32 protein-coding genes are annotated in these 52,364 nt (G+C 47.9%); 4 read left to right on the top strand and 28 right to left on the bottom strand.

Going from position 1 to position 52,364, the window contains the following annotated elements; genetic code table 11:
- Positions 1 to 521: ISL3 family transposase (locus HMPREF0494_RS08050; protein WP_007124458.1), on the top strand; the 521-nt coding region annotated here is incomplete at its 5' end.
- A 182-nt stretch (positions 522 to 703) separates the two neighbouring features.
- On the opposite strand, the gene HMPREF0494_RS08045 is transcribed toward HMPREF0494_RS08050, so the two are convergent.
- The 8 genes from HMPREF0494_RS08045 to HMPREF0494_RS11410 form a co-directional block, all read right to left on the bottom strand.
- Positions 704 to 1,486 (bottom strand): hypothetical protein, encoded by a 783-nt coding sequence (locus HMPREF0494_RS08045; protein WP_007124457.1) that lies wholly within the window; start codon positions 1,484 to 1,486, stop codon positions 704 to 706.
- A gap of 135 nt (positions 1,487 to 1,621) precedes the next feature.
- Complete coding sequence (locus HMPREF0494_RS08040; RefSeq protein ID WP_040458962.1) at positions 1,622 to 3,346, bottom strand: hypothetical protein; 1,725 nt, start codon at positions 3,344 to 3,346, stop codon at positions 1,622 to 1,624.
- A 52-nt stretch (positions 3,347 to 3,398) separates the two neighbouring features.
- The gene (locus HMPREF0494_RS08035) at positions 3,399 to 4,439 is read right to left on the bottom strand and encodes an acyltransferase family protein (protein WP_040458961.1); all 1,041 of its coding nucleotides are present in this window, start codon (positions 4,437 to 4,439) and stop codon (positions 3,399 to 3,401) included.
- 85 nt (positions 4,440 to 4,524) lie between these two features.
- A complete protein-coding gene (locus HMPREF0494_RS08030; RefSeq protein ID WP_056949693.1) occupies positions 4,525 to 6,021 on the bottom strand; it encodes a glycosyltransferase family protein in 1,497 nt (498 codons plus the stop codon).
- A gap of 133 nt (positions 6,022 to 6,154) precedes the next feature.
- Positions 6,155 to 7,732 (bottom strand): peptide chain release factor 3, encoded by a 1,578-nt coding sequence (locus HMPREF0494_RS08025; RefSeq protein ID WP_040458960.1) that lies wholly within the window; start codon positions 7,730 to 7,732, stop codon positions 6,155 to 6,157.
- A gap of 301 nt (positions 7,733 to 8,033) precedes the next feature.
- Positions 8,034 to 9,698 carry a glycosyltransferase family protein gene (locus HMPREF0494_RS08020; RefSeq protein WP_007124452.1) on the bottom strand — a complete coding sequence of 555 codons (1,665 nt, stop codon included), beginning with the start codon at positions 9,696 to 9,698 and terminating at the stop codon, positions 8,034 to 8,036.
- A 340-nt stretch (positions 9,699 to 10,038) separates the two neighbouring features.
- On the bottom strand, positions 10,039 to 11,352 hold the full coding sequence (locus tag HMPREF0494_RS08015) for a glycosyltransferase family 39 protein (protein ID WP_007124451.1): 1,314 nt from the start codon (positions 11,350 to 11,352) through the stop codon (positions 10,039 to 10,041).
- 257 nt (positions 11,353 to 11,609) lie between these two features.
- Positions 11,610 to 14,531 (bottom strand): LTA synthase family protein, encoded by a 2,922-nt coding sequence (locus tag HMPREF0494_RS11410; protein WP_007124450.1) that lies wholly within the window; start codon positions 14,529 to 14,531, stop codon positions 11,610 to 11,612.
- Positions 14,532 to 14,744: 213 nt separating this feature from the next.
- On the opposite strand from HMPREF0494_RS11410, the gene HMPREF0494_RS08005 reads away from it, so the two are divergent.
- The gene (locus HMPREF0494_RS08005) at positions 14,745 to 16,007 is read left to right on the top strand and encodes an LCP family protein (protein WP_007124449.1); all 1,263 of its coding nucleotides are present in this window, start codon (positions 14,745 to 14,747) and stop codon (positions 16,005 to 16,007) included.
- 102 nt (positions 16,008 to 16,109) lie between these two features.
- Positions 16,110 to 16,967 carry an Rpn family recombination-promoting nuclease/putative transposase gene (locus HMPREF0494_RS08000; protein ID WP_007124448.1) on the top strand — a complete coding sequence of 286 codons (858 nt, stop codon included), beginning with the start codon at positions 16,110 to 16,112 and terminating at the stop codon, positions 16,965 to 16,967.
- Between the two features lie 96 nt (positions 16,968 to 17,063).
- On the opposite strand, the gene HMPREF0494_RS07995 is transcribed toward HMPREF0494_RS08000, so the two are convergent.
- The 20 genes from HMPREF0494_RS07995 to glf all read right to left on the bottom strand — a co-directional run bounded on the left by HMPREF0494_RS07995 (position 17,064) and on the right by glf (position 51,633).
- Positions 17,064 to 17,897 carry a hypothetical protein gene (locus HMPREF0494_RS07995; protein WP_148466433.1) on the bottom strand — a complete coding sequence of 278 codons (834 nt, stop codon included), beginning with the start codon at positions 17,895 to 17,897 and terminating at the stop codon, positions 17,064 to 17,066.
- Positions 17,818 to 19,956 carry a GH25 family lysozyme gene (locus HMPREF0494_RS07990; RefSeq protein ID WP_007124446.1) on the bottom strand — a complete coding sequence of 713 codons (2,139 nt, stop codon included), beginning with the start codon at positions 19,954 to 19,956 and terminating at the stop codon, positions 17,818 to 17,820. The genes HMPREF0494_RS07995 and HMPREF0494_RS07990 overlap by 80 nt, the downstream gene beginning before the upstream one ends.
- Positions 19,957 to 20,028: 72 nt before the next feature.
- On the bottom strand, positions 20,029 to 20,871 hold the full coding sequence (gene rfbD / locus HMPREF0494_RS07985; protein ID WP_007124445.1) for a dTDP-4-dehydrorhamnose reductase: 843 nt from the start codon (positions 20,869 to 20,871) through the stop codon (positions 20,029 to 20,031).
- A gap of 71 nt (positions 20,872 to 20,942) precedes the next feature.
- Positions 20,943 to 21,926: a dTDP-glucose 4,6-dehydratase gene (gene rfbB / locus HMPREF0494_RS07980; RefSeq protein WP_007124444.1), complete on the bottom strand. Its 984-nt coding sequence runs from the start codon at positions 21,924 to 21,926 to the stop codon at positions 20,943 to 20,945.
- A gap of 2 nt (positions 21,927 to 21,928) precedes the next feature.
- Positions 21,929 to 22,504, bottom strand: coding sequence for a dTDP-4-dehydrorhamnose 3,5-epimerase (gene rfbC / locus HMPREF0494_RS07975; RefSeq protein ID WP_007124443.1), 576 nt, complete (start codon positions 22,502 to 22,504; stop codon positions 21,929 to 21,931).
- A gap of 14 nt (positions 22,505 to 22,518) precedes the next feature.
- Positions 22,519 to 23,388 (bottom strand): glucose-1-phosphate thymidylyltransferase RfbA, encoded by an 870-nt coding sequence (gene rfbA / locus HMPREF0494_RS07970; RefSeq protein WP_040458959.1) that lies wholly within the window; start codon positions 23,386 to 23,388, stop codon positions 22,519 to 22,521.
- Positions 23,389 to 23,494: 106 nt separating this feature from the next.
- Positions 23,495 to 26,089: a glycoside hydrolase family 73 protein gene (locus HMPREF0494_RS07965; protein ID WP_007124441.1), complete on the bottom strand. Its 2,595-nt coding sequence runs from the start codon at positions 26,087 to 26,089 to the stop codon at positions 23,495 to 23,497.
- 358 nt (positions 26,090 to 26,447) lie between these two features.
- The gene (locus tag HMPREF0494_RS07960; RefSeq protein WP_007124440.1) at positions 26,448 to 28,757 is read right to left on the bottom strand and encodes a glycoside hydrolase family 73 protein; all 2,310 of its coding nucleotides are present in this window, start codon (positions 28,755 to 28,757) and stop codon (positions 26,448 to 26,450) included.
- 327 nt (positions 28,758 to 29,084) lie between these two features.
- A complete protein-coding gene (locus HMPREF0494_RS07955; protein WP_225430205.1) occupies positions 29,085 to 31,862 on the bottom strand; it encodes a C40 family peptidase in 2,778 nt (925 codons plus the stop codon).
- A 29-nt stretch (positions 31,863 to 31,891) separates the two neighbouring features.
- Positions 31,892 to 33,004 carry a KxYKxGKxW signal peptide domain-containing protein gene (locus HMPREF0494_RS07950; RefSeq protein WP_007124438.1) on the bottom strand — a complete coding sequence of 371 codons (1,113 nt, stop codon included), beginning with the start codon at positions 33,002 to 33,004 and terminating at the stop codon, positions 31,892 to 31,894.
- A gap of 451 nt (positions 33,005 to 33,455) precedes the next feature.
- Entirely contained in the window at positions 33,456 to 34,328 is an 873-nt protein-coding gene (locus HMPREF0494_RS07940; RefSeq protein ID WP_040458957.1) for a hypothetical protein, read from the bottom strand.
- Positions 34,329 to 34,381: 53 nt separating this feature from the next.
- A complete protein-coding gene (locus tag HMPREF0494_RS07935) occupies positions 34,382 to 35,230 on the bottom strand; it encodes a hypothetical protein (RefSeq protein ID WP_007124435.1) in 849 nt (282 codons plus the stop codon).
- Between the two features lie 100 nt (positions 35,231 to 35,330).
- Positions 35,331 to 38,807 (bottom strand): KxYKxGKxW signal peptide domain-containing protein, encoded by a 3,477-nt coding sequence (locus HMPREF0494_RS07930; protein WP_007124434.1) that lies wholly within the window; start codon positions 38,805 to 38,807, stop codon positions 35,331 to 35,333.
- Positions 38,808 to 38,958: 151 nt separating this feature from the next.
- Complete coding sequence (locus HMPREF0494_RS07925; protein WP_007124433.1) at positions 38,959 to 41,451, bottom strand: C39 family peptidase; 2,493 nt, start codon at positions 41,449 to 41,451, stop codon at positions 38,959 to 38,961.
- Between the two features lie 225 nt (positions 41,452 to 41,676).
- On the bottom strand, positions 41,677 to 44,106 hold the full coding sequence (locus HMPREF0494_RS07920) for a M23 family metallopeptidase (protein WP_225430207.1): 2,430 nt from the start codon (positions 44,104 to 44,106) through the stop codon (positions 41,677 to 41,679).
- A gap of 28 nt (positions 44,107 to 44,134) precedes the next feature.
- Positions 44,135 to 45,079, bottom strand: coding sequence for a glycosyltransferase family 2 protein (locus HMPREF0494_RS07915; RefSeq protein ID WP_007124431.1), 945 nt, complete (start codon positions 45,077 to 45,079; stop codon positions 44,135 to 44,137).
- Entirely contained in the window at positions 45,079 to 46,191 is a 1,113-nt protein-coding gene (locus tag HMPREF0494_RS07910; protein WP_007124430.1) for a glycosyltransferase, read from the bottom strand. Before HMPREF0494_RS07910 ends, HMPREF0494_RS07915 begins: the two co-directional genes overlap by 1 nt.
- A gap of 98 nt (positions 46,192 to 46,289) precedes the next feature.
- A complete protein-coding gene (locus HMPREF0494_RS07905) occupies positions 46,290 to 48,899 on the bottom strand; it encodes a M23 family metallopeptidase (protein WP_007124429.1) in 2,610 nt (869 codons plus the stop codon).
- Positions 48,900 to 49,083: 184 nt separating this feature from the next.
- Positions 49,084 to 50,511 carry a flippase gene (locus HMPREF0494_RS07900; RefSeq protein ID WP_007124428.1) on the bottom strand — a complete coding sequence of 476 codons (1,428 nt, stop codon included), beginning with the start codon at positions 50,509 to 50,511 and terminating at the stop codon, positions 49,084 to 49,086.
- Positions 50,512 to 50,514: 3 nt separating this feature from the next.
- Positions 50,515 to 51,633, bottom strand: a complete 1,119-nt coding sequence (gene glf, locus HMPREF0494_RS07895; protein ID WP_007124427.1) for a UDP-galactopyranose mutase — start codon at positions 51,631 to 51,633, stop codon at positions 50,515 to 50,517.
- A gap of 250 nt (positions 51,634 to 51,883) precedes the next feature.
- On the opposite strand from glf, the gene HMPREF0494_RS07890 reads away from it, so the two are divergent.
- Positions 51,884 to 52,336 carry a hypothetical protein gene (locus HMPREF0494_RS07890; protein ID WP_007124426.1) on the top strand — a complete coding sequence of 151 codons (453 nt, stop codon included), beginning with the start codon at positions 51,884 to 51,886 and terminating at the stop codon, positions 52,334 to 52,336.
- Positions 52,337 to 52,364: the final 28 nt, after the last annotated feature.

Here is a 52,364-nt window from a genome sequence, read left to right as displayed (position 1 = left end):
CTCACCAATGGCGAGCGCTGAAACACTTCTGGAAGCTCATCCTAACCCCAGCTAGTGAGCTAAAATACGATAACTACTGGCGGCGGGCCAATTTTGGCTATGCCCAATTAACTGATGTCGAAGTCATTCATCGTCTCCTTAGCTTTGATGAGGACCTCCAACAGGCTTACCGCTACTACCAGGACCTTGTCTTAGCAGTTAGTCAACGAAGCCGGGCGCGACTGAACCAATTGCTTACTACCAAGCTGACTGTGCTTCCTCACCCCCTACAAAAGGCACAGCGAACATTGCGCCGGCACAAAGAAGAGATTCTCCATAGCTTTAAGTATGAGGGCTACACTAATGGTCCCGTTGAAGGAACTAACAATAAGATCAAGGTCATCAAGCGGGTTGCCTATGGGTTCCGAAACTTTGCCAATTTCAGAATCCGGATTCTCCTCGCTTTACCTAACACATACATTGCCATTAACTGGAAGAATAAGCAAACAGCCCGTGCCAAAGTCCAGGCCCGAGCTGCTTAACAAAACTTATTCAATTTTTTCATCAGTACTTCTTGACGAAGAGCCATTTTTCTAACTTAATTTTACAAATGGCGTTATAAAAGATTCTGTAGCAAACTATATAGAAAGCCTACCGAGTTTTGACACGAAATGCTTTACAGATTAACTCTGTTATTCCACCGATATTCCTTAACGATAAGTATCTATTTGATTCTTACTTCAATAGGCTTATCATAAGGATCTCCAAGGCTCTTGAATTGATTTTCAAATGAAGCAGTATACTGTTTGTCTTTAAATATCCCTTCATATTTTCGTACAAAAGAATTTTGGTGAAACAAGCCTGCCAATCCTTTTGATTTAAACTTCACACAAAAATCTTCGCTATTTAAATACTTATTTCTCCTATTCTCCACATAAATCCATTTCATTGAGATTGGTAACACGTTATCTCGCTTCAATATTAGCTTAACTTCTCCATACATTTTTTCACCCGCTGAAGTAGTACCTGAAATAAACAATTGCGCAGGCTGCTCATGAATAGCGCTATTATTAAGAACATTATTAAAAATTTCAGGTAGCGGAAATACGCACTTACGCACATCTAATATTGGATATGCTAGACAATCCTCTTTATTGCCATACTTAAATACCATTTTAAGATCTCTCAAGTATCCGCCGCCTTTATTGAAAAGGCCAAATCCAGTAAATTGCGTGACACTAGACGGTAGTTGTCTCGATAACACTTTTTCTGTCATCTCTTCATTATCAAAGACCACCTTATTTTCAAAGTCACGATGTAAATCAATAAAATAATCGGACGAACTAATTACAGAAATTAATGGCCTCGCATTTTCAATTTGAATAGCATTTTTTTGCATACGTTCATCGTAGTACCGAATAAATCCCCAGAAAAATGTAATAAGTGGTATTATTGTGTACTTAATAAGTGGCCATAAATTCGTACAAATGCTGTAAACAAATTTCATTCCTAACCATCTCCCTAAATACTAAGAAGGCCTTTCCACACAAAAGAGTATTCGTTTCTCCCCCGATGAGCTCCCTGTTGCCCATTTGCTCAACGGCCGAAGCAGGCCACTAACCCCCGCTACTCCACAAACCAACTACCGCTCATCATCCCTTGCCGCCTTAAAACGTCTCTGCCAATAGGCATACACCAGTCCGCACCAGCCAAGCAATGATACCAACACCGCGCCGTAAAAGCCGATCCCCGGATTAAAGCCAACCACAACCTTTGCTTTACCCGGCTGAAGGTTCTTCAAGAGCACCGTTCCCCGATCACTGACGTATTTAGGCACCTTTTTATCATTCACCTGAACCGTGGTTCCTTCGTACGCTAAGACTGGCAAATTAATTGAAGTCCGTGGCTGTCTAACTTGAAAGTCAGCCTTAATTTTATTTGCTGACCCACTAGCATTTACATGGCGGGGCCGACCATTAACATACGCAATCTGATTAATAATACTTTCCCGATGATCGAGCGCCTTACGAGGATAATAATCGGCTTCACCATAGATAGCACTGTACTGAAACTGTTTATCATAATTGTTATTATCCAAAATTTTGTTTTCCTTTGGAAAAACCTCTGTTCCCTTTTTTGGGACATTGATAACGGATGGCGCCGCGGTCCGTAGCTCATGCAACAGCGACTTTTCCGCTGACAGGAATCCTATAACTCCAATACATAGTAATAATATCGCTGCTAGTGGCCAATTAAAGCTAAGCCTATTAATAAGCAGTAAAATTCCTTTAGCCGCAATTACCGCTAAAAATAAACAACTAAAGCTGAGATACCGATATGGCAATTGAACTACGCCCAGTGGTGTATGTCCAAGGAGCCCCCATGGAAAAACGCCTGATGCCACCACAAACAGCACAATTCCCAACAGGTAAATAACCAGATCTGTTTGATTATCCCGGGCAAAATACCAGCCGACTAAAACCGTCGCCAGCAATACTAACCCGATCCCAATATTAAGGCCGTTATTCAATGAATTAGTTACTAGATCAGCCATACTAGGAACGAGCGCCATAGCAATTCCCGATATAGCTGCAGAAACTTTTTTGCCAATATAATTACTGATAAATAAGCAAATGATCGGCAGCGATAAAATTCCCCACAGACCAACCGCTTTTAATAATGATTGCCACTTAGCAAAAATCAGTGCCGCCTTCCCAGCACAACACGTGAGAACTAACACTAGGGCAAAAATTTCAAGCGTAATAATGACGCTAAGGACATGCGAATAAGTTAATAAAGTCATCCCAACCGCTAGCGTTATCCAGCGCACATTTTCCGCCTTTGTCGGGGCAAAAAACAACTGATAAAAGCCAAGAAATACCAGTGGCAAAAAACTGGCCGCGATAAATTCACCAAAAACAAACTGGCCCAAGAAAAGACGGTACGTATTCAGAACGTAAACAAGCGAAAAAATAAACGCAAGGTGCCGGTTCTGCTTAAACTTATTCATGCTATAAAAGGCAACTAAAAACGCAAGGTACGTAATTAAGAAGTACCACAGGTAAAAGGCGGTAACCGGTTTAACGAAAAGGCGCATTGCTGCCCACGGGTATAGAAAAACCGTTGGGTAGAACATAAAAGAGCCAACGCCCGTATGGTGAAAGGTCGAACTAGCAATAAAAGTAAAAAGGTGTCCAGAACTAAGATTGCGGTAAATCTGCTCTACCCGTGCAGCGTGAAACTCCCAATCAGCTACTGCCTGTATTTTACCTGTATGAATAAACGGGTAAACCATGACCATAGTGATTAGTAAAAAAAGTAATGCGTAAAGAAGATGACTCCACTGGTCATTTTTAACTAACTTCATTTTTTCCTCCGGATTGTCCACGTTAACGTTTTTTTAATTCCCAAGTACAAGCTTATCTAATTGCAAACACTTTCCGTACCAATTTAAATTTAGCGAGAATAATCGTTGCCAGTTCACACAGCAAGATCCGATAAACGTCCAAAATAATTCCCACACCATTAGGGGTAACGCCCCACGTAGCCAGGTGGTTCTCCAAAATCACCGTATCGGTGAAAACACTCAGGCAAACCAGGTGAAAAGCCAGCGTAATCAATGCTAACCGTCCCAACTTAGCCAAGCCACGCATAGAAATCCACGTTTCAATTCCTTTGAAAAGATACATCAGAAAATAGCTGCCAGCCATTGCCCCCAGCATTTTCAACAGTGGGTCAGTGGCATAGCCGGTGTTAAACCAAAACTGGCCCCTAATTGCCGACCAGCAGCATAACAGTAGACCAGCCAGGGCAAGGATACCATTACGCATATTTAGGTCCATCATCCGGTACTCCCGAATAATGTGGCCGGCAGTATAGAAAGAAATACTCAGTAGGGCCGGACCCAGTGACCAGGGCAACTGGATCACCGCACTTACTATAAATGCGCCTACTGCCAGAATTAGGCTAGCCCCGACCAACACTGCCGTTTCCTTCCCCCTACTGAGCGCGTGAGTTGCGTTAAGCAAGAGTTGATAAATGATGTTGCCAAAATACATGGCCAGCAGGAACCAAATCGCCCCAATTGCTGGTATCACAGTTCCGTGAAAAATCGTTTGGCTACTCGGCGTCCCAATCCCATATAAAGCAGCAATCAGGAAATGATTCCAGTTCGCCGTTGTAATCATTCCCGGAACGTGCCGGTGGAGGCTGACTAACGATAAGAAAAAGATCAGCAGGGCCGTCACTCCATAGGGAACCAACAGTGTTCGGACCCCGCCCAGAGCAGTTTGACGAATCGTTTTCCGGTGTGTTAGGTAGCCTGATAGAACAAAGAAAATCGGTACATTAATGGCATACACTAAATTTTGCCAAAAACCGACCGCGTAAGTATGGCCGATAATGATTAACACCATTCCAACTGCCCGGACACAATCAATCCATTCAATTCGCTTTTTCACTTACTCTTCCTCCTCATCTCTTCACCGGCAATTCTAAACTTGAAATTGCTCTGCCGAACATCGTTTGCCTCATCTATCCCCCGTATTAATCCTTGCTCTTAGAATTACGCAACACTCTGCATATTCGCGCTAGCTCCTGCATCCCGATCCCGGCCAGGAGTAAAATAAAGGGCAAGAATTGAATAGCATAACGGCTTCGGCCCCCTTCAAACAACAATAGGAATAAGCAAAAGCCAACAAACGCGTACTTGGCCAGTAAACCAACAAAACTGGTGTCACTCACAGCAAATAGCACTGCCAATAACGTCCCCAGCCAAACTAAGCGCACTAAGATTTTAACGGCACTATTGTAGTTTGCTACACCATCAATGCAAAATAAACGTTGCCCGATGCTTCTTGGGTGATTTCTGAACGGCTTCAAAAAGCCCGTTCCAGCTTCCCAGCCCCACGCAAATGTTCCATCAGAAATATTTGCTGCCTGTTTTTTGATTAAAAAGTTTTGATAGCCTGCCCAGCCCATTTTAGCAACCCGCTGTTTCCACACTTTAGTGGCCACAGCGTTTCGTTTATCAGGATTTTTAATTGCCTCGTCTCTTTTAACGTCGGCATAAGTATAAGCACCATTACCGGTAGCCCCCATCGCAGCAAAGTGCATCATCGGCAATGCCTGACTCTGATCGATTCGCACGTACGAATTGCGTTGTTGGTATGCTGAAAAGCCTAACAACATAATAGTCGGGATTACTATCAGTACCCCAAGTGCCCCTAGCACTTGCTTATCAAATTTATGCCAGTTTACACTTGCTAAAGCTATGATTGCAAAGGCAATGTAAGTTACAACTAAGGATGGCTTAATCAAGTAGTCCACCCCCAGCAAGAGTCCGCTCAAGACGGCATACAAGTATCTTTTCCTGATTAATTTACTATTAAAAAATGCTAGTAATGCTCCCAAAGAAAAAACGGTCAACGCAAAAGCTGGAATGTCACTATAAGGAATCACAGCCCAAGGAGTTACCCCCAGTGAAATAATTCCTAATCCCAGTGCAACTTTACCCACACGTTGAGTCAGGTATTTTTTCCCTAAGTGATAGAGAGTAAGCAGACTGGCATCCAGTAAACCATAGCTTAGTAGTCCGAACAAACTGGTTAAAACTCGCATACTTGGCTGTCCGAGTCCCTTCCAAATTCCGTGTTCAATTAATAATAATAAAAAGGTGTTGGGGTTGCTTGAAAAATAACTAGTCCCAGTCCATGGTGTTTTATTGATTGCTTTGAGCAAAATATTTCCCGGATCCCAAATACTAAATCCAGCAACAGTGATTACGAGGTAAGCCTGCCAAGCGACAATCACACAGGCCAGTCCATAGCAACAAAACTTCTTATTAATCGGTATTCTTAGTTGTCTTTTATAAGCAATTAAGAATACTGGCACACTAACTAGCAAAATGTCTAATACCAGTATTCCTGATTTACTAGCCCCAATCATGTCGTTAAGGAGATTAGCAGCCGCCCCTAAGAGACCAATTATCAGCAGCGGAACAAAGAAAATATTAACAAGAAAGTTCATCGATTTCTTTAGCACATTTAACCACCCAAATATAGTTTTCTCAGCATATAGAAAATGTCGATATGCAAAAATTATAAATGTAAATCCCCATATTCTCCCCACTCTGTAAAAACAGTCAACGAGCGAGGAAGAGACTACGGCAACCATACTACAATTTCGCCGTCAGCTTCACGTCTGGATATTTCTGCTTGAACCAGTTTTCGGCAAATTGGTTTTCAAACAGGAAGAGCGGCTGGTCGTGGATGTCCTTGACCAGGATGTTCCGTGACGACGACATCTTCTCGTCCAGCTGTTCTGGGTCGATCCAGCGCGCCGTCTTACTCCCCATTGGTTCCATCACGACATCCGAGTTGTACTCGTTCTTCATCCGGAACTTGAAGACTTCAAACTGCAGCTGGCCGACCGCCCCCAGGATATAGTCGTTGGTCGCGTAGGAGCGGTAAAGCTGGACCGCACCCTCTTGGACCAACTGGTTGATCCCCTTATGGAAGGACTTCTGCTTCATCACGTTCTTGGCCGAAACCCGCATGAAGAGTTCCGGTGTAAACTGCGGTAGCTTCTCAAACTTAATGTCCTGCTTACCGGTGTAAATCGAATCCCCAATCTGGAAGTTTCCAGTATCGTACAGGCCGATGATGTCCCCGGCAACCGCGTTTTCCACGTTTTCCCGGGTATCCGCCATAAACTCGGTGACGTTCGACAGGCGGAGCGGCTTTTGGGTCCGTTCCAGGGTAACGTCCATCCCCCGTTCAAATTCCCCTGAGCAAATCCGCACGAAGGCAATCCGGTCCCGGTGCCGCGGGTTCATGTTGGCCTGAATCTTAAAGACGAAGCCGGAAAATTCTGGTGCCAGCGGCTTAATGACTTCGCCATCTTCGGTCTTGTGGTCGCCCGGGGCGGGTGCAAACTGGAGGTAGTTCTCCAGGAAGGTCCGCACCCCAAAATTCGTCAACGCGGAGCCGAAGAAGACCGGGGTTTGGTCACCCTTGGTAATCTTGTCCCGGTCGAGTTCGTTGCCAGCCACTTCCAGGAGTTCCATCCCGTCTAGGGCGTCCTGCCACTCACCGTCACCAGCCAGCGGGTTCTCACCCTGAACGTTACCGTCCTCATCCAGTGGCAGGTACGGCTTTTCCGGGTCGGCTGGGTGGGTCAACGCGACCCGGTGGTTAAAGCGGTCGTAGATTCCCTTGAACTGGTGACCGGATCCAATTGGCCAGTTCATCGGGTAGGTTTCAATCCCTAAAACATCTTCGACTTCGTTTAGGAGGTCAAGCGGTTCCCGGGCGTCCCGGTCAAACTTGTTCATAAAGGTAAAGATCGGGATCCCCCGCATCTTACAGATCTGGAAGAGCTTCTTGGTCTGGGGCTCAATCCCCTTGGCGGAATCAATGACCATGACCGCAGAATCGACGGCCATCAGCGTCCGGTAGGTATCCTCGGAGAAGTCCTCGTGTCCTGGGGTATCCAGGATGTTGATCCGCTTGCCCTGGAAGTCGAACTGCATGACGGAGGAAGTGACGGAAATCCCCCGCTTCTTTTCGATTTCCATCCAGTCGGACTTAGCAAAGTTACCGGTCTTTCGGGCTTTAACGGTCCCGGCTTCCCGGACTACGCCCCCGAAAAGGAGGAGCTGCTCGGTAATCGTCGTCTTCCCCGCGTCCGGGTGCGAAATGATGGCGAACGTCCGCCGCTTATTCACTGCTTCAGCAAGCTGTTTTGGTGACATCATCAGTATGTTCCTTTCGTATTTAAAATTGCGCAATATCTTTTATATTCTAAGATATTCTGGGGCGTAAAGCAATTAGATGTAAGCTTAAAATAACGAGTATCATAATGATTTTAATAAATGACATCCCCCTCCGGAAAGAAGCTTTCCCATAAAAAAACGCCTAAAATTAGCTTTACAGGCTAATTTTAGACATATCCTCAATGCTAGTTCATTAACGAGTTATACGTGAGCTGCCCAACACGTGCATACCAGAGCTGTGACGTAAATATTATTACTAAGTTAAAATCGAAAAACGAAATCATCTTAATTTCTGTTTCACGGTTTGGCTCACTCCCGATTCAGTTTTCAGTCGTCCAGTGTTAACTACTAGTACAAATAATGATCCAAGCAAGGTAACAATAACCGTAAACACAAAAAGCCCAATGTAAGCAGACGCTGGCTTAACACTGATTTTTAATTCGCCATTAGCCTTAGTGTTCCTCAAATTAACATGCCCCGCCTTAATTAACTTCTTTGACGAAGTATATTTAATTCCATTATAAAAGGCGAAGGGAAGCGTGACCTCTTTATGATCAGGATTGTCAAGCTTGAAGGTAATAGCAGTTGTCGTTGCAGCTTTAACCCTCACTTTATCTTTTTGCTTTTTTATTATTTTGACCGTATTCTTAGGCAGGTAGTCCTCAAAAGAAAACGGATTATGTCTGGCAGCATCATTGTAGTTCTGCCTGGTCAATGCTAACCGCACTGAACTATCATTTAATATCCGGTGATAATTCCATACTGACATGAAGCCATAAGCAAAGATAATCAAGCTAATTACCCCCGCTAATTTTTTTACTTGCTTCTGTTTCAATGGAAAAACCTGATCCAGGTACATACAGAAGCCAATTATCAAAAAGATCGCACTATAACTCAACAGCCTACCCGTAAATTGCAGCGCACCTACTCCTGTTTTTTGAATTTGATCAAAAACCGGGACAAACCAATTAAACATACAAATAAACAATAAGCTAGCGACGATTACGTACTTATTGTAGTCGGCCTTGCGCTTAGCGACTTGAATTAACATCATAATCAAAATTATGGTTAAGACAATTCCTAAGTTCCAGGAATAAGGATAATCAGTTACGGTATTATTTATTACCGCTTTGCTCATTAAGTCTGGGGCGATCGGAAGTAGGTAAAATGGCGGCGAAGATAACTTGTTTTTCAAAAAGATGGTTAAAAAGTTAATAATAGTAAAGCCGCTAAACAGGAAGGTTACTATAATTGCGTAAAATATATATCTTATTACCATTAACCAGTTGGTAATCTGTCGATAATTAATTCCCAATAATACGGCAAGGGCAACAACCGTTAAAATGGTTGACAATATATGACTATTAATAATCATTCCCATGCCAAACGCTAAGTTAAAGATTCCCACCTTTTCCAATCGCATAATTTCAAGAAGGCCGAGAATAGCTAAGGGAATAAAAGCGTATGCTAATGCCTCGCCAAAAGCATTCCGACCAAAGACTATAATTAAATGGTAGGTATTAAATTCATACAGAAAGGCCCCTAGGATCCTTATTACCTGGTTGTTTGCGACCTTCCTCATTAAAAAATAAGCATTTAACGCCGTAATGAAATTTAATAAAACTAAGCCCACAAACAAGGCATGCAGCGGATTATTAAAAATTAATTCCGGTAAAATGAAAACCCATCCTGCCATCCAGGGATACGCTGAGTTAAACGCGGCCCCCACATTGCTAAAGCCAATCATATTTATCGGGAGGGGCACTTGTAACTGTCTGATTGCATCAGTGATTCCGCCCTGGAAACGATTGAGATGAACGTACCCATCCAACGTAAGTTTAAAATAATGCGAGAAAAAGTTAGGCACTGTAATCAGGACGGCTGATAATAAAAATAGCAGGCAAATGCCGATTGTTCCCTCGTGTTTTCTGATGATCTTTAACATACTTCTCCCTCAACTATTAAGCTACCCTTATTTTCAAACTATAACTGGCAGCCACACCTAAACGACAAAAAGTAACGCAACCAGACCTATCATTAGACCACGAACCTAATTCAAAATGCTTTCAGCAAGTACTGGGGTAAAATTGCGCAATATTTTTTATATTTTAAAATATTCCAGGGCGGAAAGCAATTGGGTGCGTAACTAAATAAGCGGCATTACAATAACGATTCCAGCTAATATTAAACTGAAGAAACAACCGCCTAAGTTCAGCGCAAAAGACTGAATTTAGACGGTGGTTCCGCAATGGATAGTGCTATCAATTTGCCAGCCAGTATGTCTGTCAACGAATCAGTAGTGGATAGACCTTCTCTACTAAGCAGTATAAGTTGATCACGATATAGATACCCATAAGGATCCATAGCGGACGGCTAGTCTTAAAAATTGCGTCATTAATTTTGCTTAGACCGATGGATTCAACAACGATAAAGAAAGGCAGAATTTCCATCACGTATCTTCCCTGGGGCTGGATGTCAACGAATAAGACATAGTACATAAACAAGGCAATGGTGATTACTCCGCCGATAACCATCCCCCAATTAGGAAGTGCATCGCTACGATTGCCACCAGCAAAAGGCTTCATGCAGTACCCAATGATTCCCGTACTGAAAACAACCAAATAAAACAGGTAGATCATGGTTCCCGCTGGAATAGTCAGGTAACCAAAGTAAGCAATAAATGATTTTTGGGTCGTGAGCCAAAAATTAGTATCGGTTAAAAATTGGCCCAAGCTTTCCTGGCCAAGGTAAGGGTGTTGCAAAGCCGCACCGCCATGCTGCAGCCATTTGACATATTGCGCATGGAATGTTTTCATCCCGAAAAGATCGCCATGGTAGATCAAAGCGTTCCGTAAATAAAAGGGTAAGCACACCACTGTAACAATCAGTATTAAAGCCAGCGCTAAGGCTACGGCCTGTTTCTTACTAATTCGGTCAGCCCTGTGTTGACGGTAAAGTGAAAACAGGAAGCAAAGGCCACCGATAAGTACAAAGCCCATTGAGTTCAGGTACCCCAGGGTACAGATAATCATTCCCAGTGCTAGCAAAATTGTCTTACGGGCATCCCAACGCTCACCTGTTGAACAGCCTGAGTACAGTGCGTACATAATTACACTCACGCCACATACCGCAATAATGTCATTGTTAACATAAGACGAGAGGTAAGTAAACTGCGGTACAAAGGCAATCAGTAGCATCCCCAAAATTGTTAACCGGAAATCTTTCTTTATTTTGTGAAGCGTCAATCCGACAAAGGCAACCGTTACGACCCCCGCTAAAACGCTGGTCAACCGGGCTGCCAAGACAAGATACTTCGTAGTAAAGATTGCGCTTAGCTTCATAAAGAACGCGCTAAGCACCCCTCCTAACATTTGCGGGTAGAAGGCATATGACCAATTTCCCAGTTGGTATACCGCTTCTTTATCATAGCCCGTCGGCAAGTTGCCGTGATTATAGATATATTTAGGGATCAAATATCGCATCAGCTCATCTGGATTACCATTGAATTTCAGACCAGCTGCCCAAATTAAATAATAGACTGCTACTATTGCAAGAACTCCAATAAAAATCAGCCGATTAATCGTTACTTTCTTTCTCATTCCATTTCTCCAAATAGTTTCTTTAATCAGTACTGGTAATTTTACTATCTTTTATAATGGGTTACAATTTGTCTCCCCACCGAAGCCTTCTCTGCACTATGCTCGACTGCCAGTTTTATGCTAGTTCTTAACTATTACAAAGATAATGTGGAAAATCTCCAGGCTAACTTCGTGTCGTAACCACAAGGCAATGGCCCGTACCGTGCGTTCTAGGTTAGCCATATATCTTATCGAGGAGGTTATTTTCCACTCTCACCCTATTTCAGATACTTTAACGTATATTTCTTACCAGCGGTAACGTCATACTGGACCAGACGGTAATCCTGCAACAACTGCTTTTGCTGCTTAATAAGGTTGCCTTCCTTAACCAGCTTGCCCTGGTCATTGACAAAGTCCGTGTGGGCCACGGCCCTGGCCGTATTAACGTCGCCTTTGGCCTCCACATCTTTTGCCATTGCCGGCAGCTTCTCAAACACCGCCGTCAGCAGAGCCTGGTACCAGTTCACTTTGGAATTTGTCTGCTTGGCAACCATGGCAATAAAGTCGTTGGGACTGACCACCGCCGTGTTTTGCTTGAAGTTCTTCGCACCATGGGCCCGAGCGTACTTATTAGAGTAGATTAAGTATTCCGTTTCGTGCAGCTTCACCCCATCCCGCGCCATATCATTCTTGTAAATTCCTGGCAAGTGGTCACCATAAAAGACGATCGTAATTGGCCGGTTAATGCCATCGATTTGCTTGATGAACTGCTTAACGGCGTTGTCCGTGTAGTGAATTTCGGTACTAAACTCGTCGACCTCGTCAGGATTGGTCCCGGCTGATACCCGCACCGCCCGGTAACGATTAAGGTGCCGATAGTAATTATCCGAATATGGGAAATGGTTTTGCATGGTAACCAGGTTAATGAATTGACCATGGCGGTAGGACTTTAGCTGGTCGAGGACGTTTTGGTAAGCGGTCCGGTCAGACAGGTAGGGACTGTTGTCAATCCGCGACTGGTGCCGGATCCGGTTCTTGCTCCCGAGGTAGAAAAACTTGTCAAAGCCAAATTGCTGGTAAACACTCGTCCGGTTGTAAAAAGTACCGAGGTAAGGGTGAATGGCAACCGCGTGGTCAAAGCTATCCACGATGGAGGGGTTTACCTTGAGCTTGCCAACCAGCTGGGTGTAAGGAACTGGCAGGGTCGGCGAAAAGTTGCTAATACTATAACCGGTCAGGGTCATGTATTCCATGTTGGCCGTGCCGCCGCCATAGCCAGAACTAATCATCACCCCCCCTGTATTATTTTTTTGCAATTCCTTGATTGCGGGGATCGGGGTGCTTTCTAGCTTAACGCCTGGGACCCGGTTCGGATCCGAGAAACTCTCACTCAGGTTAAAGATAACCGTCTGCTGGACTAAGTCGTTCTGCCGGTGAAGGTTAATTTTCCCCGCTTGGGTCCGGTACTTTTTCACAATCTGCTCCATCCGCGCTCGGGAGTAGCCTGCTGGCTGGTCCATCACCTTGACGTCCACGTTATTCATAAACTGAATTAGCGGGCCGTTAATCCGTGCGCCGCTCAACTGGTTGTAAAACATTGGCTGGTCGCCTAGCGAAGTCAAGAAGTTATTCAACGGTGTCCCGGAGTGGTTCCAAAAGAAGCAACTTGCAAAGAGGAGCGGGGCTAGTAAGAAATAGACTAAACGCCGGCGGCCATTGAACGGTAGCTCGACCGGGTGCTTCTTTTCCAGCCAGCAAACCAGTCCAATTAAGAGAATTAGTCCCGTCACGACCTCCAGCCAGAGGGCCGGCGCAACCATTTTGAAAAGGCTCCCCGCAACCCGTAGCATTGCCAGATCCGATGGCAAAATTGGTTCATTACGGGCGGCAATTTTTTCACGGTTGGCAATTACAAAGGCGCAACTAATCACAACCACAATTGCCAGGCTAAGCCAGTACCGCTTGCTAATCGCCTGCAGAAACTTAATAACTGTAAAGATAAGCAGGGCGGCTAGCAATAACAATAGGCCTCGTTGCGTAAAGGCATAGGAAATAATATTGTAGTCCGGGCCGACATTCGGCTGAATCCGCCAGCTATTATTCATCAATAGCATCGAAGCAGCCGCAATCAGATAGGAAATAGCAAAGACCGTTAAGTCAGGGCCGAGTTCCTTTAATTTCTTGTTTACCGCTACTCTTTGCTTAGCAAAGTCTTGCGCCGCGAACTGGTCAATCCGCCGGCTGACTGTTTGTGTCCACCGCCGGTTTAAAAGCCACTGCCACAGTGCCGCAGCCACGAGGGCAAGCACAATTGCCGCCAGCGTCAGCACCGCAGTCCGCACCGTGGAGTGCGCCACTGGCTTCTCGTCCGCAATTTTATAAAGCACAGCAAACGCAGAACTGTTCATTAGAATAACCACTACGGACAGCAGGTAACTAATTCGCGGCTTTTGCATACCATTAACTAACCACCCGGCCACCGCGTAAGCCGTTACGACCGTTAATACATTGGTAACCGTCGCAAAGCGGTTGATGGTCGAACCGTTAAAGCTAAGAAACGGCATCAGTCCCTGAAAGAGGACGTTAACCGCTAAGCTAGCAATGGCGAGACCGCCCCAGCGCCAAAACTGTTTGACCGGCTTCAAATTGCCGCCGAGGATAAACAGGCAGGCGTAAAACAGCGCCAAAAAGTTATCGTTCCAGCCCCACACGTTTACCGGACTAAAAAACGGGATGGCAAGCACGACCCAAATCAGCCCCGTCATTCGCCGGCGAAGATTTGCTTGCCCGGACGGAATAATGCTGGAAACAACTATTCCGCCCATGACCCCCGTAATTAGGGGATACGAATTCCGTAGGACCGGCAGCATACTATTGTAAATTGTTGTCGGATAAAAACCGACTCCGTTATCCGTCAGGGCAATGCTCAAGCTGAGCAGACAGCCCAGGGCCACCGTATTGAGCCAGATTTTAATTACCATCGATTCCTTGCGTGAGCACTGACCCATGTAGTAACCCAGCAGGAGCACCAGCAAGTCGGGTCCAACTAAGGTGATTCCCTTTAAAATCAGGTACGCGCTGGTGTGGAGACTGGCCGTGCTGTATCCTGCTAGGTGGGGAGCCAGGTTCCAGTAGACCTGAGCTCCCCCCAGCCAGAATAAGATTACTCCCCAGATTAAGCTGCTCTTTAATTTTTGCATTTTTCGGCTTCCTTTTTTAGTTATCTGTTCTATTATCAGTGAAACTCTGCCTTTCTTCAAGCACTGAATTAAGCCGCTATTAAGGAATCGATCAGTCTCACGCCTTTATAAAAGTTTATAGAAACGTTAAACTACTATAATAGGATTGAATTGTCTAAGCATTCTTTGCTATATTAGGTAACGTTAGAAATAAATTACAGGGGTATATTTGCAATGGACAACAATGATCAGCGCGAATCTCGCGAAGAATACCGCAAAAGATTAGAAAAGAAAATCTACGAAAATGCTCATCATAAGCCCGCTCGTGAGCACCACCACCGACAACCGCGTCAGCAGGGCGGCCGACCAACGCCACCGCCGGTTCCCGAAAAGCACCACTACCACACGCCAAAGTGGATGAAGTGGTTAATCTGGCTGCTAATCATCCTCGTGGCGGCGGGTGGCCTGTACGAATACCACAAGGTCCACCAGATGGCTACCGGGGTCTTCAGCAACGGTGACGGTAAGATCAGTAAGAAACTCCAAAAGGGCGAACCCGTTTCCGTCCTCGCCATGGGTACCGACGTTGGGGCCCTTGACCGGGGAAATAAAGGGGGAAACACCGATTCAATCGAACTGTTTACCATCAACCCCAAGACGAAGCGGATTACGATGACCAGCATCCCGCGGGACACCCTGGTCCGGGTTAGCACCGATGATGGTCCCGATTACGTCAAGATCAACGCTGCCTACTCCATCGGCGGTCCGAAGCAGACCGTCAAGCAGGTCAGCGAATTGCTCGATGTGCCAATTGATTACTACGCGGTAATTAACATGGGGGTCCTCAAAAAGGTTGTTAACTCCCTCGGCGGCGTCGAAGTCGATAACCCGTTCTCCTTCACCTACGAAGGCCACCACTTTAAGAAGGGCAAGCAGCACCTAAACGGCGACGAAGCACTGAAGTATTCCCGGATGCGCTACGAGGATCCGAACAACGATTACGGTCGTCAAAAGCGGCAGCAGCAGATTTTGTCGAGCGTGATTGCTAAGTTTAAGAAATCCGGCTCCATCAGCTCAGCTAATAAGATCATGGACGCGGTCGGCGATGGTGTAAAAACCAATATCCCAATCGACGACATTGCCACCCTGTACGGTAACTACCACAGTGCGATGAACAATGTTTCAACCTACCACTTCCAGGGTAAGGACGCCACGATTGACGGGGTTTCCTTCCAAATCGCCAGCCCAAAGGAGATCAACCGGATCTCTAAGCTGGTCCGAAAGCAGCTTGGCTTGAAGCCGGTAACGGTAAACAACCACGAAACCCGGATGTACAAGTCTCAGCCAAGTTACGATGGTTACAATAACACCGACTTCATCCTGCCTGGTGGTGCCTCCTACAACAACCCGGGAAGCGGCACCGGTAGCGATACCGTTACCACTGGCCGGTCAAGTTCCTCTCGAAGCCATTCTTCATCACTAGAAGCTGAATATTAAGAAAAAAGCAAGCTACGTTTGAGTGGCTTGCTTTTTCTATACACCTAATATCGTGCAATCTGATTATTCCCCCGTATTTAATTAGTACAAGGAGGAAGTTAGATGACAAATCGAGAAGAACAATTACAAATGGCTGCCGCTAAGTGGGAACGGTTAACGATTGCCAATGACCAGATGTTTAGCATGGTGATGGAGAATAATGAAATTTGTTTAGAGCTACTACAACGGATTTTCCCTGAGTTAGCAATTAAGCAAGTGACGCGGACCGCAATCCAAAAACAAGTGAACGCCCCTCTTGACGCTCGAACAGTCCGCTTCGACGTCTATCTCCAAGACGACCAGCAGCGGACCTATATCGTCGAGATGCAAGTTGCCAACCACAACAACTTACCTTATCGTTTGCGATATTACTTAGAGCAAGCCGACCATAATATCCTGTCACCAGGCGATAGCTATGACAAGCTAAAACACTACCCGACTTTTATCGTTTTCTTCTGTGACTTTGATTACTACCAGAAAGGGCGGAGCAAATATCGGTTTGAATGGCGCTGCACTGACGATTGCCAATTGGCTGCCGGAACCGGACAACAACTAATCGTTTTTAATGCCAAGGCAACTAACTTTCGTGATAATATAAAGCTACAAGGTGTTCTTAAACTCATGCACAATCAGGTTATTGCAGGCGACCCCTTGGTTAGCCAAATTGTCGATGAAATGAATAGAATTAAGCAGGACCCAGGAAGGCGGCGACTCTTTATGAAATACGAACTGGACTTAATGGACGCCCGGAGCGAAGGACTGGCAGAAGGAAAAGCCCACCAACAAGCAGAAGACATCAAACTTACTGCTAAACTATTGCATAATCTAGGAATTGCTAAAAGTGAAATTCTCCGCAGCCTTAGTGATACTTATCAGCTATCGTCTACCGAAGCTGAGCACTACCTTAAACTTGTAGAGTAGTTGCTTAAGGCATTCTCAATAACCATCAAAAAAGACGCCATCGGTATATCGCTGATGACGTCTTTTGGTTTGTTCACCAAATTACAACATTAAATCTTACAGGGAGAGCCGCCGTAGTGAAGACCATAAGTCCACATAGTCACTATTACCGTCCTGAGCAGCGCTATAACGGTCAATGACCTGTAGGCTGTGACCGCTGCTGATTGCCTGCCGGATTGCGGCTGAACTAGCAAAGTTCACGCTAAAGCCTGACGTTGCACTACCATATACGGTTGGGTAGAGTTTAGCAATATCGGGCCGGTCAACCTGGCCATTTACCCTCACCCGGGTAATTTCTCTTCCCTGAGTCGCATCAAACAAGATGACGTAGTGGTATGGGCGCCCAATAATCTGGTTGCTAATATGCCAACCACTAGCCTGAACACTGCCGTCTTGCTTCATAGTTAGTGAATCCAGGTAGCCTAAATTCTGTTGGAATGACTGTGGGGCAAAGAAATAGTGGACAAAGGTCCCTTCACCGGACTGCTTATCATTAGTATAGCGGGCAACTACCTGCAGCTGGTGTCCGGCTTTTAGGGCCGCCGTCAGCGCATCGTTCCCTTGAATGTTAAACGCCACGTCAAAGCCGCTCTGCGATGCACCATAAATTTCGGGGTTAGCGGCCGCAACATCAGCCCGGGCACGGCCATTAGCGACCTGCTGCCGGCCAACTTCACGACCAGTAGTTGCATCAAACAGGATAACGTACATTGCTTGTGCCCCTGCACTGCGGCTATCGGCATACCAGCCAGTTGCCCGAACAGTGTTGCCATCGATGCCAAATGACTCTAACCGCTGGCTGGTTTGGTCATTAGCAAAGCTCTTCGCCTGCTTGGACCAGTAACGAGTGGCCTTCCAATAGCGCTTGCTGCAAACCGCTATGCTCTGCAATATTGAAATCGGCAACAAAACCAGAATTGCCACTGTTAACCACGGTTGGATAAAGTCTGGCAATGTCCGCCCGGCTTACGGTTGCCGCGTTAACCCGTGCAACCTCTTTACCAGTCTGGTTATCAATCAGCAAGATCAACTGGTTCGGCTCCAGTACCGACTTATCAGCAGCGTGCCAGCCAGTCACACGGAGGTGGCCATTGTACAGGCTAAAGTCATCCACCGCCGCAATATTGTTATTGAGTGCTTGCGGGGTAAACCAGTAGTCGATGTTGCCACCGTTCTCCTGAGAACTATACCGGCTAATCACCTGCAGGGAGTCTCCGTTCATAATTGCCGCCTTTAATTTACCATTCATATTAAAGGAAACGTTGAAACCGGAATTGCCGCTGTTATAAACGTTCCCAAAGGCGCGGCCAACATCCGCCCGGCTAACGTTATTAACCGTCTGGCGGGCAAGCTCTTTTCCAGTAGTCGAATCCAGCAAAATCAATTCATGAAGATTACGGCCGGCCGCCTGGTCAGCAGCGTGCCAGCCAGCGACGGTAATTCCGCCGTTCGTAATCTGAACCTGATCCAAGTTAGCAACGTTAGTGTTAAAAGCAGTACCGTTAAACCAGTGATCGTTGTAGTCACTGTTACCATCACCGGAACTGGTATAACGAATAATTACCTGTATCCGGTGGCCCTTAGCGATTGCATCAGCCAAACTACCGGTTAAGGCAAAGCTAGCGTTAAAACCGGAGGTGCCGGCTCCATAAATCCCGCTAAAGGCATTGGCAACGTCCGGACGGCTAACCGCATTCACCTGCTGCCGGGCAAGCTCGCGGCTGCCGTTGTCCTGATCCAGCAAAATGACGTAACGATTGTTCTTCCCTTCATTATTGTTATCGGCAAACCAACCGGCAACGTCGAGGGTATTGTTATTAGCGTTAATGTTAAAGTTATCCAAATTCGCCGCGCTAGTCGTTTGGTGACCAGCGTAGTTGGCAAACATTCCAAAATCAATGGAAGCATCGATATAGCCGCCCCAGCGGTCGGTATACTGCCAGGCCCCGTAGCCCAGGCTCCGCATATAGTTGCTCCGGGCCGCATTAGCGGAATAGTCCAGGTAGTACATCGCAATCCAGGTCCGGGCCTTGCCGACCGTGGAGCTGACGTTGTACTGCTGGTCATAGGACAGGCCAGTATAGACCCCGTGGTTGGTGTAACCCAACGAACTCAGGGTTTGGAAAAAGACGTTCAGGTTATTTACAATCCCCGCGTACCGTGTCTGAGGAACATCCTCCACGTCGGCAATCATCAAGGTGTCATTGCCTAGGCCAACGTTCCGCGCCATCTGGGCGAAGAGCTGGGCCTCTGCTTGGGCTTGGGCGGCCGTTGTGAAACGGACAAAGTGGTAGGCCGAAACCGCCATCCCCGCTGCCTGGGCCCGGGAAACCTGCTGCTGGGCGTAGCCATTGGTCCAGCCGGTGCTTTCCGACAGCTTGACAATGACGTTGTTGATCCCCTGGTTATGGTACTGGCGGAAGGTTTCCTCCGAAATGTTCGGCTGGTAGGCCGAGATGTCCAAGGTGTCGGCGGTGGTCAGGTTATTAGTTGCCGCGTAGGCCGCCGTCGTGACCGCCCTGCTAGTAACCGGAACCGCAGCTTGCTGCTGAACGTTCAAAGTCGTGGTCGTGGCGCTTTCAGCGGTTGGGTTACCGCTGACCGATGCACTGGATTCTGTCTTCGCTACCGAAGCACCGTTATCTGCCAGCGCCATGGTAGTTGTCGAATCGGCTACCGGTGTGGTGGCCTTGGCCGGGTCCGTGCTAGTCTGCGCGCTGTTTGTCCCGTCAGCAGCCGGCGTCGTCACGGCCTGGCTGGCCATCGTACTGACCTGGCTCGTCGTGGCAGCAGCTGGCGTGGTATCATCGGCTTGCCCATCAACCGTACCAAACGCCAGCACCCCAAAGGCAACCGCCGCACAACACCATAGCTTTCCACTTTTGTACAATTTAAACCGTTTCTTGGCTTCCATCTTAACTTCCTTTCTTAACCCTTTCTTATTCTGCATAAGAAAAATTATAAGGCTTTAAAAGTAAAAAATCCCGTTTGCAACGGGATTGTAAATATCTGTAACAGACAATTAATCAACCTGTTTCAGAAAGTTTTGCAGGGCTTCCTGCCAGCTAATCGGCGTAAAGCCAACGGCCTTGACCTTATCCAAACTCATGATGGAATGCCGCGGCCGGTAAGCTTTTTGCGGGTATTCTTCAGAAGTTACCGGCGCCACCTCAACCGGCTGGCCCTTCAGGATTTCACTGGCAAACTCGTACCAGGAGCAGGAACCGTCATTGGATAACTGGTAGCGGCCGGACGGGATTTGATGTTGGACCGCGTAGAGCATAAACTCCGCCAGGGTCCGGGTCCAAGTCGGCCGGCCGACTTGGTCCGCCACCACGGTCAGTCGGTCGTGGTCCTTAGCCAGTCGCAGCATCGTGTAGACAAAGTTCCTGCCGTATTGGCCGAAGACCCAGGAGGTCCGGATGATGTAATACTTGTCCATAATTTTTTCCACCAGCTGTTCACCCGCCAGCTTGGCCTTACCGTACTCGTTCTTCGGGTTGGTCGGTGCGTCGGTCTGGTACTCACCCTCGTTGGTCCCGTCAAAGACGTAGTCGGTGCTGATGTAGACCAGGGTGGCCCCCGCCCGTTGAGCGGCCTCGGCGACGTTCTTGGTGCCCGTTTCGTTGACCGCCCAGTTCAAATCCTTCTTTTCGTCTTCGGCCGGGTCCACGGCGGTAAAGGCCGCACAGTGGAAGACGACTTCCGGCCGGCACGCGGCGAAGCGCTGGTCGACCGCCGCCCGGTCAGTGATGTCCATTTCACGAGAGTCAAAGGCGTCGTAAGCAATGCCCTTTTCGTCCAGCAGGTGGCGGAGTTCCGTGCCCAGCTGGCCGTTCGCCCCGGTGATCATAATCTTGCTCATTGCTATTTCCTCCTAAAAGAGGGCCCGTTGGTAATCTTCCAGCAGTCCCTCTCTACTTATCTTAAATTCAATTACTTCAAAGCCGCCTTAGCCTTCAGTGGCTGCCACCAGTCTTCGTTGTTCTTGTACCAGTCAATCGTCTTCACGATTCCAGTATCAAAGGTGTATTCTGGCTTCCAGCCCAGTTCAGTTTCAATCTTCGTCGGGTCGATGGCGTAGCGCTTATCGTGGCCCAACCGGTCCTTGACGTACTTGATGTGGTCTTCAGAAATCCCCAGGTTATCTACGATCAGGTGGACGATCTCATTGTTGGTCCGTTCGTTGTGGCCACCAACGTTATAAATTTCACCCGGCTTGCCATCACGGAGCACCAGGTCGATGGCTTGGCAGTGGTCAGAAACGTAGAGCCAGTCACGGATGTTCTTACCATTCCCGTAAATTGGCAGGTCCTTGCCTTCCATTCCGTTAGAAGTCATCAGCGGAATCAGCTTTTCAGGGAACTGGTACGGTCCGTAGTTGTTGGAACAGCGGGTGATGTTGACGTTCAGACCGTAAGTCTCGTAGTAGGCCCGAACCATCATGTCAGCAGAGGCCTTGCTTGCGGAGTACGGTGAGTTTGGTTGCAGTGGCGATTCCTCGGTGAAGTAGCCGGTGGCTCCCAGGGTCCCGTAAACTTCGTCGGTGGAAACCTGCAGGAACTTCTCAACCCCCTCGCGCTTGGCTACATCCAAGAGGGCCAGGGTCCCCTGAACATTGGTTTCCACGAAAACTTCGGGGTGCAAGATTGACCGGTCAACGTGCGATTCAGCCGCGAAGTTGACGATGTGGTCGATGTTGAATTCATGCACCAGGTGGGTAACCAGTTCCCGGTTGACGATGTTGCCCTTGACGAAGTGGTAGTGCGGGTTGTCCTTAACGTCGTCCAGGTTGTGGATGTTCCCCGCGTAAGTCAGCAAGTCTAAGTTAATCAGGTTATCGTCCGGATGCTTTTCCAGCATGTAGTGGATGAAGTTGGAACCGATAAAGCCGGCCCCACCGGTAACTAAAATATTCATATTTACTTGTCCTCCCCGTAAGTGAAGTTAATTTCGGCGTCCTTGAATGCTGGGTGGTGCTGATCCTTTTCGGAGAGAATCAGGTGGTCAACCGGCATTGGCCACTTGATGTCCAGGTCAGGGTCATCAAAGGCAATTCCACGGTCAGCTTCCGGTGCGTAGTAGCCGTCGACCTTGTAGGCCACGTTGACGTTCGGCGTCAGGGTCACGAAACCGTGCGCAAAGCCCTTGGGAACCAGGAGCTGGCGGTGGTTGTATTCACTCAGGATAAAGCCTTCCCACTTGCCGTAAGCTGGCGACCCCTTCCGGATGTCGACGATAACGTCGTAAATCGCCCCGGTAACGGCCCGCAGCAACTTGGTTTGGGAGTACGGTGCCAGCTGGTAGTGCATCCCCCGCAGGACCCCCGGTTCCACGGACAGTGACTGGTTGTCCTGGGTGAATTCAACGTTAATTCCAGCTGCTTCAAACTTGTTCTTGGTGTAAGTTTCGGTAAAGAAGCCCCGGTGGTCGCCGAAGACGTCGGTTTCCACAATCTTAGCATCTGGTAATGAGGTATCAATCACTTTTAATGACATTAATTACTCGCTCCTTAATCTTCCTTGGCCAATCGCAGGAGGTATTGGCCGTAATCATTCTTCTTTAACGGTTGGGCCAGCTTGACCAGCTGGTCCCTGTCGATGTAGCCCATACGGTAGGCAATTTCTTCGAGGGCCGCGACCTTGAGGTTCTGCCGCCGTTCAATCGTGGCGATGAAGTTGGCCGCCTCCAGCATGGAATCATGGGTCCCGGTATCCAACCAGGCGTAGCCCCGCCCCATCAGCTTGACGTCGAGCTTGCCCCGGCGCAGGTATTCCTTATTGACGTCGGTAATCTCCAGTTCGCCCCGGGCGGACGGCTGGATGTGCTTGGCAATGTCCACCACGTCGTTGTCGTAGAAGTAGAGACCGGTGACCGCGTAGTTGCTCTTCGGGTGGGCCGGCTTTTCTTCGATCGACAGGGCGTGCATCTGGTCGTCGAAGTCGACCACGCCGAAGCGCTCCGGATCGTTGACGTGGTAGCCAAAGACGGTCGCACCGTCAGTCTTCTTCGCCGCCGACTGAACCAGGTCGGATAAGCCAGCGCCGTAGTAGATGTTGTCGCCTAAGATCAGGCAGACGCTGTCGTCGCCGATAAAGTCTTCACCCAAAATGAAGGCCTCGGCCAGTCCGTTTGGCTTTTCTTGAACCTTGTAGGAGAAGTGCAACCCCAGTTCGGAGCCGTCACCCAGCAGGCTCTTGAACAGTGGCATAAATTCCGGAGTAGAGATCACCAGGATGTCACGAATCCCCGCCAACATCAGGGTTGACAAGGGGTAGTACACCATTGGCTTATCATAAACTGGAATCAGCTGCTTTGAAATTCCCCGGGTAATCGGGTACAGGCGGGTTCCCGACCCGCCAGCTAAAATAATTCCTTTCATAATGGCCTCCTTAAAATGCCAAAATCCATGTTTAATTTTAGCACACTTAGGCACTTGGAATGATTAAAACTAACTAAAAAAGCCGGGCATTCCCCGACTTTCGTAGTTATTTAATTGTAACGTTGATTGGTTCAAACCAGTAATCGATGTGGTTGCCCTCACCGCTAACAGCGTCACTGTAACGAGAAATAATCTGGAGACGGTGGCCGCTCAGTGCTGGATCGACATCCATGGTAAGGTTAAAGCCGGATTGTCCAGCATTATAAATACTATTAGCTTGGGCAACGTCAGGCCGGGCAGCAGGTTGAACCAGTTGCCGTTTAACCTCGTGACCAGTAGTCGCATCAAAAAGGATGATGTAGTGGTAGGGCTTACCCACACTTTGGTCGGCAGCGTGCCAGCCAGCAATCTGAATTTGATTACCGCTAACCTTAAAATTATCTAAGCAAGCTTGATTGGCTACAAAAGTTTTGGGTGCAAACCAGTAATCGATGTAGTCACCATTGCCGTATTTATCATCGGTGTAACGCGAAATAATTTGAATTTGATCACCATTGGTCATTGCCGACGTCAATGGAACGTTAACACTAAAGGCAGCCTTTCCAGAGCCATAAACATTGGGGTATGCTTGTTCAACATCGGCACGATTAAAGGTTGGCGCTAACTGCCGAGTAATTTCCTGCTTCTTAGTTGCATCGTAAACGATAACATAGTGGTACTTTTTCCCCACACTCTGGTCAGTCGCATGCCAACCACCAACATTTAGGCTTTCGCCTTGAATACGATAGCTATCAAGGGACGCTTTGTTAGCAGTAAAAGTTTTGGGTGCAAACCAATAATCAATATAATCGGTATTACCATATTTATCGTTAGTATAACGTGAGATCGCCTGAATCTGGTCCCCATTCGTCATAGCAGGCGTCAATGGAATATCCACACTAAAGCCCGAATTACCAGAACCATAGACATTCGGGTATGCCCCCTCAACGTCACTTCGGCTAGCGGATGGAACTAAACGACGAGTGATTTCTTGGTGCTTCGTTGCGTCAAAGACAATTACGTAATGGTACTTCTTGCCCACACTCTGGTCAGCAGCATGCCAACCGCTAACGTTCAAATTGTTACCTTGGATACTATAATTATCCAACCAAGCCTTGTTAGCCGTAAACGTCTTGGGGGCAAACCAATAATCAACATAATCACTATTACCGTCTTGAGAGCTACTGTGCCGCGAAATAATCTGAATTTGATCACCAGCTAGTGCCGGCGAAAACTTAACATTTAGCTTAAATCCAGAATGGGCAGCATTATAAATCCCTGGATAAGCCCGTTCGACATCATTTCGAACATAATTATCTACCAAAAACCGGCCTAATTCGACTTGCTTAGAACTATCGTAAACAATGACATAGTGATAATTTTTCCCTAAACTTGCGTCTGCCGCATGCCATCCTGCAACACCAAGATTGCCTGTTTTAGCATCTATGGACATATTATCTAGGTTGGCAGCATTCGCATTTAGTGTTACCGGCACAAACCATAAATCTTTCCCACCGTTGGGTTCGCCATGACCATCATAAGTATACCGAGAAACTACTTGAATACTCTGTCCAGCAAACACCTTGGTATATGGAATTGCTATGCTAAAGCCGCCCCAGCCAGCAATTTTGGCATTCGGGTATACATTTTGAATATCCTGCCGATAACTGCCATTTACTTCCGTACGGTATAATTCACGTCCATTACCGTCTAATAAAATAATGAAGTGGTACATATTTGAACTGTAACCATTCGTCGCGTGCCAGCCACTAACGTATAATTTACCATCAGCATGTACCGATAAATCATCAATGTAGCCATCATTAATATCGACAGCTTCACGATCCCAGGCGTTAAGGCCATATGATTCGATCACACTATTCAACACTGCAGTATAATTAGGGGCCGTTGCGTAACCATCAGCTTTAACTAGATAAGTAACGTCACGATAATTAGTTTTCCAGAGTAAGTTATGGTAACGGCTATTGTCTACAAAGAACCGGCCATGATCTTCTAGCGACTGTGCATTATTATCGTAGACTCTGAACGGAGCAGTAATTATTACAACTCCCCCACCATAATCCTCGTTAGTCGGCAAATAAACACTGTGCCCGTTAAAGGAGCCCTTAATACCGAAAAGGTTATGGTATTGTGCAGCCAAAGATGATTGGCCCCACTTGCTCTCGATAATGGCCTGGGCCGCAGTTAATGATGGTAAAACACCATATTGGTGCCAAGTTTGAATGGCTCCGGTATGAATACTATTAAGAAAAGCAATTTCGGCTGGAGTTAATTGACTTGTATTTATAGCTCCGGTGCCGACTCTATCGACCGCTGCTGCTGTTGTTGTGTACTGACTAGTCGTAAGAACTGGTTCCCCACTGACTACTAGTTTTTTGTTAGCGGCTTGAACAGCATCATCAGTTAAACTAACCGCGTTATCAGTTGTGGTTGCAGCTGTTCCTTGACTTGCCAGCGTTACCGTTTGGCTACGATTGGCTGTCGTATTTGAGGCAACATTTTCGACAGTGGCCACATTATTGCTGGTAACTCCCTGATTACTATCAGCATACCCTGGGGACTGTAGCAGCAACAGGGTCGCACCAAAAGTAAAGATAACTGGCAGCACGACTTTAATATTCTTATGTGGATAACCTAGCATTTTTCACCCTCCCAGTAAAGAAAACACCAACTACTACAAGCACAGAATAACACAATTCCGTAGGCTTTCAATCAGTTCTTAAACTAAATTAAGGAGGACAAAGCATTTATGATTTTATCTGCCTCATTATCGCATTTAAAATAGGAAAGGGGCTGGGAGAAAACTATTTTTCTCACCAGCCTCCTGCTAGTTCTTAACTATTACAAAGATAACGTGGAAAACCTACAGGCTAACTTCGTGTCGCAACCACAAGGCTAGTGTATAACTACGAACGCTAGCCGGCCCGTACCGTGCCAACTATCGTTCTAGGTTATCCATACGCCTTGTCGAGGAGGTTGTTTTCCACTTCCATATTTGGTTATTTAATTGTAACGTTAATTGGTTCAAACCAGTAATCGATGTGGTTGCCCTCACCGTTAGCAGAGTCGCTGTAACGCGAAATCACTTGCAAACGATGACCGCTAAGCGCTGAATCCACTGGTAAGCTGACCTTAAAGCCGGACTTTTCAGCGTTGTAAACGGCGAAGGCATTAGCGACATCTGGACGGGCAAAGTTTTCCACCAGTTGCCGTTGAACTTCTTTACCAGTAGTCCAATCATATAAAATGATGAAGTGGTATGGCTTATTGATGCCTTGATCCGTTGCGTGCCAGCCGGCAAGATCAAGCTGGTTGTTTTCAACCGTCACTTGGTCCAGGTTAGCCAGGTTTTGGTTGAAGGTCTGTGGTGCAAACCAGTAGTCAACCGTGTTGCCATTCCCGGCCGGGTCATCCGTGTACCGGGAAATAACCTGGATTTGGTCACCAATCATTCCGGCTGTCAGTGGAACGTTAATGTCGAAACCGGACTGACCAGCGTTGTAGACATTGACTTGTGCCTTTGCAATGTCTTCTCGGTCCTTATTTGCGACCCGGTAGCGGCTGATTTCCTTCCCCGTGGTCTTGTCAAACACAATAATATAATGGTACTTCTTGCCGACACTCTGGTCAGCGGCGTGCCAGCCGGAAATATGAAGCTGGTCGCCATTAATCTTAAAGTTTTCCAAGTAGGCCGCGTTGGTATTAAACGTCTTCGGGGCGAACCAGTAATCAACCGTGTTGCCATTCCCGGCGGGATCATCCGTGTACCGGGAAATGACCTGAATTTGGTCGCCCGCTAGTGCCGGATTAAACTTCAGCTTCAAACTAAAGCCTGAGTTAGCAGCATTGTACAGGCCAGAAAAAGAACTGGCAACGTCAGGACGCGCCACGTTAGTTACTAGGTAGCGCCCCAGCTCGGTCTGCTTAGAACCATCAAAAATAATGATGTAGTGGTACTTCTTCCCTAAGCTGTTATCGGCAGCGTGCCAGCCGTTGATGTTAATGTTACCGGTCGTTGGGTCTAAAGACATCTTATCAAGGGCAGCCACATTGGCATCCAGCGAAACCGGGGTAAAGAACATATCCCGACCGCCGTTTTGTTCACCTGAAGCATCATTAGTGTAACGGGAAACAACCGTAATGTTGCGCCCAGCAAAAGCACTGGTGTATGGGATACTTATATCAAAACCACTCCAGCCAGCCGCACCGGTATTAGAATACAGATTCTGAATGTCCTGACGGTAAGTCTTGGAGATATCCTGACGATATAATTCCTGGTTGGTGTTGCCATCAAGCAAAATAATGAAGTGGTGCATATTGCCGTTCGTACCGCTAGCAACGTGCCAGCCAGCAACATGGAGCTGGTCACCGCGTACTGACAAATCGTCAACGTGACCGGTGTTGGTATCAAAGGCTTCCCGGTCCCAAGCCGTCAAACCGTAACGTTCAATTACGGAGTTCAGGGTAGTCGTGTAGCTCGGGTCGGTCGCGTAACCATCGGCCCGGATCAGGTAGGTCACGTCCCGGTAGTTGGTCTTCCACAGCAGGTTGTGGTAACGGCTGTTGGCAACCAGGAAGTAACCGTGATCCTGGACGGACTGGGAGTTATTTTCGTAGGCCCGGAAAGCGTCGTTAATCATCACGCTGGTCCCACCGTAAACTTCCCGCGTCGGCAGGGTCACACTATGCCCGTTGTAGGAACCCTTGATCCCAAACAGGTTGTGGTATTGGGAAGCCAAGCTGGACTGGCCCCAACCACTCTCGATGATTGCCTGAGCAGCCGTCAAGGAAGGCAAAACCCCATACTGCTTCCAAGTGGAGATGGCACCATCATGAATCGAATCCAAGAAGGCCTTCTGGGCGGCGGTCAGGCCGGCCGTGTTGAGGCTCGCCGCACCATTGCCGCCATTGGCAGCGTTCACTGGCTGCGCCGTAACGTTGTATTGACTGGTGGAGTAGCCTGGGTTGGTTTCCACAACCGGCTTATTAGCGGCCGCTTGTACGGCACTATCACTCAGACTAACGGCACCGTCATTATTAGCGTTGCTGTCATTCGTATTCTGGTTGGCAGCCACGGCACTTTGGGTGTAGACCTGGGCTTGAGCGCTATTTTGACTCGTACTTACATTTAAGTCCTGAGAATTATTGTTTTGTGTATTTGCGTCAGTAGTAGCCACTACCTGTGTGTTTGCATCGGCAGACTGACTGCTATCGGCTTGGGCATCGGCCTGGAAGAACATCAGGGACGCACCAAAGGTAAATAAAACAGGTAAAACGATTTTAACTCGTGATTGTTTCTTGTTTTTCATTGCTTAAAACTTTTCCCTCAAATCTTAAAAACTAATAATCTAACTTAAACACCATTGACTATGGTACCATTGCAAAATTACAGCGAAGTTACAGGAAGTTTATAAAAGGGCAAAAGGGTGAAATAAAATGGGAGTGGAAAATAACCTCCTCGACAAGGCGTATGGCTAGCGTTCGTAGGCAAATAGCCTTGCTGCGCGGCGTTAGACACTAGCCTTGTGGTTATTTTCCACGTTATCTTTGTAATAGTTAAGAACTAGCAAGAGGCTGGGAGAAAACAGTTTTCTCCCAGCCTCACTCCCAATTAGTAATCTTAAATCCCTAATGAGCTAAGCAAAGACCCGACGAATTCCGGCAATCACGTTCCGCTGACCATTTGTAATCGGCTGAACCATCACTGACGGCGGCCAGCTTTCAATTACCGTGTTTGGATCCAGGAGGATGGCAACGTGCCAAATCGTCCGCGTCCCCGGTTCATAGTAGAAGACCAGGTCGCCCCGTTGACGGTCGTTCCAGCCGACGTTGGCGAAGTGCGGATCCGTAAAGAGGTCCCGTGAGTTCCATTCGTTGCCCGGATAGCCGTGGTGGGTGGAACTAGCCGAGGTCGGGTTAATCCCGGCCGCGTATAGTGCCTGCATCACTAAACCGGAGCAGTCGACACCCCAAGCGGGTGCAGAGGAACAGCCGGCCCACCATGGCTTGCCCATGTATTGGTAAGCAGCGTTAATCATCGCTTCGATGTGGGCCTGTCGACCAGCCGCTGGGTTCGTCACCTGGAGCGGTTGAACGTAACTGTCAATCCCGTACCAGAGGTCGTCAGAGTAGCCTAGTGCCCGCCAGGTTGGCAGGTCAACCCAACCGGTTGCGGGCAAGCCGTGACTGCGCTGAATGTTCATAATCGCGTAAGCGTCGCCCATGGTGTACTGGTTATGAATGTTAGCGGTCCCCAGCCGACTCTTAATGAACCAGGTCTTAACCCCCTCGTAGCCAGGGCCGATGTTGTGACCCACTTCGGACGGGTTAGCCTGGATCTGCTGGTAGTTAACCTGGTACATCCAGGACGGGTTCTGGTAAGCGTTCAGGTAGCGATTAGTCAGCCATAATTGACTGGTCGAGCCTTCACCATCAGCTTGGTTGCTGTAACGGCTGATAATCCCGAAGCAGTCGTGAACCATGCTTGGGTCCACCGTAAAGCTGGTGCTGAAGCGGGCCTGAGGAGCGTTTAAATAGTTCCCCTGACTAGATGCCAGGTCAGGACTGGCAACGTTTTTTACTTCATGCCGTGCAACTTCGCGGTTCCTAGAGTAGTCCCATAAGAGGATTACATGATGGGGTTGCCCAACTACCGAGTTGGCCACGTGCCAACCAGCCGCCGAAATGGTCGTGCCGTCTTGGCTAAGGCTATCAAGCCAACCATTTTGCTGGTTCAGATTAATTTGGTTATTAAACCAGTAATCAGACGTCGCGGTACCGTAGTCCTTAGTGTCCGAATTGCTGTAACGGCTAATGACAACCAAAGTATGGTTCAGCATTGCCGGGGTAATATCAAAACTCGTGCTGAACCGCGTCCGATCGGCGTTCGCAATATTAGTAAATTTAGCAATGTCCGGACTGGCGGTTACTGGAACCAGCTGGTGAGCAACTTCATGGTTAGCGGTCTTATCAAAGAGAATGACGTAGTGACCATCCGGCTTATAATAAACCGTGGCGTCATCGGCGTGCCAACCGCTCACGTTAATCTTCCGGTTAGCTGCATCAAGACTGAACTGCTCGAGGTAGGCCTTTTGGTTAACCGCAAAGTTAACCGTCTGGTTGCTGAACCAGTAATCTGACGTCGCAGTACCGTAATTCTCAGTATCGGAGTTGCTGTAACGACTAATAACTTCCAGTTCATGTCCAACCATCTCTGGTGTAATGTCAAAACTCGTATTAAAGCGGGCCTTCTCAGAATTTGTAATGTGGGTAGCCTTCATAATATCCGGACTAGCCGTCACCGATACTAGCTTATGAGCTATTTCACGCCCAGCGGTCTTGTCGAACAGGATGACGTAATGACCCGGCATATATACCGACGCATCATCAGCGTGCCACCCACTGACGTAAACCTTATTGGCCGCCTTGTCAATCCGAAAGTTCTCCAAGTAGGCCTGCTGCTTAACCGGGAAGTTAACCGTTTGGTTGCTAAACCAGTAATCGGACGTCGCCGAACCATAACGATTGGTATTGGAATTACTGTACCGGCTAATCACCAATAAGTCGTGGCCGACCATTTCGGGAACGATGTCGAACGAAATGTTGAACCGGCACTGCGCCGCATTGGCAATGCTTCCGTAAGCGGTATGGGCAATATCAGGACTGGCCACTGGCGCTACTTGCTGGTGGGCGATTTCGCGGTTAGCGGTTTTATCAAACAGAATAATGAAGTGACCGGGCATATAGATAGACGCATCGTCGGCGTGCCAGCCAGAAATATTCACCTTGCCGGCCGCCTGGTCAATCGTAAACTTGTCCAAATGGGCAGCCTGGTTGACACTAAAGTTTAGCAGTTCGTTGTTAAACTGGTAATCAGAATGGTGGCCATAATCATCTTCACTAGTAGAATCACTGTACCGGCTAATGACCATCAACTGGTGGCCAACCATTTCAGGTGTAATCTCAAAACTCGTACTAAAACGTGACTGGCCGGCGTTCGCAATCCCGGCCTGGTATGTGGCAATGTCTGGACTAGCAATGTTTTTGACAATCTGGTGGGCCAACTCTTTGCCCGTTGTCTTATCGTACAGGGTAATAAAGTGGGTCGGCATCAACGCACTGGCGTCATCGGCGTGCCAACCACTAATTACCACCTTCTTATTCGCCTTATCCAGGTAAAACTGGTCGAGGTGTCCCTGCTTATTAGTAGTTAGACTTAACCGATTGTTGTTAAACCAGTAGTCTGAATAATGGCCACTATCATTGCCCTTGCCCGCCTGACTGTACCGGCTGATGATTTCCAGCTGGTGGTTAAGAATAGCCGGGGTTAAATCAAATTGAACGTTAAAGCGGCTCTTCCCCGCGTTATAAACATTCCGGTAAGCATGAGCAATGTCAGGGCTGGCGACCGTCACCACGTCTTTTCGCGTTACTTCCTTATTAGTTACAGGATTAACGTATGGGTTGGTTCTGCCGCTGACATATCATCCGCGTGCCAGCCGGAAACATTAATCTTCTTGTTAGCCTTATCGACGGAGAAATTATCCAGATAGCCAGCATTTCCGGTCTTGTTAATCTTTAAGCTGCCCAGCCACAGGTCAGAAGTGTTATTATCCTGCTGGCCCGGCTTGTTATACCGGCTAACGATGGTAAATTCGTCACCCATCATAGCTGGCGTAATGGTAAAACTAGCCGTGAAGCGGGCTTGGGCACCATTAGCGACCGTAGCATAGCCAACTTTAGGCAAATCAGCACTGGCAACATTATCTACCGTCGTCCGAGCGACTTCCCGGCCCTTCGTCTTGTCCCAGAGAATTACCGTATGCTCAGTCTTGCTAGCGGCCTGGTCATCGACGTGCCAGCCAGAAACAGTGATTTGGTTGCCGTCAACTTTAAACTGATCCAGCCAGCCGGCCTTAGTGGTTACAACTGGGAACCAGTAATCGCTGCCGCCAGCCGGATTCCCGGCCGCGTCGCTTGTGTAGCGCGAAACCAGCTGCAGGGAGTTAGCACCATTCAGCCGGTCAGCTGGTACCGCAATGGTAAAACCGCCCTGGCCAGCAATTGGTGCCTTGGGATAAGCCTTGTCAATGTCGGGCCGTTCAACGGTCGTCACCTCATGCCGGTATAACTCGTGGTTGTTGCCGCCGTCAAGGACGATGACAAAGTGGTGCATCCCCTCCTGATACTGGTTAGTTGCGTGCCAACCATTAAAGACAACATCGCCATCCTTGTCCGCGCTGGCGCCGTCAACATTCCCGGCGTTGACTGGGGTCCGGTAGTCAACCTGCCGTTGCGGCTGTTGGCTAGTCTGCTTGTCGTTCCCCGTTACCGGGTTGGCCGGACTAGCTGCTTGGTCAGCTGTACCGGTCGCACTTTGGCCGTTAGCCACCTGCGCTGTTTGTACCGGCTGACTTGCGGTTGCCGGGACCGCCTCATCAGCCGAAGCGGTGCCCGCCATTACGGCCGTGCCGGCTGCCACCGCCAGAGTGGCGATCGCCATCGTGCACCACTTTTTGCCGGCTTTGAACAGCTTAAAGTGTTTTTTCTCTTCCATTGTGTCTCCCCCAACTTCTTGATTAAATTAACAAGGTTTATTATACTCTCTTGCTTTTTTGAATTTTACATTTAACTAACAATTTCTGCATTGAATGAAAAAATTGCTTGCCGCGCCCGGGACTACTTTAGCTGAGACCAAAAAAGGTGCTTCCTTACTTCAATCCGTGGGTAAAGGTTTGCCGGGAGGGAGGCTAAAATCTGTTTAGTATACTGGAGGTCCTTAAAGATAAGGGTCTCCTCCTCATTTTCGGTATACTTAAACGTGTTATTAATCCCGTCAATTTTTGATAAATATTTACTGGCTCCGGTTAAGGGGTCGCTTAACGCAATCCGATAATTGAACTTTGAATTGTTACTATTACTTGATGGTTTGTAGAAAGCTTTGAACAGTAAAAAGATAATTACAATAGTTAAAATGAGTCGCATTATTGTGCCCTCCTCTAAAATTCTCACATATCAGCCTTTAACGGTGATTTATAATCCCTCACCAGTTCTCGCCAGGACATCGCTTGCGACGCGTTTAACTCGTTAATTGCGAAATCGACAAACGCAATATTATTAGCAAATTCACCCGGAAGTTGAATAAACTGTTCTTCACATTCCTGCTGTTTTGTCTGTAATACTTGATTCTCTGCTATTTCCTGGTCAGCAAGCTTTTTTAGGCGGAGGTATTTGGGATCGTTTTTTGCAATTGTCTTGTTAAACTCTTCCTTCCATTCCACATATGGTGATGAATCTGCGGAACCGGTCGAACTATTGCTAGCAGTTGCTACGCTACTATCTTCACTACTATCTAAACCGCTTAATTCATTAATGAGATCGAAGCAAGAATTCTCATAGGCAGAATCAATCTCTGCATCAAGTTCCTGGGCACTTGAGATTAACTCCTCATTAAGCTTAGCAAGCTTGGTGTCAATCGCCTTTATTTTCTCCGCTTTTGAATTCTGCATAATTTTCCAAATGAGAAAAGCAATTAATAAGATGATTAAAATACCGCCAAACGTAAGAATAGTCCCAATAATCGTACCGATAATAAATGGTTTCTTATTGATTGGGGTCGTCAGCTTTTCCCTTTCTTGCTGTAAAGCTGCAATTTGTGATTTTAAACTGTTGTAGTGCTCCTTGTCGTGAGCAGTTGCGTACTTACTTTGCAGATATAATGCTTGCTTATACAAAGCAAGTTCATCCTGGTACTTAGTTGATGGCAGTTCCTGATTCAGTTTCTGCAGCTGGTAGTACTGGTTCCGATAGTTATTTAGCAGGGTCAAAAGGTCATCATAATTTAGGCTTAGTAAATAGCTGACTTTATATTGTTGTGTCAAATTCCATCTCTCCAAATGTTCTACGGGTTATTACTTTTAATGTTGTCGGTATCTTAATTGCCTAACAGGCTGCTAATGCTGACGTTGTGCTCTTCATTGTGACCATCTGCAGTCGTGTCGCCCGCCGCTTGTGTCCAATAGGTAACCTTATCACCATTGATTTGGAAGCGGATTGTGCTGTCAGCGGAATGGTATTCATTGCTGACGTAGTAGGAATCACCGTCTTGCTCAACCGAATCGGCTTCTTCACTTGGGAAAACTAGCTTGTAGACCGCCCGGCCGATTTCGTCTGGATCCGCACTACTAGTGCTACTGGAGGTAGCGGAACTGCTACTTTCACTGCCGGTAGTACTATCGTCATTGTCCGGCTTTGCGTAACCATTATTCTGAACCTTTTCCTGGTCTGATGCCTTGGCCTGGTTAAACAAGTCCATGAACTGGGAATAAGTCATCTTTTTCCGCTTATAGCAGCCAACGTCAGTGCCATATTCATACTTCGGCTTTTTTGCACTATCTGAAACGGAAAGATCACCACTGCCATCCAGCTCAGCATCAAGGTGATAGTAGTCATCATCATAAAGGTCGTGCATTTTGAGCTCGTACTCATCGTTTCCCCGCAATTCCCAGGTTCCGCGCTTAGCATCACCATACCAGTATTCGGTGTCACTCTTGGAGTTAGTTGAATTAACCTGCGGCGTGCAATACAGGAAAGTACCGTCCTTCTTGAAATACCAATAACTGGGCTGCTTAGTGCCGTCCTTAGTCGTGTAGTTGGTTTTATAAGCACCGGTTAGCGGCTGACCATTGTCTTTCGGTTTGCTTGTTTCTTTACCGCAAGCAGTTAAAACCAGCCCCAGCACAATTACTGTTAAGAATACGGACATCATTTTTGATTTTTTCATTCTGTAATTCTCCTGTTCAGGTGGCTAATCAAGAGTTGAAAGCAATGCTTGATTAGCCACCTAAGCTATTTTGATTCTTTTTCCGGTTTGGATTTACCGATTACCATAGCTGACCGATATGGAAGTCGTAGTCAGTACAATTTTCGTTGGCATCACGCGTGGCAGAATACCGTGAAATCAAGGTAAAGTCGTGAGTCGGGTCAGTCCCGTTAACCTTAAAGTGGGTGTCAAAGCCGGAATTACCGGCTCCCGCAATGTTTGGATACTTCTTGGCAATGTCTGGCCGGGAAACGCTGCTAATCGACTGGCGGGCCACTTCCTTGTGGAGGGTATTGTCAATGAGAATCAACGTCCGGTAGGGTTCATTCAGGGAACTATCGGTGGCGTGCCAGCCAGTGACTCCCAGTGTATCCCACGCATACCGCTCGCTCTCAAGTGCTCCTGCATTGCCCTGAATAGTAGGTCGCATTACCGGGGCAAACCAGTAATCAACGTAGTTACCATTGCCACCCTGATCATCGGTCCACCGGCTGATAATGGTTAGCTGACGAGCCTGGGCAAAGGCGGCATTTGGTGTAAAGGCCACCTTGAAGCCGCTCTGGTCGGCATTAGCAACCCCTGGGAAGGCCCGGCTAACGTCAGGACGGTCGGTCCCTGCGTTGACCAGCTGACGGGCGATTTCTTTACCAGTAGCTGGATCAATGACAATAATGTAATGGTATTGCTTTCCCAGAGCCAGGTTGGTGGCGTGCCAGCCGGCAACCATTAACTGGCCATTATAACTGCTGACGCCATCAAGGGCGGCCCGGTTGGACTGGTCCGTTAACAACCGCTGGGGAGCGAACCAGTAGTCAACGTAGTCGGTATTGGCATCCTGGGACTTGCTCCAGCGTGAAATGATTTGGATGTTATCGGTCGCCATTTCGGGCTGGAGGTCAAAACTGGCGTTGAAGCCCGACTTTCCGGCAGTTATGATTTGAGGAAATGCACGGGCAACGTCGTTCCGTTCCGTTAGACTAACCGTTTTGCGCCCTAATTCACGGTGCTGGCTAGCGTCAAAAATAATGATTGTATGGTATGGACGCCCGACCGCTTGATTAGCAGCGTGCCAGCCGGTAACTTGCAGCTGGTTGTTAGCGAAACTGACCCCATCAAGGGCGGCCTTGTTATCATCAGTTAAGAGCCGTTGGGGAGCGAACCAGTAATCAACATAGTCGGTATTGGCATCCTGGGACTTGCTCCAGCGTGAAATGATTTGGATATTATCGATCGCCATTTCGGGCAGGAGGTCAAAACTGACGTTGAAACCGGACTCACCAGCATTAAAAAATTGCGGGAAGGCTCTGGCGACGTCAGCTCGTTCGTCTGGGGTAACGCTAATCCGGGTTAACTCGCGATTTTGACTGGCATCAAAGAGGATAATCGTGTGATACGGGCGTCCAGTTGCCTGGTTAGTAGCGTGCCAGCCGGCAACGGTGAAGTGGTTGTTGATAACCTTGGCTTGGTCAAGGTAGGCATTATTATCCTCGCCGCTCATCATTATTTTGGCAGGGAACCAATAGTCTACGTAGTTAGCATTGGTATCATTGCCACTCCAACGGGAAACGATTTGCAACTGGTCACCAACCATGTCCGGGATGACATCAAAGTCGGCGGAAAAGCCGGAATAGCCGGCATTATAGATTGTCGGGTAGATAGCCTGGATATCATTTCTCACGACATCTCCTGTTGTAATTCGACTGATTTCGCGATTACGGCTAGCGTCAAAGAGGATGATGGTATGGGTAGCGCCTGGAGCCTGGTTGGTGGCGTGCCAACCAGCAACATGTAATTTCCCGTTCACAAAAGCGCACTGGTCCAGCCAGGCGTGGTTACCCATGTCGGCGTTAATTGGTGCAAACGAGTAATCAGCATTCAAACGCCCGGTATCATAACTATCGCCATTTGTATAACGGGCGATGACCTCCAGAGGATCATTTAAAGTTTTGAGGGGAATGTTTAAAACAACGCTAAATTTAGCTTGATTACTATTAGCAATCTTCGGGTAGGCTTGTTGCGCATCCTGGCTGGCTAATGGCGTGTAGCTTGTTTCGGCAACAATTTTCCCCGTTCTTTGGTTTTTGACGATAATGTAAGCATGATTTAGTACCCGGCTAGCGTCGGCAACGTGCCAGCCTTCGAGACCGAGGCGGGCCATTGTAGAGCCGTTGGAAGGAGTAATGATTACGGAAGTGAGCTTACCATAATTTTCTTTTGCAAAATCCTCAGCGACGGTGTAGCTGAGGGTAATGGTTTGGTCAGCGGTAGTACTGTCGACCGCTTGGGCCGGTGCCGTAGGGGTGATGTATTCATCCCCATAGAAATCTGGGGAAGTAAAGGCCGGCCATTCAGCGGTTGACCAGTTGGAGTAGGTCGCCTGCCCAGTGCCTGCAACGGTCTTTGTACCGGTAATCGTGGCAACTTGGCTATAGTGGGTTTGCTGCCCGTCCGGCAAGTTGAAGTAGACTATCCGGGTAATGGTCTTCTTGACCTGGAACACCGCTGGGAGCGCAGCAATCTGTGCGTTTACTTGCTTCAAGTTGCTCTTGGCCTGGTTGAGCTGGTCTGTAATACGGCTGATGTTATTTTGTAAGCCACGAATTCGGCCAGTCGAGATTTGCTTAGCCTGGTCATCAGCTAATTTCTTAGTATATGTGTCAACCAGTGACTGGCCCTGTTCGTAAGTGGATTTGTCTTCTGTTAGGTAGGGATTGCCACTGTATCTTAGGTCGGTATATTCCAACAGAAGTGAAGTGCTTTCAGAATCTAATTTGGATGTATCGCGTAAAGCCTGAGAATACTGGTTTAGTAGCTCTGTCTGGATTTTATTTGCGGCATCTCTTTTTTGATTAGCTGCTCGCATTTCAAGATATAAACTGTGCTTGGAAGAGGCATCCGCAGCCTCCCATTGTTTCTGCTTTTCGTCTGCTTGCTGGCGCAGGATGGAAAATTCTTGCTGAGCTTTTTGATATTGTTCATTTAGCTCATTATAATGGGCAACTGATTTATCTATCTGTGTTTTCTTAGACCAATATTGTTGTAATAAATTTTGAAGCTTTTTGGCTTTGTTCTGTTTAGCTTGGTCTACCATATGCTGGCCTTGCTGGATTTTAGCTTGGTCATCTGCAATTGCTTGTTCATTAGCAGCTTGCTGTTGCTGATATTGTTTTAGTTGATTTTGCGCTTTGCTAATGCTGCTAGTGTTATTGGCAATTTGCTGCTGTAAATTCTGTGCTTGCTGTTGGAGTTGCTCTCGTTGCGCTTGGTTTTGGTCACCACTAACCACAGTAATCCGCGGATCATTGTCATCACTGGCGTTGCTTGCACTAGTGTCCTCTGCCTGTTGAGTGGCGGTCCCGGTAACCGGGGCACTGGAGTTGCCGTCGTTGCTTACCTGTTGAGTTTCAGTCCCACTAACCGTGTCGGCATGGGCAACCCGGCTATTCACTGCCGTCCCTGCAACCGCAATACTAGCAACCGTCAATGTGGCGACTACCCAGCGCTTGCCGGCCTTGTACATTTTCTTACGTTTAGTCATTTTTCTTTCCCCCCACCTAAAGATAGACGCTTTTTATTCTACCCCCCCTTTAAAATTTCAAGGTCTACACCCATACTTTCCTAGCCACACCACAAAAAACTTTAAAATAAAAAGCGGTACCCGCTAATTGGCGAGTACCACCTCAATTTATTTAATAACTTAAAGCCCGTTGCGCGTCCGCGTTCCAGTGACCATAGAATTCACCATAGGACATCGCTTCCTTGCGGCCGGTCCACGGGTTGTTGTAGAAGAAGCCGCTGGCGTTGTAGCCAGTCAGGGTAATGGCGTGGTTGACGAAACCGTTCATATTTGCCATCCACACTACCACCAGGTGCCCGATGTTGAGTTTCTCTTGAATGGCCGCCAGCGAAGCGCCAGTCATCACCTGGCTGGTGCCTAAGTGACGCTGAACCACCGGCGCAATCCCGGTTGGGAAGACCCACCAACCGGTGACGCTGTACGGGTTGCCGACAAAGCCATAGTCACCATTCGAGCTCCGCGGCGTTTCATTAGCTACCTGGAACTTATCGACGTTGACCCCGGCGTAACGGAGCATCATCGTGACCGCCGTCATCTCACACCCCGTCGGCAGCTCAGGGTTCTGGCAGATAACTTCGGCGTTGTTGATTGCACCAATAATTCTGCCCGCGGCATCCCGCTGCAAAATTGCGCCCGAGTTAACGAAGAAGCTGTTCGAGTAAGCGTCAACCGCATGACCATTGCCGTTGACGTCGTCGGTAAAGCGGTGAATAACCGTCACCCACTGGTGCTTCATGTTATCCGGCAGGTCAAAGCCAAGCTGGTATCCGGAAGTGCTGCTATTCAAAAGGTAGCCAGCATACCTGGCAATGTCCGGACGACTGCGATTAACGTCCAAGACCCGCTGCCGGTACAATTCACGACCATTGCTGCCTAGGAAAATCAGGTATTGGTAGGGCTTATCCGCCACCGCATTGCTTGCGTGCCAGCCACTCACGTGCATCGTGTTGTTATACGGGTCGACACTAATCTTATCAAAGCCAGACTGGTTAGTATCATGGCTGGCGGTAAACTGGTCATCGTTGTTAACGTTGCCGTACTGGTCAGCAGAAAAACGGAGAACCATACTGAGCTTCCCGTTAGCAACTGCCGGATTAGCAAGCTTAATCAGGGTTGAAAAACCACTGACCGCACTCCCGTAGGTATGGGCATACACCTTGCCGACGTCAGGGCGGGCCGTCAGAGTAACCGCCTGGCGACCAATTTCCTTACCGTCGTTAAGAAGGATGAGGTAGGCATAGGGGCAGCCCGCCGAATAGTCGCTGACCATCCAGCCGCTAACCTTCAAGCCCGCCTTCGTCATCTCCTGCGATTCAATATTAAACGCCCGCTGGTTGAGCGTCGGAAGGGTGAACCAATAATCCGTGCACTGACCACTGCCACCATTGTCCTGGTCGCTGGTGGAATACCGGCTAACTACCGAGTAGGAGTGGCCGCCAATCAACTGAGCGTCGCCTAAATCAAAGCTGCCAGAAAAGCCGGACTGGCGGGCAGTTTTGAGATTATGGTAAATGTTTGCAATATCAGGACGGGCCACAGTCGTCGCTTTCGTCACCGCCACCTGACGCTTAGCAGTGTTATCAAATAAAATCAGGAAATGGTTGGGCTCAAACTGCGAAATGTCATTAGCATGCCAGCCACTGACCGTGATCTTTTCCCGGTCGGCAAGATTATAGCCGTCAAGATAGCCGGCGTTAACGTATTCCGTACTGGTAAACGGCGTAAACCAGTAATCAACGTAGTCTGTATTGCCATCGGCTGCCTTACTATAACGATCAACTACCTGCAGCTGGTGATGAAAATCCAGTCCCGCAGCTGCAAACCGAGCCACAAAGCCGGATTGACTGGCCCGGTAAATTCCCGGAAAAGCCCGCGTAATATCCGGCCGGGCCACCGCTTGCTGAATTAATTGCCGGCCAACCTCCTTGCCAGTCGTCCGGTCAAGCAGGATAAGGTAGTGATACGGCTTATCCGCTGCCAAATTAGTTGCGTGCCAACCAGCGACTTCTAATTCACCGTTTTGCACCGTTGCCCGGTCTAAGTTACCGATATTAGACCGATTAAGTGCAATTGGCGCGAACCAGTAATCAAAATTATTGATATTGCCCGCCTGGTCAGCGCTATACCGACTGATAATCTGGACACTGGCTAGGTTTGCCAGCTGGTCCTTCAAGTCAAAGTTGACGTTAAAGCCGGACTGGCCCGCGCCGGCAACGTTAAAGGACCGCTGAACATCAGGACGCGCCACGGCTTGGTCAGTAATGTTTTGCCGGGCAATTTCCCGGTTGGTAGCCGGGTCAAGCGCGATGATGTAGTGGTACGGCCGGTCAATCGAGCCATTGCCAGCATGCCAGCCACTGACGTTTAACTGCCCCTGATCATTTACGGACTGCCGATCCAGGTGCGCGTAATTCCCTTGGTCTGCTAGGTTGGGTTGCTCAGCCTGCTTTTGACCACTTTCCTGGACCTGCGCAGGCGCAGCAGCCGGGTTTGTTGTATCGGCACTAGCGGTAGTAACCATTACGGCCCCCATGGAAAGGGCCGTCAGCGTTGCCACGAGCCAATGCTTCCCCGCCTTATACAGCTTTTTATGTTCCTTTACCATTCATTCTCCCCCAATTTCAATTAGTGTTTTTTATTATACAACACCCGAATTTCCTAACGTTGCGTTAAGCGGTCATAAATTGCATTTAACGTAGTTTATTTAGCAGGCATTGTGTCATAACTTTATACCACAACCACGCAATTTAATGCAAATAAAAAATAACTGCTGACGCCCAACTAATGAACGTAAGCAGTTATTTTTCGGCCTAACGAGGAAATTTGATTATTAACCATTTAAGCCATTACTAATAATTACCAAGGGGTCGAGCCAGGTCCCATCGTTAGAATAGGCACTACCCTCCGCCAGCCAGAAATTATGCTGACGGGTGATCCCGATATGAACGTGGGTAGTATTACGAATACCAATCGGATCGCCGACATTAATCTTTTGTCCCACGTGGACGGCAACATTATTAAGGGACTGGAATGCCTCCTGATAAATTATTAGGTATTCGCCAGTGTCTTCAACGACATAGTTTTCTAGTCCCTTGGCATAACCGATCTTAACGATCGTCCCGCTGTGGATTGCCTGCACCGTACTGCCTGGGTGATCGTATGCACCAAAGTCCAACCCATCATGGAAACTATTGATCCGATCATTGCCTGGGTGGACACCGAATAATTGACCAGAAGTAAAACTACCTCTGCCAATTGCCGGGAACGGCCAAGCCCAGCGGTCATCGTGAATTTTAACCGGATCAGAAGTCAAATCAACGTAATTACCGTTGCCGTTAATGTCATCGGTAAAGCGGTGAATAATCCGGACCGTGTGGTGATCAAGACTTGCCGGCAAGTTAAAGCCCAGCTGGTATCCAGAATGGTCGCTATTCAAAATATACGGCCGCTGATTAGCTAAGTCGCCCCGCTCACGATTAACATCTAAAATCCGTTGCCGGTATAGTTCCTGTCCGGTCCGAGTATCAATAAAAATCAAGTATTGATACGGCTTATTAGCGGATTGGTCGCTGGCATGCCAGCCGCTAACGTAGATTCCCTTATCAGATACATTGATTTGGTCAAACCAGCCATCGTTGCTGGCATAGGAACTACTGTACTGGTCAGAAGCATCACCGTTCCCAACTGGATCATTAGTAAAGCGCAAAATCACCTGCAGCTTCCCCGTCACGGCCGCAGGGTTAAAGTTAACGGTCGTCTCAAAGCCGCTGGTGAGGCTGTTAAACACCGTCGGATTGGCCTTGGCAACATCAGGGCGTGGAGTTAAGGTTACTGCCTTCCGCGCAATTTCACGCCCATCTGCTAAGACAATGACAAAGGCATACGGCCGATTCAGCGAGTAATCACTGGTCATCCAGCCGGCGACTTGCAGCCCATCCTGCTGCATTTTAATGCTATCAAGGCAATAATTCTGCTGGTTTAGCGTAAATGCTTTAAACCACATATCGGTATATTGACCGGTACCACCGTTGCCATCACTGCTGGTTGAGTAACGGCTAACGATTGAGTACATATGACCCGCGCATAATTGGTCAGCGGTGAGCGCAAGGTCGGCATTAAAACCAGAGTGTCCCGCAGTAGCAATGTTCTGGTACACTCTTTGCACATCCGGTCGGTCACTATTAGTAACCCGCATCACCGCGACCTGCTGGTTAGCAGTATTATCAAATAAAATAATAAAGTGCTGGTTTTCAAAGCGTGAAACATCATTAGCATGCCAGCCGCTCACTTCTAGGTGCTTCCCATCGCTAAGGTTGAAACCATCCAGCCAGCCCTGATTAGCATAATTCCCTGTCGTAAGCGGCTGGTAATAAAAGTCAACGTAATTTGCGTTGCCAGCTGGATCCCCAGCATAACGGCTTAATACCTGTAATTGGTGGTTGAAGTCAATCCCAGTTAAGTTAAAATGAACGGCAAAGCCCGCTTGCCCGGCGCCGGCAACCTCTGGGAATACTCGTGCCACATCGGGTCTTTCCATTCCAGCAGTCACTAGTTGACGACCAATTTCGCGGCCAGTAGTACGGTCAATTAAAATAACGTAGTGATATGGGCGGCCAGCTGCCCGGTTCGTCGCATTCCAGCCCGCTAACTCCAGTTGGTTATCCTTAACGCTAGCGTTGTCAAGGCTTCCCCGATTTGTCTGGTCAACGGTTACTGGGGCAAACCAGTAATCAATATAGTTGAAGTTGCCTCCGGCATCGCTTGTGTACCGGCTAATCAGCGTTATAGAATCAGTATCTTTCAAAGCGCCAGAGAGGTCTAACCGGCCCACAAAGCCGGACTGCCCGGCATTGTATACATTATGAACGGCTTGAACATCTGGCCGGGCAATATTCTGCCCGCTAATGTTCTCACGTGCAATTTCTTGCCGGTCCTGATTCAACGCAATCAGATAGTGGTAGGGACGGTTGACCGCTTCATTAGTTGCGTGCCAGCCCGCCACGTTCAGCTGTCCCTTGTTATCCAGCGCAACATGATCCAACCAAGCATAGTTGCCATGGTCATCATGATTATAAGCGCTGGCATTTTGTGCCGTACTACTAGTTTGATTTCCCGCCATTGCTGTGTTCACCGTTACCGATCCATTTTGCCCCGCTGGTGCTTGGTCAGCTAATACCGGTTGGGCGCCAAGCAGGAACAGTGCTGCCCCACAAACGGTAACCGTTGGTAAAATTTTGCTTCTAACACTCTTGAAATCCATAATAATCTCCCCCATTATTACGTACTATTTAACCTAAAAAGTCTTTTGGAAACATTATCATCAAGTAGCTAAAGAAGAACTTCTGCTTGGTGGTCAGCCGTGGTGGTGCCAGTCGTAAGCACAGCTTCATATTATACCCGACAGAGCTCCGCTGTTTTAGCCGAGCGTATTCCTGAACGTAACGCTGATCCCCCCCTTGTAACTGGTCTGGATACTCCCGGTTAAATTCATAAATAATATTAATCGCTTCGCGGGCCCGCTTTCGTTCCGGTCTTAAATGGGTTAAGCGATACAGAACGTGCCCCAGGGTATTCTTCTTGCTGCTTCCCACCACGTTGTCACCATGCTGCCGGTACTGAATCGTTGGCTGGTTAAGGTAGACCAGCCTACCAAACGCGGCCGCCAGCAAGCCAATCCACCAGTCGTGCATATAGACGTACCGATAATCAAGCGTCTTGAAATGAATTAGTTGCTTTAACGCCTCGTTTATCATCATTGTACAGCCGGTAACGCAGTTCGAAAAGAGCAGCAACCGAAAATCCGTCCAGATGTTATCCCCATTCATCCGCCGAATTGGTTTGAGGTCCTGGTCAACGATTTCCAAATCAGTAAAGACGCAAACTGGCCCCGGCTCATTCTGCTCTAATTTGGCTAACGTATCTTTTACCTTATCAGCTAGCCAAACGTCATCTTGGTCACTAAACATATAGCAATCAGCACTCGTCTTTTCCAGCAACTCCATAAACGAGCGTACCACCCCGACGTTCTCAACCCGCCCCTCGTTAAAGAAGACGATTCGGGAATTCAGGTTAGCATACTTCTTAATGATTTCCTGCGTGCGGTCGGTAGATCCGTCATCCCGAATATACAATGTCCAATTCGGGTAGGACTGGTCAATAATTGACTGGATTTGTTCCGCCAAGTAGCGTTCCCCGTTATAGGTCGACATCAAAATTGCTACTTTCTTATTCATTACTTCACCCCGTCTTTTTCCTTTAAAATGCTTGCAATTGCCTGGTTAAAGCGGTGGAGATACTCCTGTGGCAATAGCTTTTCCACCGTTTCCTGAATCTGCGCTGCTGACGGCAGTGCCTGGGGAGCATCAATCACCGCTTGCATCTTGGTGGCGAGATCCTGGTAATCGTGCAATTGGTACAGGCTACCATTGGAAGGTGTGACAAGCTCATTGGAGCCATCAATGTTCGATGCAATACAAAAGACGCCATGCGACATTGCCTCCGCCAAGACCATTGGGTAACCCTCAAAGTTAGAGCAAAGGACCAGGGCCGACGCCTGCTTGATTTGCTGCCACGGGTTGGCAACAAAGCCCCGAAAGCTGATCCGCGATTCTAATTGTTGTTCCCGAACAAATTCCTTGACCGCCTGGGCCTTCGTCTCGTCGCCATAGAGATCCAGCCGCCATTTCCCTCTCAACAGCCGGCAAGCTGAAATCAAGTCTCGCAGGTTTTTCTGCCCATCCAGATCCAGCCGCCCCAGGTAGATAAACCGGGTTGGCCCCGCAAGTGGTCGTTGAACCACCGTCTGGTCAGTCGTAATCGGGTTGTAGATAGTAAAAATGTGATCCAGCGAAATTCCGGCTCGCACCAGCTCTGTGCTAATCGCATCACTAATGGCCAGGTAGTCATCAGCGGCGTGCAAGAATAGGGGCCGTACCGGTTTCCGTTTGAGCGAGTAGTGGTACCAGGCAATTACCTTTGTTTTTAGTTTTAGTAAATGCACAATCCGGTATGCCAGAAACCACATCACCGGGTTCGTCGAAATAATAAAGTCCGGCCGTTCCCGGTTAATTATCCGGAAGAGATAGCCTGGCAAACAGGTCAGATAATACAGGGTTCGAACCATTCGGCGGCGGCTGATGTGTTTAATTGTTACTTCCTTTGCCGGTCGTGCCCAGGCGTAATCGTTACTGCCACCGATCGAGTATACCCGTAGTCGATAATCCGGTTGGACCGTGGAATGGTGATAGGCAGTAAATAAGTTTTTAATTACAGTTTCGGTCCCCCCCTTGCCAGTCATAAAGGGCACCAAAAGCAAGCCGTTTTTCATAGCAATAAATTCCTCCATTGTTAACCTCTTGCATTATTTCACACTCCGGTCGCACTGTAAATAAAAAATGCGTCACTCTCCATCACAGAAAGTGGCGCATTTTTAGCGTCTAACTATTAACCATTCAGACCGTTCCGGATAATCTCCAGTGGGTTCAGCCAAGTACCATCGTTGGTAAAGGACTTTGCCAAGGCCCGGTTAAAGTTATGTTCACGAGTAATCCCAATGTGAACGTGGGAGGTATCACGGTTACCAATCACGTCACCGACTTCAATCTTCTGTCCCGGCACAACGTTGATGTTGCCGCGGTTAGAGAAGGCTTCTTGGTAAACGATCAGGTATTCACCAGTATCTTCCAGGACGTACCAGTCTAAGCCGGCCGTGTAGCCAACGCCGACGATTGTCCCGCTGTGGATAGCATGAACCTGGCTACCTGGGTGATCGTAAGCACCAAAGTCCAGCCCATCGTGGAAACCGTTTTGGCGGAATTCACCACCGGGGTTTACCCCAAACAGTTGGGCCCCCATAAAGCTGCCCTGCCCAGTTGATGGGAATGGCCATGCCCAGCGGTTGTTGTGGATGGAAATTGGATCGGACCACATATCTACAGAATTTCCGTTCCCGTAAACGTCATTCGTAAAGCGGTGAATAATCCGGACAGTATGGTGATCTAAGCTAGAAGGAATTGTAAATCCAAGCTTGAAGCCGGCCTTATCACTATCAAGGATTTGTGGGTATGCCTTAGCAAGATCAGGACGACTATTGTTAGTATCCAGAACCTGCTGACGATAAATCTCTTTTCCAGTATTTTGATCAATAAAGATTAAAAACTGGTATGGCTTATCGGCTGTCTGTTCACTAGCATGCCAACCACTAACGTAGATACTACTATCTAAGACATTGATTTCATCAAAGCCACCAGCACTGGTAGAGTAGTTCTTGCTCCACTGATCTACACAATCGACATTACCATCAGCGGACCCTGAAAACCGTAACAGAACCTGCAAGTTGCCAGTCAAGCGGGTGGGGTCCAACTTTACCAGGGTGTTAAAGCCACTATTAGCACTGTTGTAAAGGCCAGGAAAGGCTTTGGCAACGTCTGGCCGAGCAAACAGTTCGACTTTTTGCCGGGCAACTTCTTTACCGTTATTCATAATCAGGACATAAGCATTGTCACGGCCGGCAGCATAGTCACTGGCCATCCAACCGGCAACCTGAACCCCGTCCTTAGTTGTCTTGATACTATCAATCGCACTCGCCTGCTGACTGTAATTAACAGGAGCAAACCAGTAGTCGGTGTACTGACCGCCGCCACCATTGTCCTCAGCACTGGTTGAATACCGGCTGACGACTGAATAGGAGTGCCCCGGTACCAGGTTAATTCCTGCTAAGTCAAAGCTAACCTTATAGCCAGACTGGCCAGCAGTAGCAACTGATGGGAACGCACGTGCAACATCTGGCCGGGCAACCGTCGTTGCGTTGACTGACGCAACCTGCTTATTTGCCGTATTATCAAACAAGATCAAGAAGTGGTTGTTTTCTAATTTGGAAATATCATCAGCGTGCCAACCGGTGATGGTCAACGTTTGGCCGTTGCTGACGTTAAAACTATCCAAGTTCCCCTGGTTAGTGTAGTTGCCGGTGGTAATTGGCGTGAAGTAGTAGTCAACATTGCTCCCCATACCATCCTTGCTAGTTGAGTAGCGGCTTACCACCTGCAACTTATGGTTCAGGTTCAACTGGTTTAAGCTGAAGTGAACGTTAAACCCGGACTGGCCAGCCCCATCAATCTGGGTGTAGATCCGGGCAATGTCATCACGTTGGTTATCCCCAGTAACCAGTTGCTGAGCAACCGTTTGGCCAGTAGTTTGGTCGACAACCATAATAATATGGTAAGGCTTGTCGGCAGCCTGGTTAGTCGTGTTCCAGCCGCCAACGTTTAACTGGCCATTGCTTACGGAAACAATATCCAAGTAACCGTAGTTCTTCCGGTCGACCGTAATTGGCGCAAACCAATAGTCAATATTATTTTGATTACCATATGGGTCACTGCTATAACGACTGATGATCCGGATCGAACTGGTGTTAGCTAAAACACTCTTTGACAGGTTGAACTGAACATTAAAACCTGACTGGCCAGCTCCATAAACATTGTGGACCCGTTGTACATCGGGACGGGCAACGGCATCATCGGTCACGTTTTGCCGCGCAATCTCCTTGTTATCCTGGTCAAGGACGATTACGTAATGATAATCCTTACCCTTAGCATCGTTAGTTGCGTGCCAACCGTCGATGTTTAACTGGCCGTTGGTGTTTAATGAAGCATTATCAACGGCAGCGTAGTTACCATTATCCTTCGTGTCATAGGTAACCGTTTCTTGATTATTGTCAGTCGTTGCCTGCTTGTTGGCACCAGCCTGGTCAGCCGCAGCGTCAGTATTTGTATTCTGTTGATTATTAACGTTTTGTCCATTATCTGCCGCCTGACTAGAAGCTTGGGCAGTCGCAGCGTCAGAATTATTGTTATTATCAGTACCTGAAGTACCGTTTGTATTCGTGTTGTTTTGGTCTAGCGTTTGAACACTAGCTTGTTTTTGGTTAGTATTATCAATCTGGTCAGCAGAAACCTTACCGTGCATTAAGAAGAGTGCACTCCCACAGACAGTGATGGTTGGTAAAATTTTGCTTTTGAAATTTTTAAGGTTAAAAATAGTACTTTCCTCCAAATATCAAACTTCGGTTGATTTATTAACGCTAACTAATAAGATAACCGTCTTGGCGCCAGATTGCAAATCTTAAAGTAATTATAACAAACAGCTATAAATGCCTGATACGACGGCACTTATAGCTGTTTTATGCTAATCTAGTCAATATCTTTTAAAAAATCTGTAACAGATTAGCAATATAATTTTATTTCTGCTTAGCGGCCAGGAGTTTCTTTGCTTCATCTAAAATCGACGCCCTGGTGACCACCAAGCCGATTAGGTAAATCAAGACCCCCACTACCACTTCTAAAATCAGATTGCCGACTGACATATTAATGATGAGGCATAGGCGGTTGACCACTAAGTACATCAGCAGTCCGCATAAGAAATACTTCCAGACTTCTTTAAACATCAACCGGCGGCGAATCGTGTGCCGGATCATCATAATCTGGCTAGCAGTTACTAGGAACTCGGAGCAAACTGTTGCCACCGCAGCCCCATTGGCTCCCCAGCCCTCAATTAAGAAGAGGTTGAACACAACGTTGCTGACGGCACCAATGGTCACTGAAGTCGTATATTCCTTAACCCGGTTGACCGGCATTAGGTATTGCGTTCCGGTAACGTTACTCCAGGCAATCAAGACAATAATTGGCGCTTCCAAAAACATTATTTCGCCAGCCATATTAAAGTCGGCGCCCAAGAACCAAGGGGCAAACCGCCGTGCAATTGCCATCAGGCCGAACATCATCGGGATCGAAATTGCCGAAACAAAGTTGAATGAAGAATAGAGGCTTGCCCGGACCCCTTTGATATCTCCCTTGGCAAATTTGCTGGCGACGTGGGGCAGCATCACCGTTCCCGTTGCCGTAACGATTGCCAGAACAAACTTAACGATCTTATCGGCCTGGCCGAAATTCCCCAGGGAAGCCTGAGTTGACATTCGTCCCAGCATTAGCCGGTTTAACACCAAGTATACCTGGGTGGTAATGGTTGGGATAAACAAGAGCAGAGCTGGGTAGAAGTGGCTAAACGGGTGCCATTCGCGAATCTTAACCCAAACAATATTGCCGCGTAAGTACGGCCATAGGGTTAAATTACCGAGCAGCTGTGCACTTCCCAGAATTACAATGTATTTTCCCAGATCGCCAGTATCCTTAATTACCGTGAAAATCAAGACGATTGACGCTAGCTTTACCAAAGTATTCCGGACAACGGTTACCTTAAAGTTCTCCAACCCCATAAAGTACCAGGAAACATCTACTCCAGTAGCAAGAATCCAGATTCCCTGCAATAAAAAGTAATGTTTAAACGTGGTGCTGAAAAGAAATACCGCAAACAGGTACGCAATCAATGACGCAGACACCGTTAATAGCTGCAGAGCTTCGACCCCCCAAAAAGTTTTGGAGCGTTCATAAATGTCCTCACGATGGTAGGCGACCTCCCGGTTACCATAGAGGGTAATTCCCATTTGACCCATTAGATAAAAGAAGGTTACCCAGCTGTTGGTGTATTCGTTAATCCCAACATCGTGGGCCCCAAGGACCCGTGAAATATACGGAACCGTAATCAGGGGCAGGACCATATTGAGGATCTGATAGCCGGCATTGTAGAGATAATTTTTAATTACCTTCATCGTTTACTTGTCGAACTCCTTTGCAACGGTCTTTAACGCTGCCGCAATGACTTGGTCCATGTTGTAGTAGCGGTACTGGCCAAGCCGGCCGCCGAAAATTACGTTTGGCTGTTCCTTGGCCAGTTCTTGGTACTTCGCGTAGAGCTGGTTATTTTCCTGGTTGTTGACCGGGTAGTAGGGCTCGTCGCCCCGGTGCCAGTCCGCCGGGTATTCGCGGGTCACGACCGTCTTATTCTTGTCGCCCTTGCCGAATTCAAAGTGCTTGTGCTCAATTACCCGGGTGTACGGCGTTTCGGCATCGGTGTAGTTGATCACCGCGTTCCCCTGGTAGTTGCCCACCGGCTTTTCCTCGGTTTCAAAGCGGAGGCTCCGGTACTGGAGTTCGCCAAGCTGGTAGTCAAAGAACTGGTCAATCGGTCCGGTGAAGACCACCTTATCAGCCGACGCCAGGAAGTCATCCCGGTGGTCGTAGAAGTCGGTGTTAACCTCGACTTCGATCAGGTCACTGTCCAGCATCCGCTCGACGATCTGGGTATACCCGCCCATCGGGATCCCCTGGTAGCTGTCGTTGAAGTAGTTGTTATCGTAGGTCAGCCGGACGGGCAAGCGGCGAATGATAAAGGCCGGCAGGTCGGTGGCCTTCTGTCCCCACTGCTTCTCGGTGTAGCCCTTAATCAGCTTTTCGTAAATGTCCCGACCAATCAGTGAAATCGCCTGTTCTTCCAGGTTTTGCGGCTTCTTGCCCGCCATCTCCTGCCGTTGTTCATCAATTTTGGCAAGCGCCTCGGCTGGGGTCCGTACCCCCCACATCTCGTTAAAAGTGTTCATGTTAAAAGGCAGGTTGTACATTTCGCCCTTGTAGTTGGCAACGGGACTGTTGGTGTAACGGTTAAAGTCGGCAAACTGGTTAACGTAGTCCCAGATTTTTTGATTAGAAGTGTGGAAGATGTGGGCGCCGTACTGGTGGACCTGGATGCCGTCAACCTCCTTGGTGTAGATGTTTCCGGCAATGTGGGGACGCTTTTCAATTACCTTGACGTGCTTGCCCCGCTTAGCCGCCTCGTAAGCAAAGGTGGCACCAAACAGGCCGGCACCGACAACTAAATAATCGTACTTCTTCATAACCGTTCTCCTTATCCGTTCTTTTACTACAAATATCTTACTATTGTTTTAAATCTCGGCAACCACTGTGTTTTTCGATTGAATGCTGATTGCCGTTAATGTTACAATGCTTTATGATTCATGTCACCGTTAGTCCAAGGGGACCGACGGTGGACGAATAATTCTTGCAAATGCTATAATTATACTATCACCGAGCCGATTAGTATAGCTATGGCAAATTAAATCTTTTTAATAGGAGAGACATCACAATATGAAGAAATTACAACGCCTCGTTTTCTCTGGACTATTAGTGTTGACTTTAGCGTTCGGGTTGGCCGGTTGTGGTTCTAACCATGATTCTTCAAAGTCAGCTACTTCTAAAGACAAAGTCACTAAGGTGGTTAAAAAGAGCAGCAACAAGGACAAGCAGTCTTCACACAAGAAGAGCAGCCAAAGCGAATCTGAGAAGAATGCTAATTCCGCTAACAGCAACGCTACGACTAATGACAGTGAGAGCTCGACTTCTTCCAGCAGTCAGACATCAGCCAGCCAAAAGCAACTAGGCCTGAATGACGTCGCCGTCTGGACCGACGAAAACGGGATCACCCACCACGTTGACAGTGATGGGATGGACCGGCAGACTTCTCCGAACCAATCCGGTGTAACCTACAAGGACTGGTCCGGGAGCCTGCCAAGCAACGCCCAAATCGTTAAGCAAAACTAAATCTCAGTAAAAATGAGAGTGAAATAAA

The sequence above is a fragment of the Limosilactobacillus antri DSM 16041 genome (assembly GCF_000160835.1).
GTDB lineage: Bacteria > Bacillota > Bacilli > Lactobacillales > Lactobacillaceae > Limosilactobacillus > Limosilactobacillus antri.
Note: the sequence above shows the minus strand (reverse complement) of the source record. Positions and strands in the feature narration are given on the sequence as shown.

Excerpts from the sequence above, each read along its gene's own strand:
- rfbB (WP_007124444.1), bottom strand. The coding sequence starts at position 21,926 with ATGAATATTTTAGTTACCGGTGGGGCCGGCTTTATCGGTTCCAACTTC.
- rfbA (WP_040458959.1), bottom strand. The coding sequence starts at position 23,388 with ATGAAAGGAATTATTTTAGCTGGCGGGTCGGGAACCCGCCTGTACCCG.
- HMPREF0494_RS07890 (WP_007124426.1), top strand. The coding sequence starts at position 51,884 with ATGAAGAAATTACAACGCCTCGTTTTCTCTGGACTATTAGTGTTGACT.
- glf (WP_007124427.1), bottom strand. The coding sequence starts at position 51,633 with ATGAAGAAGTACGATTATTTAGTTGTCGGTGCCGGCCTGTTTGGTGCC.
- HMPREF0494_RS07930 (WP_007124434.1), bottom strand. The coding sequence starts at position 38,807 with ATGACTAAACGTAAGAAAATGTACAAGGCCGGCAAGCGCTGGGTAGTC.
- HMPREF0494_RS08015 (WP_007124451.1), bottom strand. The coding sequence starts at position 11,352 with ATGAGAAAGAAAGTAACGATTAATCGGCTGATTTTTATTGGAGTTCTT.
- HMPREF0494_RS08020 (WP_007124452.1), bottom strand. The coding sequence starts at position 9,698 with ATGTTAAAGATCATCAGAAAACACGAGGGAACAATCGGCATTTGCCTG.
- HMPREF0494_RS08045 (WP_007124457.1), bottom strand. The coding sequence starts at position 1,486 with ATGAAATTTGTTTACAGCATTTGTACGAATTTATGGCCACTTATTAAG.
- HMPREF0494_RS07910 (WP_007124430.1), bottom strand. The coding sequence starts at position 46,191 with ATGGAGGAATTTATTGCTATGAAAAACGGCTTGCTTTTGGTGCCCTTT.
- HMPREF0494_RS07900 (WP_007124428.1), bottom strand. The coding sequence starts at position 50,511 with ATGAAGGTAATTAAAAATTATCTCTACAATGCCGGCTATCAGATCCTC.
- HMPREF0494_RS07935 (WP_007124435.1), bottom strand. The coding sequence starts at position 35,230 with ATGAAAAAATCAAAAATGATGTCCGTATTCTTAACAGTAATTGTGCTG.
- HMPREF0494_RS07960 (WP_007124440.1), bottom strand. The coding sequence starts at position 28,757 with ATGAAAAACAAGAAACAATCACGAGTTAAAATCGTTTTACCTGTTTTA.
- HMPREF0494_RS11410 (WP_007124450.1), bottom strand. The coding sequence starts at position 14,531 with ATGCAAAAATTAAAGAGCAGCTTAATCTGGGGAGTAATCTTATTCTGG.
- HMPREF0494_RS07925 (WP_007124433.1), bottom strand. The coding sequence starts at position 41,451 with ATGGTAAAGGAACATAAAAAGCTGTATAAGGCGGGGAAGCATTGGCTC.
- HMPREF0494_RS08040 (WP_040458962.1), bottom strand. The coding sequence starts at position 3,346 with ATGAAGTTAGTTAAAAATGACCAGTGGAGTCATCTTCTTTACGCATTA.
- HMPREF0494_RS08005 (WP_007124449.1), top strand. The coding sequence starts at position 14,745 with ATGGACAACAATGATCAGCGCGAATCTCGCGAAGAATACCGCAAAAGA.
- HMPREF0494_RS07915 (WP_007124431.1), bottom strand. The coding sequence starts at position 45,079 with ATGAATAAGAAAGTAGCAATTTTGATGTCGACCTATAACGGGGAACGC.
- HMPREF0494_RS08025 (WP_040458960.1), bottom strand. The coding sequence starts at position 7,732 with ATGTCACCAAAACAGCTTGCTGAAGCAGTGAATAAGCGGCGGACGTTC.
- HMPREF0494_RS07920 (WP_225430207.1), bottom strand. The coding sequence starts at position 44,106 with ATGGATTTCAAGAGTGTTAGAAGCAAAATTTTACCAACGGTTACCGTT.
- HMPREF0494_RS07950 (WP_007124438.1), bottom strand. The coding sequence starts at position 33,004 with ATGGAAGAGAAAAAACACTTTAAGCTGTTCAAAGCCGGCAAAAAGTGG.
- HMPREF0494_RS08000 (WP_007124448.1), top strand. The coding sequence starts at position 16,110 with ATGACAAATCGAGAAGAACAATTACAAATGGCTGCCGCTAAGTGGGAA.
- rfbD (WP_007124445.1), bottom strand. The coding sequence starts at position 20,871 with ATGAGCAAGATTATGATCACCGGGGCGAACGGCCAGCTGGGCACGGAA.
- rfbC (WP_007124443.1), bottom strand. The coding sequence starts at position 22,504 with ATGTCATTAAAAGTGATTGATACCTCATTACCAGATGCTAAGATTGTG.
- HMPREF0494_RS07965 (WP_007124441.1), bottom strand. The coding sequence starts at position 26,089 with ATGCTAGGTTATCCACATAAGAATATTAAAGTCGTGCTGCCAGTTATC.
- HMPREF0494_RS07990 (WP_007124446.1), bottom strand. The coding sequence starts at position 19,956 with ATGCAGAATAAGAAAGGGTTAAGAAAGGAAGTTAAGATGGAAGCCAAG.